The organism is Burkholderia sp. BCC1999, assembly GCF_905339975.1.
Lineage (GTDB): Bacteria > Pseudomonadota > Gammaproteobacteria > Burkholderiales > Burkholderiaceae > Burkholderia.
In genome coordinates, this window is sequence record NZ_CAJPHP010000006.1 from 223398 (window position 1) to 280179 (window position 56782).

A 56782-nucleotide genomic window follows, 5' to 3' on the forward strand; every position below is an offset into this window, starting at 1 on the left:
TCGAGCTGTTCGTCGTGCCCGAGACGTGGTTTTTCCGCGACCGCGAGGCGTTCGCGACGCTCGCGCGGCTCGCGCTCGAACGGCTCGCCGCGCTGCCCGGCCGCGTGATCCGCGTGCTGAGCGCGCCGTGCTCGACGGGCGAGGAGCCGTATTCGGCGGCGATGGCGCTGCTCGACGCGGGGCTCGACCCGGCCAGTTTCACGATCGACGCGATCGACCTCAGTGCGCGCGCGATCGAGCAGGCGCGGCTTGGCTGTTATGGACGCAACGCGTTTCGCGGGACGGCGACGGAGTTTCGTTCACGGCACTTCACGCCGGCCAATGACGGCTGGCTGCTCGACGAGCGCGTGCGCGCATGCGTGCAATTCCGTCACGCCAACCTCGTCGAACCGGTCGCGGATACGGGTATCCGCTACGATTTCGTGTTCTGCCGCAACGTGCTGATCTACTTTGACCGCGACGCGCAGGATCGCGTGATCCGCTCGCTCGACGCGCTGCTCGTCGACGACGGCATGCTGTTCGTCGGGCCGGCCGAAACGGGCGTCGCGATGCGGCACGGGATGCGCTCGGCGCGCGTGCCGCTGGCATTCGCGTTTCATCGTGAGCCGGCCGGCGCGGTGGCCGATGCGGGCCCGGCCCGGTCGCCGGCGCCGCTGCCGGCAGCGGCGCCGTACCGTCGCACGGAGCGCTTCACGGTCGCGCCGCTCGCGGCGACGCGCTCGGTGCTGGCCGTCGCGCCGCCGTCCTGGCCTGGTGGTCCGGGGCAGCCGTTCGCGGTGCCGCCGCCGGCCGTGAACACGGCCACCTTCGACGCACGGGCCGACCTGTCGGTGGTGACGGCCGATGCAGTGGCGCCGGATGCCGAAGGCACCGCGCCGACGCTCGAGGATGCGCAGGCGCTCGCGAACGCGGGCGCATTCGACGAGGCCGAGCGCGTGCTCGCGCAGTTCTCGGCGCGCGTCGGGCCGCATGCCGATGCGTTCTACCTGAACGGATTGATCGCGGATGCGCGCGGGCGCGCCGCGGAAGCGGGCGACTTCTACCGCAAGGCGCTATACCTGCGACCCACGCACCACGAAGCGCTGACCCATCTCGCAACGCTGCTCGACGTCGGCGGCGATCGTGCGGGTGCGCAATGGCTGCTTGAGCGCGCACGGCGCTCGGCCGGCTGACACGATGACGGGATCGGGACGACACCGCGATGACCAGAGGAATTCATGAACCGCGCCGCCGCTGCCATTGACGACACGACGACCGACGTCGACGATTGCTGGAACCGGATCGGCACGCGCGGCGACCGCTCGTGCGAGCGGCTGAACGACTGCCTGCGTTGCCTGAACTGCTCCGTGTACGCGTCTCACGCGGCGAAGCTGCTCGAGCGTCCGCTCGACGCCGCCGAGCTGGCCGACGCGACGCGCCGGATCAGTGCGTCCGGCGCGCCGCACGCGGGCGACGACGGCGACACGCACCATGCGGCGCTGGCGTTCCGCGTGGCCGACGAATGGCTCGCGCTGCCGATCGGCGTGCTGCGCGAGATCGCCGGCACGCGCCCGATCCATTCGCTGCCACATCGCCGCAATTCGGCCGTGCGCGGCGTGGTCAACATTCGCGGCACGCTGCGCATCGCGATCTCGATCGGCGCGCTGCTCGGCCTCGATGCGGGCAAGGGCGGCGACCGCGACGGCGATGGCCGATTCACGCGGCTGCTGGTCGCCGCGCACCAGGGCGAACCGGTCGTGTTTCCAGTCGACGAAGTCGAGGGTGTGCTGCGCTTCGGTGCGTCCGACTGGGTGCCCGTGCCGGCGACCGTCGGGCGCGCGAGCGCCGGTCTGTCGCGCGGGGTGCTGTCGTGGCGCGGCAAGTCGGTGGGTTTGCTCGACGACGACCGTCTGTTCGACGCCGTGACACGGAGCATGCGATGAGCGGCGATGACGACCTGAGCCACCTGTCGCTGCTCGAGCTGTATCGCGAGGAGACGCGCACGCAGACCCAGGCGCTGTCCGAGCGGCTGCTCGCGCTCGAATCGGGCGAGCCCGATTCCGTCGCGCTCGAGGCCTGCATGCGCGCCGCGCATTCGCTGAAGGGCGCCGCGCGCATCGTCGGCGTGCCGCTTGGCGTCGACATCGCGGGGCGGATGGAGGAATGCTTCGTCGCCGCGCAGGCCGGCACGATCTCGCTGACGGCCACGCACGTCGACGTGCTGCTCGCCGGCGTCGATTTGCTCGTGCGCGTCGGCGATCCGCAGGCGCAGCCCGTCACGCCGACCGAGATCGACGTGTTCGCGGCCGCGCTGACGGGCGCCGACGGCGCGCAGACGATGCAGGCGCCTGCCGCGCCGCCGCCGGTCCCGCCGTCGGTCATGCCGTATCGCGACCACGACGGCGCCGCGAACGAACCGGTCGGCGCGAGCGCCGCGGTGCCGCCGCTCGCGGTGTCGGGCGCGGTGCCCGATCCGGCGCAGGCCGGCCGCGTGGCCGGTGCCGGCGCGATGCGCCGTGTGCGTGCCGATACGCTGAACCGGCTGCTGAGCCTGTCCGGCGAATCGCTGGTCGAATCGCGCTGGCTCAAGCCGTTCGCCGAATCGATGCTGCGCGTGAAGCGTGCGCAGCGCGATGCGGCCCGTTCGCTCGACCTGATGGTCGAACAATTCGCCGACGATCTCGACGCGGGCATGCTCGCGTCGATGAACGAAGTGCGGCACATGCTCAACGACCTGCAGCGCTCGCTGGCCGAGCGCATGGACGAATTCGACCGCTTCGAGCGGCGCAGCACGCATATCGCCGAGCAGCTGTACGACGAGGCGTTGCAGTGCCGGATGCGGCCGTTCGGCGATGCGACGCGTGCGTATCCGCGCATCGTCCGCGATCTCGCGCGCTCGCTCGGCAAGCAGGTGCGCTTCTCGATCGTCGGCGAGGGCACGCAGGTCGATCGCGACATCCTCGACCTGCTCGATGCGCCGCTCGGCCATCTGCTGCGCAACGCGATCGACCACGGCGTCGATTCGCCGGAGGCGCGGCGCGCGCGCGGCAAACCGGCCGAGGCGAGCGTGACGCTGGAGGCACGCCACAGTGCCGGTTCGCTGCTCGTCAGCGTGATCGACGACGGGCCGGGCGTCGACATGGACGCGCTGCGTGCGGCCGTCGTGCGCCAGCGCCTGACCGACGACGAGACGGCCGCCCGGCTGTCCGACCCCGAGCTGCTCGAATTCCTGCTGCTGCCGGGCTTCTCGATGCGCGATGCGGTGACCGACGTGTCGGGGCGCGGTGTCGGCCTCGATGCGGTGCAGGAGATGGTGCGCGGCGTGCGCGGTGCGGTGCGGATCTTCAACGAGCCGGGCGCGGGCATGCGCTTCGTGCTGCAGTTGCCGCTCACGCTGTCGGTGATCCGCAGCCTGCTCGTCGAAGTCGGCGGCGAGCCGTATGCGTTCCCGCTCGCGCATGTCCGCCGCACGCTCGAACTCGCGCACGCCGACATCGACGTGCTCGAAGGGCAGCCGCATTTTCCATTCGACGGCCGGCGCGCAGGCCTGGTCGCCGCGCACCAGCTGCTCGACGCGGGCGAGCCCGACGTCGCGCGTACCAGCACGGCCGTCGTGGTCGTCGGCGGCGAGCCCGAGCTGTACGGCGTCGCGGTCGACCGCTTCCTCGGCGAGCGGATGCTCGTCGTGCAGCCGCTCGACAGCCGCCTGAACAAGATCCAGAACATCGCGGCCGGCGCGCTGCTCGAGAACGGCGACCCCGTGCTGATCGTCGACGTCGAGGATCTGATCCGCTCGGTCGACAAGCTCGTGCGCGGCGGGCAGCTGGCGCGGCTCACGCGCGACCCGCAGCTCGCGCTCGCCGATCGCCGCCGCCGCGTGCTCGTCGTCGACGATTCGCTGACGGTGCGCGAACTCGAACGCAAGCTGCTGGAAAAGCGCGGTTACGACGTGACGGTCGCGGTCGACGGGATGGAAGGCTGGAACGCGGTGCGCAGCGATGCGTTCGATCTCGTCGTGACCGACGTCGACATGCCTCGCATGGACGGCATCGAACTCGTCACGCTGATCAAGGGCGACCCGATGCTCAAGCGCGTGCCGGTGATGATCGTGTCGTACAAGGATCGCGACGAGGATCGCCGCCGCGGGCTCGACGCCGGCGCCGACTACTACCTCGCGAAGAGCAGCTTCCACGACGAGGCGCTGCTCGATGCCGTGCAGGACCTGATCGGAGACGCGCGCGGATGAACATCGGCATCGTCAACGACCTGCCGCTGGCCGTGGAGGCGCTGCGCCGCGTGATCGCGCTGCGTACGGACCATCGCGTGCTGTGGGTCGCGACCGATGGCGACGAGGCTGTCGATTTCTGCGTCGCGCATCCGCCCGACGTCGTGCTGATGGATCTGGTGATGCCGAAGGTCGACGGCGTCGCGGCGACGCGCCAGATCATGGCGCGCGCGCCGTGCGCGATCCTGATCGTGACGGCGAGCGTCAGCGCGAACACGTCGTCGGTCTACGAGGCGATGGGGGCCGGCGCGCTCGATGCGGTCGACACGCCGACGCTCGCGCTCGGGCTGTCGACCGACGCGTCGCCGCAGGCGCTGCTCGCGAAGATCGACCAGATCGGCCGGCTGCTCGAAAGCCGGACCGCGGCGCTCGTACCGCCGGGGCCGGCGCCCGCGCGCGGCCAGCCGACGCTCGTCGCGATCGGCGCGTCGGCGGGCGGGCCGACTGCGCTCACCGCGCTGCTGCGTGCGCTGCCGGCCGATTTCCCGGCCGCGCTCGTGATCGTCCAGCACGTCGACCAGGCGTTCGCATACGGGATGGCCGAGTGGCTCGACGGCTATACGCGGCTGCCGGTGCGCGTCGCGCGGCAGGGCAGCGTGCCGCAGGCCGGCGAGGTGCTGCTCGCGGCGACCAACGATCACCTTTACCTGTCGCCGCGCGGCGTGCTCGGCTATACGCGGCATCCGGTCGAGACGCCGTACCGGCCGTCGATCGACGTGTTCTTCAACAGCGTTGCCGACGGCTGGCAGGGCGAGGCGCTCGGCGTGCTGCTGACGGGAATGGGGCGCGATGGTGCGCTCGGCCTGAAGGCGATGCGCGCGAAGGGGTGCTACACGATCGCGCAGGACGAGGCGACCAGCGCCGTCTACGGGATGCCGAAGGCGGCCGCTGCGATCGGCGCGGCGTCGGCGATCCTGCCGCTCGAGCGGATCGCGCCCCAACTGATCTCGCGCATCACGCGCCCGCTGCGCGACTGACGGCGCGCCGGGGCGGCATTGCAGGCGATGCGCGGCGTCGCGTAGAATGGCGGCCTGCGGAGATGGCATGCCTCCCTGCGGCTGCTCCCGGCGCGTTGTACGCGGTGCGGCCCTCAACCGCCGGTTTGCCCGGCTGATGATGCCTGCGTGTTCCTGGGTCGTCAGGAGGTCGCAGGCCGTCCATGCGGTATTCTGCCGCCCAGGTTTTGATGTTCCGTCGAATCTGGAAATCATGTTTTTCACGACTTCTTCCGATCTTCTCGCGACCGTGCGCTACGTGTGCCGCTGGCTCGCGCTCTCGGCGCTGCTCGGCACGCTCGCCGGCACGGCTTCCGCGTTGTTCCTGATCGCGCTCGACTGGGCGACCGGCACGCGCGTCGCGCATCCGTGGCTGCTGTGGGGGTTGCCGGCCGCCGGTTTCGCGACCGGCTGGATCTATCACCGTTTCGGCCAGTCGGTCGCGCGCGGCAACAACCTGCTGATCGACGAGATTCACGATCCGAAGGCGCTCGTGCCGAAGCGGATGGCACCGCTCGTGCTCGTCGCGACCGTCGTCACGCACCTGTTCGGCGGTTCGGCCGGCCGTGAGGGCACGGCCGTGCAGATGGGCGGCGCGCTTGCCGATCGCGTCACGCAGGTGTTCCGCCTCGATCGCGAGCATCGCCGCGTGCTGCTGATGGGCGGCATCGCGGCCGGCTTCGCGTCGGTGTTCGGCACGCCGCTCGCAGGCGCCGTATTCGGGCTCGAAGTGCTCGCGATCGGACGCGTGCGGTACGACGCGCTGCTGACCTGCGTCGCGTCCGCGATCGTCGCGGACGTCGTGTGCCGCGCATGGGGCGTGCATCACACGGCCTATGCGATTCCGTTCGTGCCGGCCGTGTCGGCGACGGGGCTGGCCGTGACGGTCGTCGCGGGCGTCGCGTTCGGTGTGGTCGGGCGGCTGTTCGCGTTCGCGACGCATGCGCTGACCGCGTGGTTCCGCCGCGTCGTCCGCTACGTGCCGCTGCAGCCGGTGCTCGGCGGCCTGCTGGTCGCCGTGGCGGCCACCGTGCTGAACGTGCCGCAGTATCTCGGCCTCGGCATCCCGACGATCGAAGCGGCATTTCACGGCCCGCTGCCGCTGTACGATTTCGCGGGCAAGTTCGGGTTCACCGTCGTCACGCTCGCGTCGGGGTTCAAGGGTGGCGAAGTGACGCCGCTGTTCTACATCGGCGCGACGCTCGGCAACGCGCTCGGTCAGGTGCTGGCGCTGCCGGTGCCGGTCCTCGCGGGGCTTGGGTTCGTCGCGGTGTTCGCGGGCGCGGCCAACACGCCGATCGCGTCGACGATCATGGCGATCGAACTGTTCGGCGCGGATATCGGCGTGTACGCGATCGTCGCGTGCGTCGTCGCGTATCTGTTTTCGGGGCACGCGGGGATTTACCGCGCCCAGCGCGTGGCGGTGGGGAAGGGGACGCAGGCCGAGGCGGAGTGAGGCGGGGCGAAAGGGTGCGTGACCACCTGCCGTCTCCGTCGGCCGAGCGGTGTTTCAGTTCACTGAATACCGGACACCAACCGAGAGACATTCGATGACGCTGGACGACTTTCTGACCGAAGCGAAACGCCTCGCCAGGCCGTGCCATCTCTACCGCTTCGCGGACGACGGCGAACCTGTCGACCTCGACTCGTCCTCTGGACCTTCGAGGGATCGGAGCCGTGGGTCGACGTGTTTCTTGACGGCGGCCGGTACTCGGTGATCCAGCGGATCACCTGGCACGCGGGCATCCGTTATTTCTTCGGCAGTCGCGCGACGTTGCGCGCCAGCAGTTCCTCGATGTCGACGCCTTTTTCCGCCAGCAGCGCCGTGACGACGCCGGTCAGCTCGCCGAGCGTTTCCTTGACCGATTCACGGATCGTATCGACGACCACCTGCGTGCTGCGCTCGATCTCGATGTTGACCTTGTCGTTCACGCCCTTCGTTTCGAAGGTCGTCGCGCGTCGCGTTTCGGGAATCAGCCAGACATCGAACCAGCCTTCGTCGCGGTTGACGTCGGACACCGTCAGGCTGCACCCGTTGATCGCGATATAGCCCTTCGCGAACACATACCGCCTGAACTCGTCCGGCACGCCGATGCGTACCATCCGGTTGTGCTCGGACTCCGCGATGTGCAGGATGGTCCCGGTGAAGTCGACATGGCCCGACAACGGATGCCCGCCGATTTCCGCGCCGTCCTTCGCGGCCCGCTCCACGTTGATGGGGGAGCCGGTCGCGAGATCGGCCAGCGTGGTGATCCGCAGGCTCGGCAGCATCACGTCGAAGTCGATCAGCTCCGGCGAATGGATGGTCGTCACCGTCAGGCAGACGCCGTCGACCGACACGCTGGCGCCGATCTCGATGTCGTCGGTGAACCGCTCGGGGAATGCAATGCTGAAGGTTCTCAGTTCCCCGTGATCCGCGACGGTCTTGATGGTGCCAACACCCTGAACAATGCCTGTAAACATGGTCGATCCCTCGTTGCAAATTTCCTGGTCGACATGATAAGTGATCCCGGAAACGGAGACGCGGCGGCGCGCGGTTCGGCGGCGGGCGGCGAACGCGTTGCGCAGACGAAAAAAAGGCCGTGCGCCTGGCACGGCCTCGATCCGAATCCGGTTGCCGGCACGGCCCGGCGGTGATGACCTCACCGTCGGGCCGCATCGCGACCCGCCCGCGTCACACCTCGGCCGGCTCGCCGAGCGGCCCGGCGGCGTCGTCCACCATGCGCCGCGGCGAATCGGCGAGCCCCTTCGCGAGCTCCAGCGCCTGCCGCTCGAACAGCCGGCGGTAGATGCCGCCGTCGATGCGGATCAGCGCGTCGTGATTGCCTTCCTCGATCACCTTGCCGCGATCGAGCACGAGCAGCCGGTCGAGCGCGCGCACGGTCGACAGCCGGTGCGCGACCACGAGCGTCGTGCGGCCGACCATCAGCCGCTCCATCGCCTGCTGGATCAGCAGTTCGCTTTCGCTGTCGAGGCTCGACGTCGCTTCGTCGAGGATCAGGATCGGCGCATCGGCGAGGAACGCACGCGCGATCGCGACGCGCTGGCGCTCGCCACCCGACAGCTTGATCCCGCGTTCGCCGACGAGCGTGTCATAGCCGTCCGGCAGCGCGACGATGAACTCGTGCGCGCTGGCGAGACGCGCGGCGCGCTCGATGTCGGCGCGGCTCGCGTCGGGGCGCGCATACGCGATGTTCTCGGCAAGCGTGCGGTGGAACAGCACGGGCTCCTGCTGCACGATCGCGATCTGGCTGCGCAGCGAATCCTGCCGTACACGCGCGATGTCCTGGCCGTCGATCGTGATGCGGCCGTCCGACACGTCATACAGGCGCTGGATCAGCTTGATGAACGTCGTCTTGCCCGATCCCGAGTGGCCGACGAGGCCCACGCGCTCGCCCGGTGCGATGCGCATCGAGAAGTCGTCGTACAGCGGCACCGGATGGTTGCCGTAGCGGAACGTCACATGCTCGAAGCGGATCTCGCCTTGCCCGATCCGGATGGCCTGCGCATCGGGGCGATCGTCGATGCCGAGCGGCTGGCGTTCGAGCGCGACGAGTTCTTCCATGTCGTTCACCGAGCGCTGCAGGTTGCGGATGTGCATGCCGACGTCGCGCAGGTAGCCCTGCAGCATGAAGAACATCGTCAGCGCGAACGCGATGTCGCCGACGCTCGCCTCGTTGTTCGCCCACAGCCGCAGTGCGACACCGATCATCGCGGCCTGCATCGCGACGAGCATCGCACCCTGCAGCCCGCCGTTGAACGTGCCGCGCACCCACGTGCGGCGTGTGCGCTGCCGCCACTTGCCGATCACGCGCGCGAGCCGCGCTTCCTCGCGCGTTTCCGCGCCGAATGCCTTGACCACGGCATTGCAGCTCACGGCGTCGGCGAGCGCGCCGCCCATGCGCGTATCCCACAGGTTGCCGAGCCGCGCGGCCGGCGCGACGATGCCGAGCGATACCGCGACCGTCACCGAGATGTACAGCAGCGAGCCCGCGCCGACGACGAGCCCCATCACGGGCCAGTGCGTGCCGAGCAGCACGGTGGCGCCGACCAGCATCGTGACCGACGGCAGCAGCGCGATCAGCACGGTGTCGTTCAGCAGGTCGAGCGCCCAGATGCCGCGCGTGATCTTGCGCACGGTCGAGCCCGCGAAGCTGTTCGCGTGCCAGTCGGTCGAGAAGCGCTGCACGCGGTGGAACGACGCGGCGGCGATCTCGCTCATCATCTTCAGCGTGAGCGTGATGATGTTCAGGTACACGCCCTGGCGCAGCACCGTCGCGCCGATACCGAGCGCGGCGAGCGTGCCGAACGCGACGAGGGCGGAATGCCACGCGGCGGCGCGGTCGGTCAGGCCGGTCGACAGCGCGTCGACGAGGCGGCCGGCGAACAGCGGCGTGAGGACATCGGCGAGCGCGGCGAGCAGCGCGAAGCCCGCGACCGTGGCGATACGCGCCGGCTGCTTGCGCCAGTAACGAAGGGTGAAGCCGAAGACGGCCTGGAATGCGTGGCCGCCCAGATGGGAGGTTTTTCTGGTCATTTATCGTTGCCCGGCGCATCGCGCGACGGGACTTTCCGGTTCGGAGAACGTCGAAAACGCAACAGCCGGGCCGCGCGGTAAACGCGGGCGGAGCGCAAAAACGGGCTGTCGGGAAAAGCGCGGCTGACGGGTTAGCGGAAAACTCGGGAGCCGGCGCGGACGGCGGGCTGGATCAGCTGCGCCGTGGGACCACGTTCGAGAAGGTGGCTGGCATTCGGAACATCTGCACCTCCTCTGAAGTGAACGTTGAAAGGACGCCGAAAAGACGTGAAAAGATTTTATCAGCAGTGTACGGCGCGCTGCAACGTCTGACGAATGCGGCGTTGCAGCGTCGATACGGTTAGTATTCAGGGTTGCGGCCCTGCTTTCGCAGGCGTTCCGCGGCGCGCCGGCGCAGGGGCCGGCAGGCGCATCGATTACACTTCGGCGTCCGGCGGCGCACGTTGCCGCAGCCCTGCAGATTCACCCCCCGATACACTCCTGAGGAAACGATGAGCGACGTTCAGCAAGGCATCCTGGCTCCGATCGACACGGCAGCCCGATACCTCACTTTCACGATTTCGAATGACGGCAATGTGGCAGCGGCACTGGCCGCGCTGCGCGAGATCGTCGATGGACGCGACACGGTCGTCGGTTTCGGACAGTCGCTGGCCGCGCACCTCGGGCGTCCGGTGCCGGGCCTGACCGACTTCCCGGCGTTCGCGGTGAAGGACCGCACGCTGCCGGCCACGCCGGCCGACGTGTGGGTCTGGCTGCGCGCCGACGACCGCGGCGAGATCGTGCTGCGTGCGCGGGCGATCGAACGCGCGCTCGCGCCGGCATTTGCGCTGCAGGATGCCGTCGACGGGTTCCGTTATTCGAACGATCGCGACCTCTCCGGTTATGAAGACGGCACCGAGAATCCGGAAGGCGATGACGCGGTAGCGGCGGCAGTCGTGACGGGGCAGGGTGCGGGGCTCGACGGTGCGAGCTTCGTCGCGGTGCAGCAATGGCTGCACGACTTCGACCAGATGGAGCGCATTGCGTCGGGCGACATGGACAACATCATCGGGCGCCGCCGTTCGGACAACGAGGAGCTCGACGACGCACCCGAGTTCGCGCACGTGAAGCGCACCGCGCAGGAAAGCTTCGAGCCTGAAGCGTTCATGCTGCGCCGTTCGTCGCCGTGGTCGGACGCGCGTCGCGCGGGCCTCTACTTCGTCGCGTTCGGCTGCTCGTTCCGCGCGTTCGACGTGCAGATGCGCCGGATGAGCGGGGCCGACGACGGGATCGTCGACGGCCTGTTCCGCTTCACGCGGCCGCTGACGGGCGCGTATTTCTGGTGCCCGCCGATGAAGGGCGGCAAGCTGGACCTGTCCGCGCTCGGACTGTAAGCGCCAGGCAGTCACGCTGAACGGGCGGGTCGCGCATCATGCGCGGCCCGCCCGTTTTGCATTTCAGGCGGCGACACGCGGCATGCGTGGCGCTCGCCGCGTGCATCAGTTCAACGTCGTTTCGATTCGCGTGCCGCGCTTGATGAACTGCGTGACCGGCGTCTTCTCGCAGATTTCCGCGAGACGCTGGCGTTGCGCGTCGTCGAGCGGGCCGTCGAGCGTCACGACGCGTCGCACGTACTGCACGCCTTCACGATCGGCATGCAGCTCGGTGCGTACGGCGATGCGCACGGCCGGCCACGTCTTGCGCTGCATGTACATGCGCAGCGTCGCGGCCGTGCATTGCGCGAGACCGGCCAGCACGAACTCGTACGGCGCCGGCCCGCGACCCTGGCCGCCTTCGCGCGGCGCTTCGTCGCCGGTCAGCGCGTGCGTGCCGGCCTGCAACTGGACGACGTAGTCGGGTGCGTCCGCATCGAGTACGGCAGCGGCTTGGATGAGCGACATGGCAAGTCTCCGGTAAGCGGGAAGTGGAAAGCGGGCGCCGCGTGGCGGCGCGCAGCCGTCAGCATACCGTTCCTGTCGCGACGGTGCGCGCAGTGCGCAGCGCGCCTATGCGTCCGCGACGCCGGCGCTGCAGCGCACGAGCGCGGCAATGCGTTCGCGTACCCACTGGTGCGCGCGATCGGTGTCGCGCGATTCGTGCCAGTACGCGAGGAGCGGAAACGGCTTGAGCCGCAACGGCAGCGGCCGCACGACGATCGGCAGCAGCGCGGCCATCCGCAGCGCATAGGTGTGCGGCAGCGTGACCAGCAGGTTGCCGGTCGCGGCGATCTGGCACGCGGCGAAATAGTGCTGGCAGGTGAGGCGGATATCGCGGAAGCGTCCGTCGTTGCCGAGCAGCACGTCGAGCGATTGCGGCTCGCCGAGCGACGACACCGCGATATGCTGCGCCGCGAAATAGTCGCCGCGCCGCAGCGGGTCGCACGCGAGCGGATGATCGCGGCGTAGCGCGACGACGAGCGAATCGTCGAGCAGGTGTTCGGTCGCGATGCGCGGGCCCGTCTGCACGCGACGTTCGACGACGAGATCGGCATTGCCCGATGCGAGTTCGCGCTCGATGTCGGGCACCGCGATACGGCGGCTCACGAGCCGCAGGCCCGGCGCTTCGTCGGCGAATGCGGCGACGATCCGCGGCAACGCAATGGATTCCAGCACGTCGCGAATGCCGACGGCGATGCTCAGGTCGAGCGTCGCGGGATCGAATGCCGACGGATCGTGCACGGTGCGTTGCAGGCCTTTCAGGTGCAGCTGTACGTCCGCGATGATCGAGCGCGTGCGTTCGGTCGGCACGACACGATTGCCCTGGCGCACGAACAGCGGATCGTCGAAATGCGCACGCAGCCGGTTGAGCGCGTGCGTGACGGCCGGTTGCGTGAGATGCAGCGCGCGGGCGGCCGCGCCGATGCCGCCGTGCACGTAGACGGCGTCGAGCACGCGAAACAGGTTCAGGTCGAGACGATGATCGGCGGGCACGGAGCGCGGCTGGCGTGGTGGACGGTGGATCGATTCTAAAGGATGCGCAGGCAACCGATGCGCCGCATGTCGTGCGTGCCGGTCGAGCGCCTTCGATGCGTATCGATGTCGTTCGGGCCGATACGCGGGTGCGGCTTCATCCGATGCGCGGTGCGACACGACGCGTGCATCGCCACGCAAGACGGCCGCAACAATCGCACGTCATCGCATGCGTGATTCAGTGCCGGCATACCGGCAACGCATGACAGCCTGTAGTAATCCGCCATCATGCTGTCCACGTCGGCCATTTCGTGCCAAAGGCGCTACCCGTTCGGCTAAGATGCCGTCGCTTCATATTTCGGGATAGCCGTCCTGTCGCACGCATTCAAACCAAATATAAGCCTGACAGTTCGACGGTATTAGAAGAAGTCGAACAAGTCGGGGGCTTGGCCAGTGAATGCAGCAGATCAGAGGTGGGTCGTTATCTATTTGAGTACGGGGTTTTCGTTGGCCCAGGCCGCGCGTCTTGGCGAGGCCTTCAATCTGGCGAATCGCCTGCATGCGTACAGTGCGGATTACCAGTTGAAGTACGTATCCGAAAGCGGGGGGCTGTTGCAGTCGTCGTCCGGCGTGAGAATTGCGGCCGATCCGCTCGGTGACGAGCATGGCCGTCGCGCACTCGCGTTCTTTCATCTTCACGGCGACCGCGCGGCCGTCAACTGGGACGACGCGTTGCAGCGGCGCCTGACCGACATTCGCCGGCATGCGCGCTGGATCGTCGATGCGATGGATTTGCCTGCGCTCGCGGCCACCCGGTGGCCGTCGGCGGCGATCGACGTGCGGCCCGGCCGCGGCGGGCGCCGTACCGCGACGACGGTCGAACTGCAGGCCGGCGAGACCGACGTGTTCGCCGCCGCGCTCGACATGTTTCGCGTCGACCTCGGCGACAGCGCCGCGCAGGAGATCGCCTGCAACTTGATGCGGCCGGTCGAGCAGCGCTATGCGCAGTCGATGTGGGCGTTCCGCGAACTGAGCGCGAGCCCGTCGATCCGGATGTCGGCGCAGCGGCTGCGCGCGCAGAGCGTGAACCGCATCTCGATCGCGACCGCCGCGCAGACCGCCGCGATGAGCGAGCGTAATTTCCTGCGGCGCTTCAAGAAGGAGATCGGCGTGACGCCGACCGAGTTCGTCCAGCACGTGCGGCTCGAGCGTGCGTGCCACATGCTGATTCATACGACGCTGCCGGCCGACAAGGTTGCACGGCGTACCGGGTTCGGCAGCGGCGAGCGGCTCGCGAAGCTGTTTCGCCAGCGCCTCCTGATGTCGCCGACCGAATTTCGCGTCGCCGAGCGGGAGAAGATCCTGAATCGCGGCACCGTGTCGCCCGATACGGACGAGGGGCCCGGCGCCGCGTATTGCGCTGGCGGCGGGGCGCGTTGCGACGCGTGCATCGACGCGCACGATAAAACGGGACGGATACCCGTAGAATCGGCCTGTCGCGATCTCGATTCCCGGTTTCCATGCCCTTCCTCCCCACTACCGCCACTGCCCCTTTCTGCCCGTCGGAAGTAAAGGGCAGCATCACGATCGACGCCGGTGCGCCGCGCTGGCAGAAGCTCAAGCGCTTCTTCGGCCCCGGCCTGCTCGTCGCGATCGGTTATATGGATCCCGGCAACTGGGCAACCGACATCCAGGCCGGTTCGCAGTTCGGCTATTCGCTGCTGTGGGTCGTCGCGTTCTCGAGCCTCGCGGCGATCTTCCTGCAGATGCTCGCGGCGCGGCTCGGCCTCGTCGCGGGCAAGGATCTCGCGCAGGCCAGCTACGACCGCTACGGCCGGTTCGGCCGCGTCGTGCAGTGGGTGACCGCCGAAGTGTCGATCATCGCGTGCGATATCGCCGAAGTCCTCGGCTGCGCGCTGGCGTTCAAGCTGCTGCTCGGCGTGCCGCTCGCGTGGGGGATCGTGCTGACCGCGCTCGACACGGTGATCGTGCTCGGCCTGCAGGGCAAGGGCTTCCGGCAGATCGAGGCGATCGTGCTCGGGCTGATCGCGACGATGGCGTTCTGCTTCGTCGCGCAGGTCGCGATCACGCCGCCCGACTGGCATGCGGTGGTCGGCGGGCTGGTGCCGGGCGATCCGGGCCACGACCGCAAGGACGCGATCGTGCTCGCACTCGGCATCGTCGGCGCGACGATCATGCCGCACAACCTGTACCTGCATTCGTCGGTCGTGCAGACGCGGCGTGTCGTCGGCGGTGCGCGCGGCATGATCCGCGACACGCTCGCGCTCGTGCGCATCGATACCTGCGTGTCGCTGTTCGTCGCGATGCTCGTCAACGCGGCGATCCTGGTCGTCGCCGGCGCGGCGTTCCATGCGACCGGCCAGCACAACGTGACCGACATCGAGCAGGCCTACAAACTGATTACGCCGATCGCGGGCGGCGCGGCCGCGCTGCTGTTCGGCATCGCGCTGCTCGCGTCGGGGCAGAGTTCGACGCTGACCGGCACGATTGCCGGCCAGGTGATCATGGACGGCTTCCTGCATACGAAGATCCCGTGCTACCAGCGCCGGCTGATCACGCGCGGGCTCGCGCTCGTGCCGGCGCTGATCGGCGTGCTGTGGCTTGGCGACGGCTCGGTCGGGCAGCTGCTCGTGTGGAGCCAGGTGCTGCTGAGCCTGCAGTTGCCGTTCGCGATGTGGCCGCTGATCCGCTCGGTCAGCGATCGCAACACGATGGGCGAGCACACGATCGGCCGCGGGATGCAGGTCGCCGCGTGGGCGCTGTTCGTCGTCATCAGCGGCACGAACCTGCTGTTGATTACCGGTGTCGCGGGCTGACACGGGCTGACACAGGCGCGGGGCGCGCATGCGGTAAACTGCTGCCTTTCCATCGTTGTCCGAAGTCCGTTATGTGGAGTGAAATCAGCAACATCGGCGATGCCGCGCTGACCTTGCCGATCGCGCTGACGTGCGCGGTATGGCTGGCGCTGACCGACTGGCGCCTCGCCGCCCGCTGGGTCGGGCTGCTCGCCGCCGGCATGGGTGTCGTCGGCGCAACGAAGATCCTGTATGCCGGGTGCGGCATCGAGCTGCCGCAATTCGATTTCCGCGTGATCAGCGGCCATACGATGCTGTCGACGTCCGTGTGGACGGTCGCGCTGTCGATGCTGTGGCAGGCGTTCCGGTCCGGCAAGGCGCCCGGCATGGCGGCCGGGCTGGCCATCGGCGCGATCACGGCCGTCGCACGCGTGTTCGACCACTCGCACACCGTGCCGGAAGTCGTCGTCGGCTGGACGCTCGGCGCGCTGGTCGCGCTGGTGTTTCTGCGCGGCTACGACGGCGCGCGCCAGCGCGCGTTCTCGCCGCGCATCGCGGCAGTCTGCCTGCTGCTCGTGTCGGGCATCGCATACGGGCACCGCGCGCCGTTCCAGCAAATGATCGACATGCATTCGCCGCAGCTCTGCGCGTTCGTGCGCGCGCCGTCGGGCGACGGATTCTGACGGGTGGCGGTCCCTCGCCGGCCTTCGTCCGGCGATTCCCTGATTGCTTGTCCTGAACGCCATGGCGCGTCCCGCGTTGCGGAACGTCACCCTTGCCATTCCCCGAATAGACGAATCGGCCGACCCACCGGATCGGCGGCGCTCGCTTGCGCGTTGGCGCAGGTGCGTGAAAGTCATGAACGCGTTCTATGACCGGGCATAACGAATATTCATTTCATCGATTGGCGGCATTCGCGTACGCTGGCTGACGTTCAACCGGGGCCGGCTGCCGGGACTGCCCGGTGCGCGTTGCAGTCATCTCGATATACTCGCGGAAACCGTGCGGCGCGTTGTTACGGCGATGCACGGTCAACCGGCCCGTGTCGGCCGGGATACGCACGGAAACCCCGTCGCGGCGGCGTTCCGCGAAGACGATTCACGACAGGAGCCAGTCACATGACAGCCGTTTCATCGCGCCTCGCAGGCAAGTGCGCATACATTACGGGCGCCGTCGGCGGCCTCGGCCGCGCGATTGCGCGCCGGATGGTCGAGCAGGGTGCGCGCGTGTTCCTGACCGACATCGCCGAAGCAGCGGTGCTCGACGCGTTCGCGCAGGAACTCAACGCGGGCCGCGCCACGCCGGTCGCGTTCGCCGCGACGCAGGACGTGCGCGACGAAGCGCGCTGGCAGGCGCTGCTCGCGCAGGCGGTCGATGCGATGGGCGGGCTGTCGGTGCTCGTCAACAACGCAGGTGTCGGTTCGATCGGCTCGCCCGCGCAGATCGAGCTGGACGAGTGGCGGCGCGTGATGGCGATCAACGTCGAGAGCATCGTGCTCGGCTGCAAGCATGCGTTGTCGTACCTGGCCGAGAGCCATCCCGCATCGATCATCAACATCTCGTCGGTCGCCGCGTTCAAGGTCGAGCCGGATTTCACCGCGTACAACGCGTCGAAGGCGGCGGTCGCGTCGTTGACGAAGTCGGTCGCGATCGACTGCGCACGCCGCGAGATCGACGTGCGCTGCAATTCGATTCACCCGGCGTTCATCCGCACGGGGATCGTCGAGCCGCTGTTCCAGTCGCTCGGCGAACGCGACGCGACACGCAAGCTCGCGCGCGGCATTCCGCTGCGCCGGCTCGGCGAGCCGGACGACGTCGCGCATGCGGCCGTGTATCTCGCATCCGACGAGAGCCGCTTCGTGACGGCCGCCGAACTCGTGATCGACGGCGGCATGTGCGCGGTCTGACGCGCATCCCGAACCACAACGACTGGAGGAGAACACCGTGTCGACACCCATGAACCGCCAACTGCTGTTGAAGACGCGCCCCGAAGGGCGCGTCGGCCGCGAACATTTTTCGTTTGTCGAGACGCCGGTGCCGGTGCTCGCGGACGGCGAGGTGCTCGTGCGCGTGCTGTACCTGTCGATGGACCCGACCAACCGCGTGTGGATGAGCGACGTGCCGCAGTACCTGCCGCCCGTCGCGATCGGCGAGGTGATGCGTGCGCTCGGCATCGGGCGCGTGGTCGCCTCGCGCCATGCCGGTTTCGCGGAAGGCGAGCTCGTGCAGGGGCTCGTCGGCTGGCAGGACTATGCGGTCGTGCCGGCCGACCAGGCCGCGCAGCTCGTGAAGCTGCCCGCGCAGTCGGGTCTGCCGCTGCCGACGCTGCTGGGCGCATGCGGGATGAGCGGGCTGACCGCGTACTACGGGCTGACCGACATCGCGCCGGTGCAGCCGGGCGAGACGCTCGTCGTGTCGGCGGCGGCCGGGTCGGTCGGCTCGATCGCCGGGCAGATCGGCAAGATTCACGGCGCGCGCGTGGTCGGCATCGCGGGCGGTGCGGACAAGTGCCGCTACCTGACCGAGACGCTCGGCTTCGACGCGGCCGTCGACTACAAGGCCGACGATTTCCGTCAGCAACTGAAGGCCGCGACGCCGGACGGCGTGCACGTGAACTTCGAGAACGTCGGCGGCGAGGTGATGCGTGCGGTGCTGTCGCGAATGGTGATCGGCGGGCGCGTCGCGCTGTGCGGCGTGATCTCGAACTACAACAGCGGCCGCGCGGCCGACGACGTCGGCGTGCTGATCTCGAAGCGGCTGACGATGCGCGGCTTCCTGATCCTCGATTACCGCAAGAGCCGCGAAGCCGTGCAGACGCTTTCAGGCTGGTTGCGCGACGGCCGGCTCAAGGCCGAGGAAACCGTGGCGGACGGTCTCGAAAACGCACCGGACGTGCTCAATCGCCTGTTCGACGGCGATCATCGCGGCAAGCTCGTGCTGCGCGTCGATCCGGACGCGTGACGGGCGTGCGATGCCGGTCGCCGGTTGCCGCGACCGGGTGTCGGTGGCCGCGAGTACGATCAACCGGGCTGCAGTTTAGGACTTGTCCCATATATTGTTCCGGCCGCTCTCCCTAAAGTGATTGCCAGCAGACAGGCGGCGTGACCGATGCGTCACGCCGCCTTTTTTCTGGTCACGCGAAGGGAGAGGGAACATGCGAAACGACGCGAAACGAGCGGCATCGGCAACGGCTGCGGTGCGCGATCGAACGGTGTGGTGTGCGGGCGCCGTGCAGCGGATCGCGCTCGGGCTCGGTGTCGTGCTGGCCATGTCGAATGCGATGGCAAACGGGCAGGCCAGGTCGGACGGCGTCGTGCATTTCACGGGCGCACTCGTCGATCTCTACGACGTATCGTTCGATGCGCCGTCGGGCGCGTTCGTCGACGGGCAGGAGATGACGGGCAGCGCGGTGGCGACACTCCGGTTCGATGCGCACGGCCGGCGCATGCCGGGCGCGCAGGTGACGCTGGCCGCGGCCGATGGCACGTCGTTCAGGCCGGATGCCGTTTCGGGCGTGCGCGCAACGTGGCGCGATGCACACGACGATCGAAGCGTGCCGCTGGTATCGGGCCGTGCGCATCGCGTCGGCCCGTATGGCGGCGTGATGACGGTGGCGGCAGATGAAGAAACGGGCGCCGTAGCGCCCGTCGTGATCGGTATCCGTCATCCTTGACGGACGGTTTCCGCCGGTGTGCAGATCACTGCACGCCGGCCATGCGGCGCGTCATTCGCCCTGTTCCGAACGTGCGTAGATGTCCCAGCTCGCCATGAACAGCGCGGCGACGAGCGGCCCGATCACGAAGCCGGTGATGCCGAACAGCGCCATCCCGCCGAGCGTCGAGATCAGCACGACCCAGTCGGGCATCTTCGTGTCCTTGCCGACGAGGATCGGGCGCAGCAGGTTGTCGACGAGGCCGATCACGCCCACGCAGAACGCGACGAGGATCACGCATTTCCACACCGCGCCGATCATCAGGAGGTAGAGCGCGGCCGGCACCCATACGAGGCTCGCGCCGATCGCGGGCAGCAGCGACAGGAACGCCATCAGCGCGCCCCACAGCACGACGCCTTCGATCCCGAGGATCCAGAAGATCAGCCCGCCGAGCGCGCCCTGCACGAGCGCGACCGCGATGTTGCCCTTCACCGTCGCGCGCACGACCGTCGTGAACTTGGCCAGCAGCAGGTTCTTGTGCTCGTCGTCGAGCGGCAGCGCGCGGCGCACGCGGCGGCCGATCTCGCCGCCGTCGCGCAGCAGGAAGAACACCATGTACAGCATCACGCCGAAGCTCACGACGAACTGGAACGTGTTCTGGCCGATGCTGAGTGCCTGGGCTGCGGCGAGCTGGCTGATCTGCGCGGCGCCATCGGTCAGTTTCTTCTGGATGCTCGGGATGTTGGTCAGCCCGTACTTCTGCAGCAGGTGCTGGATCGACGACGGCAGCGCGTGGATGATGTCCTGGAAGTATTGCGAATAGTTCGGCTGCGCGGTCTTGATTTCCTGGTACACGTATGCGATTTCCTGCACGAGCGTCGCCGCGACGAACACGAGCGGGAGAATCACGATCAGGACGATCAGCGACAGCGTCAGGAGCGCGGCCAGGTTGCGCCGCTTGCCGAAGCGTGCGGCGAGCCAGCGCTGCACGGGCTGGAACAGGATCGCGAGTATGGTGCCCCAGAACACGGCGCCGGAGAACGGCGCGAGGATCCAGCAGAGTCCGACGGTGACCGCGGCCAGCAGGAAATAGAAGAATTTTTGGTGATCGTGTCCGCTTTCCATGGATGGCGTTCGCGCAGATTGTTGCTTCGTTTGATTGAATTGCGTTGCCCGGGGCGCGATCGGCTCGCGAACGTCACGGGTTCGCGGCGGAACGCGGCGTGGGGCGGCCCGAACGGGAGTATGCCCGCAAAGGCCCCGCCATCATAGCCGCTGCGTGTGACCCCTGCGAAAACGCCGCGGCCGGGGCCGCGGCGCTGCCGGGAAGCGAACGCGGCGCAACGCCGCGTGAAGCATCGTCAGATATTGAGTTTCGTGACCTTGGTGCCGTTCACCGACAGGTCGCCCATCAGGCCCGCGTTGGTCAGGACCAGTACCTCGACCGGTGCGGTGGCCGTGGTGGTGTCGACCGCGCCGTTCGCGCCGACCTTCACGACCGCTACCGATGCGTCGGCGCCGGCGGCCCAGCCTTCCGACCTGCGGAACGAGTCGAGCGCATCCTGCGTCATGAACAGGAACACGATCGCCTTCGACTGCGCGCCGGCCTGCAGGCCGACCGACAGCGACGACGTGTTGTAGTAGCCGACGGTACTGCCGCCGACGCGCAGCGCGCCGTTGCCGGACTGGCCGCCGACGATGAAACCGGCCTGCAGCACATTCGGGAACACGAGCGTGCCGCGCGATTTCGCGACGAGTTCGCGCGAGCCCGGCACCGTCGAATAGAGGCGCGACAGCGTGGCGTTCACGCTGGCGTCGATCGACTGGCGCTTCGATGCGCTGGTCGACGCGTTTTCGGGTTTGTCGGGCGTGGTCGTGCAGCCGGCGAGCGCGAGGCTGCCGAGCATCACGGCGGCGGCGGCTTTCATGGCGAGGGATTTCTGCATGGCGATTCTCCTTCGTTGTCTGATTGAGGATGGGCGGTGCGGGCAGCGGGGCGGGCAGCGGTGCGGCTGGCCGCGGTCAACGGCGGGCAAGGAGCAGGCCCACAACGAACGCGAGACCCGCGACGACGCCGGCGGTTTGCCACGGGTTGTCGTGCACGGCCTGCGACACGCGTTCGGCCGATTCGCGCAGCCGGGCGGCCGCGCTGCCCGACGCGTAGTCGAGCGTGCTGCGCGCTTCATCGAGCCTGGATTGCACGCGCTTGCGCAGCGCGGCGATATCGCCGTCGCCATCGTTTTTCAGCAGGTCTTCCAGTTCGTCGACCAGCCCGCGCAGATCGTCGGTCACGTCGGCATGCAGGTCGCGGGCGGCAGAGCGCGTCGAGCGTCCCACGCGCCGGCCGGTGCGACGGATGTCGGCCAGGCCGCGGTCCAGCTTGTGTTCGATCGAGTCGGTGAGCGCCATGATGTTTATCCTCCTTCGATTCAAGGCCAATTTGAAGATAAGACGAATCCCAGCAACTAATGTGATTCACTTGACCCGATTGAGTTTCGAGACAATTTTTCAATTCGTCGGCAAGATCGCCGGGAAGCCCCGCCGTACGGGGCGTCGCGGAGATTGCAAAAAATTCTCAATCGGGCAAAACGCGTGCAGCGGAAAGCGATACGAAGCGAATGTCCGGTAAATATGGCGTCGCCCGGGGTGTGAGGTAAATAGTGCCGTTGCAGGCGATGGGCTGATGCAAATGCACTAATCGACGGTGTACTGACGAGCAGGATTTGTGCCCGCGACCGGCATCCGGGCGCGGTTGCCCAGCGCGAGGTCGACGACGACGGGATCGTGGTCCGACGACCGATAGGCGTCGGGTGCGTAATAGGACGACCGATGCGCGGCCGTTTTGTAATCGGGCACGGGTTGCAGTGCAAACGGTTCATCGGCGTTGATGTGCCAGATGTGCGCGGCTTTGACGCGCGCGGCGAGTGCCGGCGTCGCGAGCGCATGATCGAGGCTGCCGGCCTCGCCGCGAAATACGTAGCTGTACGCAGCATCGCCGGCGAAGCGGGCCACCAGGTTCGCGTAGCCGCGCGCTTCGAGCACACGAACGGGATCTTCCTTCGCGTAGCTGTTCAGGTCGCCGATCAGCAGCACGCCGTCGGCGGCGGCGCCCGTCGGCGACGTGGCGAGCCAGTCGGCGATGCGCACGGCTGCCTGCGTGCGCGCCGCATTCCAGCAGCCCTGGCCGTCCGACTGGTCGCGATCGGCGCCGCTCGCGTTCGGGCAGTTCTTCGACTTCAGGTGATTGACCGCGACCGTGAACGCGCGTGTGCCGCCGACGCGCCGGAATGTCTGCGCGAGCGGCGGCCGGTGCCGGCCACCGAGCGCGATGGTAGCGGCACGCCCGACCGGTTCGACCGTGCGGCTGTCGTACAGCAGCGCAACCGCGATGGCATCGCGGCCGCGCCGCGCGGTACCGGGGTCGACCGCGCGCCAGCCGTCGCCGAGTTGTGTAGCGAGACGCCGCACGGCGCTCGCGTCGCCGTGGCCGTTGTTCGCGATTTCCATCAGCCCGATCACGTCGGCGCGCAGCGCTCGCAACGCCGCGATGATCTTCGCCTCCTGCCGCGCGAACACGGCAGGCGTTTTTGCGCCGCGATTGGCCGCTGTATTGAATCCGCCGCCGTGGCCGTCGCCATTGAAATAGTTGAACACGTTGAACGACACGATGCGCACGTCGGCGTCGGGATGCCGGGCCGGCGCATCGGTGCGCGGGTTCGTCGTGGCGTCGAACACCGGTGCGGCGCCGGCGGCCGGTTGCAGCCGCCACGCGCCGTAGCGCAGTTCGAGCACGCCTTCGACACCGCGCACCGTGTAGCCCGAGCGAAGCGTGTTGGCGGCGCTCAGCGCGGGTGGCGGATAGCGCACGGCCGCGCGATCGCGGCGGTTCGAGCCATCGTCGAGGACGATGCGGTTGCGCGCGTTGGCCGCTGCGAGCGCAGCGGCTTCGGCGGGCGGGACGACCTGGGTCGGGATGCGCAGCCGGCCGTTGCTGAGCACGACGCTGCCGTAGCGGCCGAGTTCATGCGTGTCGCTGACCGTCAGCGTTTGCGGCAGGCGCACCAGCATGCCTTCGTGCGCGGCCAGCACGGCCGGCGTGGCGACCGGCAGCGTGAGCGTGGCGGGCGTGACCCTTTGCCCGCGTGCGCAGACGGCGATGCCGCCCGTCAGCGTGAACTGCGTGCGGCCGTATCGATCGTCGACCCTGCCGGTGAGATGCACGAGATCGCCTGCGTTCGCGCGCGCGTTCGGCGCGTACACGAACAGGCCTTCCGGGACGCCCGGCTTGCGCTTGCGCTGCGCATCGGCCTGCTGGACGAAGAAGCCGCCGAGGCCGTCGGGCCCGCCGAATTCGGCGGTGACGACGGCCTCGATCGACGTCGTGCGTCCGGCCAGCGGCGACGGGCCGTCGGCCCGACGGAGATCGGCGATCGCCGAGGTGGCGCTGCCGCAGCCGGCGCTGACCGGCAGCCCGGCCATGACCGGGCGGACGGAGAGGGTAAGCGTCAGTGCAACGGCAAGCAGCGGCAGCAGGCGTGACATGGGACGATCCACAGGAAGAAAATCCGACAGTTCGGGACTGCATCCTGAAGGCAAAATGTCAGGAAGCGGCCGAATTGGCCGTCAGGCCAGTGCCGATCGGCTAACGATGTCGGCAGGCCGCATCGCGGCTGCTACGCTTTTGCATCGGGTGTCGCTTGCCGATCGCCCAGCGAACGTTGCCGCGCCCCGTTCCCACAGGAGAAGTCCATGTCTTACATGCTGTTGATTGTCGAACCGACCGAACAGCGCGCCGAGCGCACGCTCGACGAAGGTCAGGCGCTGTACGCGCGGATGGTCGATTTCGCGGAGACGCTGAAGGCGCGTGGCGTGCTGCGCGGCGTCGAGTCGCTGGAGCGCTCCGAGCGCGGCACGCGCGTGCAGGTGCGCGACGGCGAGACGCGCCTGGTCGACGGCCCGTTCGCGGAGGCAAAGGAAATGGTCGGCGGCTTCTTCCTCGTCGACGTCGACACGCGCGAAGAGGCGATCGAGATCGCACGCCAGTGCCCGGCCGCGCAATGGTGCACGGTCGAGGTTCGCGCGGTCGGTCCGTGCTTCCTGTAATTTCCGCGACTCGGTATTTACCCTGATATGTCGCGGCGCGTGTCGATCCGGCCGTCGTTCGCGCGTCGTCCGGATAAGGCCCCGATGAACGGGCGCCTCCTTCCATCGATGACAAGGAGTGAACGATGCGATTCATGATCATGATCCGGGCGAACGCCGTCAGCGAATCCGACGCGTTGCCGGACAACCGGCTGGTCGAGGCCATGACCGTCTATCACGAGGAACTGGCCAAGGCCGGCGTGCTGCTCGACGCGAACGGGCTGCGGCCGAGCGCGCGCGGCTGGCGCGTGCGCTACACGGACGGCAAGGGCTCGGTGGTCGACGGCCCGTTCGCCGAAACGAAGGAACTGATCGCCGGCTATACGCTGATCCAGGTACGTTCGCGCGACGAGGCGCTCGAATGGACGCGCCGGTTTCCCGCGCCGTTCGGCGCCGAGATGGATTGCGAGATCGAGGTGCGGCCGCTGTTCGAACTCGACGACCTCACGCCGAGTGAGGCAGTCGAGCGGTTCCGCGAGCTCGACGTCGGCCGCAAGGGCGCCTGAACGTCCACCTGAATCCAACTTCACCGGGAGCACCCGTCATGCACAAGATGGTCTTCATCAACCTGCCCGTGGCCGACCTGCCGCGCTCGAAGGCGTTCTACCAGGCGCTTGGCTACGAGGTCGTGCCGGAATACACCAACGACATGGCCGCCTGCATCAAGATCAGCGACACGATCTTCGCGATGCTGCTCGTGCGGCCGTTTTTCCAGACCTTTACCGGCAAGACGATCGTCGATCCGGCGACGCAGGTGCAGGTGCTGTCGTGCCTGTCGTGCGAAAACCGCGCCGAGGTCGACGCGATCGTCGCGAAGGCGCTCGCGGCCGGCGGTTCCGCGCCGCAGGCGCCGCGCGAGTACCCGAACATGTACGGCCACGGGTTCGACGATCCGGACGGCCACGCATGGGAGCTGATGGCCATGCCGCTGGACGCGTCCGGACAGGGGCAGGCGTCGTGACGCTTGAGGCGACGCATCGTGCGATCGAAGCGGTCTGGCGAATCGAGGCGCCGAAGATCATCGCGCGCGCCGCGCGCGTGGTGCGCGACGTCGGCGTGGCCGAGGAGCTGGCGCAGGACACGCTCGTCGCGGCGCTCGAGCACTGGCCCGTCGACGGCGTGCCCGACAACCCGGCCGCCTGGCTGATGACGGCCGTGAAGCGTCGCGCGCTCGATCGCGTCCGGCAGGAGTCGCTGCATGCGGCGAAGCGCGACCAGCTCGGGCACGAGATGGACGCGTTCGAAGCGCACGTCGTCCCCGACATCGCGGAGGCGCTCGCCGACGCGAGCGACGACGACATCGGCGACGACCTGCTGCGGCTGATCTTCACGTCGTGCCACCCGGTGCTGTCGACCGATGCGCGCGTCGCGCTGACGCTGCGGCTGCTCGGCGGGCTGACGACGGGCGAGATCGCGCGCGCGTTCCTGACGCCCGAGCCGACGATCGCGCAGCGGATCGTGCGCGCAAAGCGCACGCTCTCGGCCGCGCACGTGCCGTTCGAGGTGCCGGCCGCGGATGCGCGGCCCGCGCGGCTCGCATCGGTGCTCGAAGTGATCTACCTCGTGTTCAACGAAGGCCATGCGGCGACCGCCGGCGACGACTGGACGCGTCCGGCGCTGTGCGACGAGGCGCTGCGGCTCGGCCGCGTGCTGGCCGGGCTCGCGCCGGACGAAAGCGAAGTGCTCGGACTCGTCGCGCTGATGGAACTGCAGGCATCGCGCATGCAGGCGCGCACCGATGCGCAGGGCCGTCCCGTGCTGCTGCTCGACCAGGATCGCAGCCGCTGGGATCCGTTGCTGATCCGGCGCGGCCTCGCGGCGCTGGAGCGGGCGACGAAGCTCGGCGGCGTGCGCGGGCCGTATGCGCTGCAGGCCGCGCTGGCCGCCTGCCATGCGCGTGCGCGGCACGCGTCGGATACCGACTGGGCGCAGATCGTCGCGCTGTACGACGCGCTCGCCGAGGTTGCGCCGTCGCCCGTCGTCGAGCTGAATCGCGCGGTAGCCGTGGGGATGGCGTTCGGGCCGGCCGCGGCGCTCGAACTCGTCGATGCGCTGCGCGACCATCCCGCACTGGTGCGCTATCACTGGCTGCCGAGCGTGCGCGGCGACCTGCTCGCGAAGCTCGGCCGTGCCGACGAGGCCAAGCGCGAGTTCCGCCGCGCGGCGGAACTGACGCGCAACGAGCGCGAACGCGAATTGCTGCTGAAGCGCGCGACCGATGCGTGACGCATGATGCACGCGTGAGCGTGCCGTCGTTGCTGCCCCCGGCACCACCGGTGTCCGGCCCGACACTATCGCGCGCATTGAAAAAGCCTATTGGGGGATGCGAACGCGAGCGCCTAGATTGAAGAGCACGATGCGCGCGCCCCGGCACACGCATCGTTCCCCACATACTTCATCGGCCCGGCTTCGCATGCGGCCGCGCCGACTCGAACGGAGGCGCAAATGGCTCACCTCAAGGGCAGCAAGACCGAAGAGAACCTGAAGGCCGCATTCGCGGGTGAATCGCAGGCGAACCGGCGCTATCTGTATTTCGCTTCGAAGGCTGACGTCGAAGGGCAGAACGACGTCGCCGCGCTGTTCCGCTCGACCGCCGAAGGCGAAACCGGCCATGCGCACGGCCATCTCGAATACCTGGAGGCCGTCGGCGATCCGGCCACGGGCTTGCCGTTCGGTTCGTCGCGGCTGAATCTCGAATCGGCGATCGCCGGCGAGACGCACGAATACACCGACATGTATCCGGGCATGGCGAAGACCGCGCGCGACGAAGGCTTCGACGAAATCGCGAACTGGTTCGAAACGCTCGCGAAGGCCGAACGCAGCCACGCAAACCGCTATACGAAGGCGCTGGACAGTCTCGTCGACTGACGGGCCGCCGCAGGCCGCACGGCATCGCCGTGCGACCGGCACGCGGCTGGCTGTTCGTTCATCGCCGCCCGCCGCGCGCGGGCGGCGCGCGCGCATGCGCGCCACGCTGGAGCGCCCCCATGCCCCACAAGGAAGGCAGTCTCGAAGCCCCGACCCGGCATCCGCTCGACTGGCAGTCCGATGCGTTCTACGACCAGGCCGCGATCGACGCTGAAATGACGCGTGTGTTCGACATCTGCGCCGGGTGCCGGCGCTGCGTGTCGCTGTGCGGCGCGTTTCCGGCGCTGTTCGACCTGGTCGACGACACGCCGATGGGCGACATCGAGGAGGTGCCGAAGGAAGCGTTCGGCAAGGTCGTCGACCAGTGCTATCTGTGCGACCTCTGCTACATGACGAAATGCCCGTACGTGCCGCCGCACGCATGGAACGTCGACTTCCCGCACCTGATGCTGCGCGGCAAGGCCGCGCGCTACCAGCGCGGCGAAGTGGCGTTACGCGACAAGGTGCTGTCGAATACCGATGCGCTCGGCCATTTCGCGGGCATTCCGATCGTCACGCAGGCCGTCAACGCGGTGAACCGCACGCCGCCCGCGCGCCACGCGCTCGAGGCGGCGCTCGGCGTCGATCGCGACGCATGGCTGCCGGAGTTCGCGCCGCGCAAGTTCCGGCGCGCCGCGAAGCGCTCCGGCAATCCGCCCGTGCGCGACGGCGAACGCACGCCCGGCAAGGTCGCGATCTACGCGACGTGCTACGTGAATTTCAACGAACCCGGTATCGGCCACGACCTGCTCGCGATCCTCGCGCACAACGACATCCCGTACGAACTCGTCACGCGCGAAGCCTGCTGCGGGATGCCGCTGCTCGAACAGGGCAACCTCGCCGGTGTCGCCGCGAAGAAGGCCGTGAACATGCCCGTGCTCGAACGCTACGCGCGCGAAGGCTACGCGCTGATCGGCGCGATTCCGAGCTGCGTGCTGATGTACAAGAGCGAGCTGCCGCTGATGTTCCCCGGCGACGAGGCGGTGCGCGCGGTGGCCGACGCATTCTGGGATCCGTTCGAATACGTGATCGCGCGGCATCGCGACGGGCTGCTGAAGACCGATTTCAAGACCGGCCTCGGTACCGTGTCGTATCACGTGCCGTGCCATGCGCGTGTGCAGAACATCGGCCGCAAGACGGCCGACGCGCTGTCGCTCGTGCCCGATACGCGCGTGAACGTCGTCGAGCGTTGCTCGGGCCATGCGGGCACGTTCGGCGTGAAAAAGGAATTCCATGCGGACGCGATGCGGATCGGCGCACCCGTATTCAAGGCGATGGCCGAGCCGCAACCGGATGTCGTGTCGTCCGACTGCGCGCTGGCCGGCCATCACATCGTGCAGGGCATCGACGAGAGGGGGCTGCCGTCCGCGCCGCTCGCGCACCCGCTCACGCTGCTGCGCCGTGCATACGGAATCTGATCCGACGCCCGCCATCCACGAGGACTGCTCATGACGCTGACCCGCGACTCCCTGCTGACGCTCGAAGCCTACGCAAAGATCCGCAGGACCGAACACGCGCGGCTCGTTGCGTACAAGCGCCGCCGCGCGGTGGCGCTCGGCAACCACCTGCGCTTCCTGTTCGAGGACGAGACGACGATCCGCTATCAGATCCAGGAGATGCTGCACATCGAGAAGATCTTCGACGAGGCCGGCATCGAAGGCGAACTGGAAGCCTATCTGCCGCTGGTGCCCGACGGCACCAACCTGAAGGCGACGCTGCAGATCGAATACGAGCACGAGGCCGAGCGGCGCGCGGCGCTCGCGCGGCTGATCGGCGTCGAGGATCGCGTGTACGTGCAGGTCGACGGGCATGCGAACGTCTACGCGATCGCCGACGAGGATCTCGAGCGCGACACCGCCGAGAAGACGTCGGCCGTGCACTTCGTGCGTTTCGAACTCGACGCGCCGATGCGCGCGGCGCTCAAGGGCGGGGCGGCGCTGTCGATCGGCTGCGATCACCCGGCCTACGCGATGCCGCCGCAGCGCGTGGACGCGGACGTGAGCGCATCGCTGGCCGGCGATCTGCGCTGACGCAACTGCCGCGCGTCCCGCACGGCGGCTTCCGCTTTTCCGTTCCGACCCGAAACGGGAGGTCCGCTCGCCGGGCGGTGCTGCCGCGCGCCTGTCGCCGCGAAGATGTAACAGGCGCCACGAGTTTGCATGCCGGGACATACCGTGCATCGCGCGTCACTGCACTTTCATTACTCGCAGAGAAACAATAAAAAGATTGTGCACGGGGATAATTAAGGTGAACGGAAATTGAATGATTTACCGATTCGTGAATATCTTGTTACGAATTTTCCCGCGATTTACCGATTTTAGGAAGCAATCCGGGAAATTGTTTCCGGCAAGGGCCGGATCAGCCTGTAACAGCTTATTTCAGGCTATTCTTCATACCCTGCAGAGCCCCGCCAGACGGGCCTTTGCAGCGACGGGCATAAAGATCTCGCAAAAAAATTCAAGCGTAAATAGATTGCGCACCAATGGCTGGATGTTTCAGTGCGTAACATTAAGTCATTGTCATATTGAGATAAACCCTGAGGATGGTATGCTTCGTGCACAAAAATTCCCACATTGGAGTGAGACCGTGATTTGTGCGCCATTGCCGGGAATCGCGGCACCGTGAAAGTGCGGTGCCGAGCCGGCATGCACAACACCGGATAACCATAATGTGCAACCTGGCCGCCCCGCGACGCGATGTGTCGCGATGGCGCCGCCAATCGCAGCCCGGCCTGGCTGCGTGGAGAGATCTACTATGTTCTTCGATGAGCTTAACGATGAAGAGTGGTTTCGTCTTTCAACGCTGATCGCCGATGAACCCATCCGGCTGAATCGTCGCGGGCGGCCGCGTGCCGAACCGCGTGTCGTCGCCAATGCGGTGCTCTGGATCCTGACGACCGGGGAAGCCTGGTCCAAGCTGCCCGGTCGCTATCCGTCCGGGCCGACGTGCCGTCGCCGCTACGAGGAATGGCTGGCGAGCGGCACGCTGCTGCAGATGATCGACGTGCTGACCCAGTTCAGCGGGCGCACGTTCGCGTATATTCCGCCGCCGCCGGTGCCGGTCGTTCCCGCGCGCCGCGTGGAGCCCGTGCCCGACAACGATCGCTTGCGCGGCGTGTTCTGGCAAAACCCCGAGTCGTGGCAATTGCCGGTTGCGCAGGCAAACGTTTGGGAGGGCGAAGGTGCGTCGGTAAGTGCGATGCAGGACGATGCGGTGATCGATCCGTCCGACACGTCGTTCGTCGTGCCCGGTGCGCCGGCGACGGAGCTGCGCCACGCTCATGCGTCGTCGGCGAGCTTCGCCGCGGCCGAACCGCAAGTCGACGAGTATCGCGGCTATACGATCAGCGGCATCGCGCAGCCCGTGCAGAACCTGATGTATCGCGCGTGGGCCGAGATCTCGCAGGACGACCGGCGCGTGGAGCGCTCCGGCCTCATCGGCCCGCGTTTCACCGATGCCGAGGAAGCCGAACAGTTCGCGCTCGACTGGGCGCGCCAGTGGATCGATCGCCACGGCGCGAGCGACGAGCCGGCGCGCGAGCCGCAAAGCGAGGTGCTGGCCGGCCTGTCCGCGCTGGCGCGTGCGGAGTCGGACATCAAGCGCTTCATCGCCGAGCGCCATGCGAGTGCGCTGACCGAGGGCCGCAACGATCCGGTGCAGCCGGAACGCCGCGAGTACGAGTACCGCGTCGGTTGATCGCGGTGTCGATGCGATGCGCGGGCCGTCGTGTGCCACGACGCCCGCGCGGCCATTCCGTCTCTTCAAGCCTGCCGTGCCGGCCGGGCGCCGCCTCGACAGCGGCGCCCGCCGGCGTTTGATGCATCACTGGCGGCCGTAGGTGTCGTCGAAGCGGACGATGTCGTCCTCGCCGAGATACGCGCCCGATTGCACTTCGATCAGTTCGAGCGGCATCTTGCCCGGGTTCTCCAGGCGGTGCGAGACGCCGAGCGGAATGTACGTCGATTCGTTTTCGGACAGCAGGAACGTTTCGTCGCCGCGCGTGATGCGCGCGGTGCCGCGCACGACGATCCAGTGTTCGGCGCGGTGGTGGTGCATCTGCAGCGACAGTTGCGCGCCCGGCTTCACGACGATGCGTTTCACCTGGAAGCGCTCGCCCATGTCGACCGAGTCGTAGTGGCCCCACGGGCGGTGCACCTTGCGGTGGTCGGTGGCTTCCGCGCCGCGTTGCGCCTTGATGCGGCCGACGATTTTCTTCACGTCCTGCACGCGCGATTTATCCGCGACGAGCACGGCGTCGGGCGTTTCGACGACGACGAGGTTCTGCGTGCCGACGCAAGCGACGAGCCGGCTTTCCGAATGCGCGAAAGTCGATTCGGCGTCTTCGAACAGCACATTGCCGCGGCCGACGTTCTGCGCATCGTCCTTCGGCGAGATCTGCCAGATCGCATCCCACGAACCGACGTCCGACCAGCCGGCGTCGAGCGGCACGACGACGCTCTCGCACAGTTGCGGCAGGCTCGCGAGCGGCTCCATCACCGCATAGTCGATCGAGTTCGACGGCGATGCGGCGAATGCGTCGCGATCGACGCGGAAGAAATCGCCGTCTTCCTTGCCCTGGGCGACGGCCTGTTCGCACGCGGCGTAGATCGCCGGTTCGAGCTGGCGGATCGCCTTCAACCACACCGATGCGCGCACGATGAAGATCCCGCTGTTCCACCAGTACTCGCCGGAGGCGACGTACTGCTGCGCGAGTTCGAGGTGCGGCTTCTCGACGAAACGGTCGAGGCGGCGCACGTCGAGGCTGCCCGTCGCGGCATCGCCGAGCGGCGCGCCGACGCGGATGTAGCCGTAGCCGGTTTCCGCGTGCTTCGGCACGATGCCCATCGTCGCGATCTTGCCTTGCGCGGCGCAGTGCACGCCGGCCGCGACGGCTGCGTGAAAGCGCGGCAGGTCGGCGACCGCATGGTCGGCCGGCATCACGGTCATCACCGCATCGTTGCCGCCGGCGACGAGCCGCAGCGCGGCGAGCGTCAGTGCGGGCGCGGTGTCGCGGCCGAGCGGCTCGAGCATGATCGTCGCGCGCTTGGCCGTCAGGCGCAGCTGTTCGGCGGTCGTGAAGCGGTGATCCTCGCCGCACACGATCAGCACGTCGTCGTTCAGCGGATGAGCGGCCGCGAGGCCGTCGAGGCGCAGGGCGGTCGACTGCAACAGCGAATGATCGCCGAGCAGGCCGATCAGCTGTTTCGGAAAACGTTCGCGCGACATCGGCCACAGGCGTGTACCGGAGCCGCCGGCAAGAATCACCGGTTGCACCGCGAGGCGCGTGCCGGTAGCGGGGGCGGCGGAAGAAGAATGGCGCGTTTCGGCTGCCACGGCCGGAGCATTCATGATGACACTCTCCACGGTTGAAGTCAGTGCCTGTCGTTGTAGCATGAAGTAAATCGACAATAAAACCGGGCCCATTGCTTGATATTCATCAGGCATTCATCTGGAAAAATTTTCCGCGATAGCATCGGATGCAAATAAAAAAATAAAAAATAATTCCGCGCATCGGCGTCCAATGCTTGCCTGTAAAGGGGTTGCGGCGAACGTAAAGTTTCCGAAAACTTCTCGATTTCCGATCAATTCGGGAAAACCTGCCGAATTAATTCAAAAACTTCGCGGCAAGAATTTCCGATTATTTTTCGAAATACTTGTGCGCTTGAGGAGGAATTTTCTTACCGCTTCAATAGCGTCATGCAACGTTTGAATCGAAGGTGCGGCACGGGTCGCACGAGGAGCTGTTCGGCAAACGCCTGTTCAAAGAGGAAGCAGACATGTTGAGCGTGCTGGCGAGAGTCATCGATATCGCGATGGTCGTGGCGGGGGCGCTGATCGCCGCCGCCCTGCACGGCGGCAGCATCTGGCTCAACGACCTGCAGCGCACGACGGTGCTGTTCGACTGCCTGCTCGTCGTCGTGTTCTTTCCGGCCATCGGCATTTACCAGTCGTGGCGCGGCAAGCGTCTCGTCGGGCTGGTGGGCCGGGTGGCGTTCGCGTGGCTCGTGGTCGAGCTCGCGGGCATCCTGATGAGCTTCAGCTTCCACCAGTCGGGCGACCTGTCGCGGATGTGGCTCGGTTACTGGGCACTCGTGACGATGGTGCTGCTCGCCGGCTCGAAAGCCTGCGTGCACGTCGTGCTGCGGCAGTTGCGCCGCGGCGGCTACAACCTGAAGGCGGTCGCGATCGTCGGCGGTACGCCGGCGGCGCGGCGGCTGATCGCGCAGATGCGGGCGCGGCCGGAAGCCGGTTTCAACCCGGTGTGCGTGTACGACGAAAGTGAAGCGCTGGGCGAAGTGGCGCTCGACGACGTGCGTATCGAGCGGCAGTTCGAATCGCTGGTGTGGCTGGTGCGCAGCCGCGCGATCAGCGAGCTGTGGCTCACGCTGCCGATGACGGAGGAGCGCCGGATTCACCAGATCGTGACGGTGTTCCGCCACGACTTCGTGAATATCCGCTTCATCCCGGACGTGCGCACGCTGTCGTTCTTCAACCAGGAAGTGGTCGAGGTGCTCGGCGTGCCGGCGATCAACCTCGCGGCGTCGCCGATCACCGACGTGCGGATCCTGCCGAAGTTCGTGTTCGACCGGATGTTCGCGCTGGCGGCGCTCACGGCGCTCGCGCCGGTGATGGTGATGATCGCGGCCCTGATCAAGCTGACGTCGCGCGGGCCGGTGTTCTTTCGCCAGAAGCGCAAGGGTATCGACGGGCACGAATTCGAGATCTACAAGTTTCGCTCGATGAAGGTGCACCAGGAAGTGTCGGGGCAGGTCACGCAGGCGACGAAGAACGACACGCGCGTGACGCCGGTCGGCCGGTTCCTGCGCCGCACGAGCCTCGATGAACTGCCGCAGTTCATCAACGTGCTGAAGGGCGAGATGTCGGTCGTCGGCCCACGCCCGCATGCGCTCGCGCACGACGACATCTACAAGGATCTGGTCAAGGGCTACATGTTCCGTTACCGGATCAAGCCGGGCATCACCGGATGGGCGCAGATCAACGGCTATCGCGGCGAGACCGACCAGATCGAGAAGATGATGGGACGCGTGAAGCTCGATCTGTACTACATGCAGAACTGGTCGTTCTGGCTCGACATCAAGATCGTCGTGCTGACGCTCTGGAAAGGCTTCACCGGCAGCAACGCTTACTGACGCCGGCACGCAGCGCCACCACGCCGGCATTCCGGTTTTACGAATTTCGAATCATTGGTCACGAGGTCCGACACATCATGAATCTGACTATCATCGGCAGCGGTTACGTAGGTCTTGTCACAGGCGCCTGTCTCGCCGACATCGGGCACGACGTGTTCTGTCTCGACGTCGACCAGGCAAAGATCGACGTCCTGAACAATGGCGGCGTGCCGATCCACGAGCCGGGCCTGAAGGAAGTCATCGCGCGCAACCGTGCGGCCGGCCGCCTGCGCTTCTCGACCGACGTCGAGGCCGCGGTCGCGCACGGCGACGTGCAGTTCATCGCGGTCGGCACGCCGCCCGACGAGGACGGCTCGGCCGACCTGCAGTACGTGCTCGCGGCCGCCCGCAACATCGGCCGCTACATGACGGGCTTCAAGGTGATCGTCGACAAGTCGACGGTGCCGGTCGGCACGGCCGAGCGCGTGCGCGCGGCGGTGGCCGAGGAGCTCGCGAAGCGCGGCGGCGACCAGATGTTCTCGGTCGTGTCGAATCCGGAATTCCTGAAGGAAGGCGCGGCCGTCGACGATTTCACGCGCCCCGACCGCATCGTGATCGGCTGCGACGACGACGTGCCGGGCGAGCGCGCCCGCGAGCTGATGAAGAAGCTGTACGCGCCGTTCAACCGCAACCACGAACGCACGCTGTACATGGACGTGCGCTCGGCCGAGTTCACGAAGTACGCAGCCAACGCGATGCTCGCGACGCGCATCTCGTTCATGAACGAGCTGGCGAACCTCGCCGACCGTTTCGGCGCGGACATCGAGGCCGTGCGCCGCGGGATCGGCTCCGATCCGCGCATCGGCTATCACTTCCTGTACGCCGGCTGCGGCTACGGCGGCTCGTGCTTCCCGAAGGACGTCGAGGCGCTGATCCGCACGGCCGACGAGCACGGGCAGGCGCTGCAGATCCTGAAGGCCGTGTCGTCGGTCAACGCGACGCAAAAGCGCGTGCTCGCCGACAAGATCGTCGCGCGCTTCGGCGAGGACCTGACGGGCCGCACGTTCGCGATCTGGGGCCTGGCGTTCAAGCCGAACACCGACGACATGCGCGAAGCGCCGAGCCGCGAGCTGATCGCCGAGCTGCTGTCGCGCGGCGCGCGCATCGCCGCATACGACCCGGTCGCGCAGCAGGAAGCGCGCCGCGTGATCGCACTCGATCTCGCCGATCACCCGAGCTGGCTCGAGCGCCTGACCTTCGTCGACGACGAAGCGCAGGCCGCGCGCGACGCCGATGCGCTCGTGATCGTCACCGAATGGAAGATCTTCAAGAGCCCCGACTTCGTCGCGCTCGGCCGCCTGTGGAAGTCGCCGGTGATCTTCGACGGCCGCAACCTGTACGAGCCGGAGACGATGAGCGAGCAAGGCATCGAATACCACCCGATCGGCCGGCCGGGCTCGCGCCAGGCCGTCGCCGCCCGCGTGCCGGGCATCGCGCGCGCAAGCGCGTAACCCGATTCCCGTCACTCGTTACGAGACGCCATGTTCCGGAACATCCTGATCGTCTGCCACGCAAACGTCTGCCGCAGCCCGGCGGCTGAGATGCTGTTCAAGTCGCACGCCGCGTCGCGGGGCGGCGTGCGCCCGACGTTTCACTCGGCCGGCGTGCATGCGAATGACGGCGACGGCATCGATCCGGTGATGCGGCAACTGCTCGCCGAGCGGGGCGTCGATGCGACGCCGCATCGCTCGCGGCGGCTGTCGCGCCGGATCGTGCGCGACGCCGACCTGATTCTCGTCAGCGAGCGCGGACAGATTGCGGCCGTCGAAAAGGTCGATCCGTTCGCGCGCGGCAAGGTCCACCTGCTCGGCAAGTGGGAAGGGGCCGAGATTGCCGACCCGCACGGCGGCCCCGAAGCCGATTACCGCGAGAGCTACTCACTGATCGAACGTCTGGTTCAAGGATGGCTACAGAAACTATGCTGAAACGCCCGATGCGCCCGGTGGCGCTTGCCGTCGCGCTGACGACTTTCCTGTCAGCCTGTGCAACCGCGCCCGGCAACTACCTCGACTCGTCGAACCTGAAGGACGAAGGCCGGCAGCAAGCCGCCGAAACCTATCCGGTTCATTACATCGACGCCAAAGTGGTGATGGACCAGCTGCAGAAGGCACAGGTCGATCATCCGCTGCCGCCCGCGCGCTATACCGACCCGTCGCAATACGTGTACCGGATCGGGCCGCAGGACATCCTCGGCGTCACCGTCTGGGACCACCCCGAGCTGACGACGCCGCAAGGCCAGTCGTTCTCGAGCGGCGGCAACACGACGCAGACGATCGCGGGCGCGCTGCAGCAGCCCTATTCGTCGTCGCTGCCGGGCCAGGCCGATCCTTATGGCCAGACGGTGGCCGCCGACGGCACGATCTTCTTCCCGTTCGTCGGCCGCATCCACGTGGCGGGCAAGACGATCGCGCAGACCCGTGATGAGCTCGCCACGCGTCTCGCGCGCTATGTGAAGAATCCGCAGCTCGACGTGCGCGTGCTGTCGTTCCGCAGCCAGAAGGTGCAGGTGACGGGCGAGGTGAAGACGCCGGGCCCGCTCGCGATGAGCGACGTGCCGCTGACGCTGGTCGACGCGATCTCGCGCTCGGGCGGCTCGACCACCGACGCCGATCTGCAGCGCGTGCGCCTGACGCGCGACGGCAAGCTCTACACGCTCGACGCGAACGGCGTGCTCGACCGCGGCGAAGTGCGGCAGAACGTGATGCTGCAGCAGGGCGACATCGTCAACGTGCCGGATCGCAGCGACAGCCGCGTGTTCATCATGGGCGAGGTCAAGACGCCGGTCACGGTGCCGATGCTCAAGGGCAAGCTGACCATCGCCGACGCGTTGACGGCCGGCGGCGGCATCCTCGACACCGATGCGAACCCGCGCAAGATCTACGTGATGCGCGGCATGCGCGACAACCCGACGAAGCCTGAAGTGTTCCGTCTCGACATGACGCAGCCCGATGCGCTGATGCTGTCGAGCCGTTTCCCGCTTCAGCCGCTCGACGTGGTCTACGTCAGCACGGCCAGCTCGGTGCAGTTCAACCGGGTGCTGCAGCAGGTGCTGCCGACGATTCAGACGATTTTCTACATGAAGCAAATCACGCGCTGATAGCCCGCCGGGGCGGCACCTCCGCCCCGGCACCACTCAAGCGGGAACGAATGGTGAACACGCAAGCGAAACACTCCTACGCGGATCTGTCCGTGAAAACCGAGGAAGAGGACGTCGTCCTCGGCCAGTTGCTCCAGGTGATCATGGACGACATCTGGCTGCTGCTCGGCATCGCGGTGACGGTCGTCGCGCTCGCCGGCCTCTACTGCTATATCGCGAAGCCGGTGTATCAGGCCGACGTGCACGTGCGGGTCGAGAGCAACGACAACACGTCGCAGGCGCTCACGCAGACGCAGACCGGTGCGACGATCAACACCGGTCCGCAGCAGGCGCAGACCGACGCGGAAATCGAGATCATCAAGAGCCGCGGCGTGGTCGCGCCGGTGGTCGAGCAGTTCAAGCTGAATTTCTCGGTCGTGCCGAAGACGCTGCCGGTGATCGGCAGTCTCGCCGCGCGTGTCGCGACGCCGGGTACGCCGTCCCGACCGTGGCTCGGCCTGAAATCGTATGCATGGGGCGGTGAAATTGCCGACGTCGATTCGATCAGCGTCGTGCCCGCGCTCGAAGGCAAGAAGCTGACGCTGACGGCCGGCCCGAACGGCACTTATTCGCTCGTCGACCAGAACGGCACGCGGCTGCTGTCGGGCCAGGTCGGCGAATCGACGCAGGGCGGCGGCGTGACGCTGCTCGTGTCGAAGCTCGTCGCGCGTCCCGGCACGCAGTTCACGGTGGTCCGCTACAACGATCTCGATGCGATCAGCGGCTTCCAGACCGGCATCCAGGTGACCGAGCAGGGCAAGCAGACGGGCGTCGTGCAGATCTCGCTCGAAGGCAAGGACCCGGACCAGACCGCCGCGATCGCGAACGCGCTCGCGCAGTCGTACCTGAACCAGCACGTGGTCGCGAAGCAGGCCGAAGCAACCAAGATGCTCGACTTCCTGAAGGGCGAGGAACCGCGCCTGAAGTCCGACCTCGAACGTGCGGAAGCCGCGCTGACGCAGTACCAGCGCACGTCGGGCTCGATCAACGCGAGCGACGAGGCGAAGGTCTACCTCGAAGGCAGCGTGCAGTACGAGCAGCAGATCGCCGCGCAGCGCCTGCAGCTCGCGTCGCTCGCGCAGCGCTTCACCGATTCGCACCCGATGGTGATCGCGGCCAAGCAGCAGCTCGCCGAGCTGCAGGGCGAGAAGGACAAGTTCAGCAACCGCTTCCGCAGCCTGCCGGCCACCGAAGTGAAGGCCGTCCAGCTGCAGCGTGACGCGAAGGTCGCCGAGGACATCTACGTGCTGCTGCTGAACCGCGTGCAGGAGCTGTCGGTGCAGAAGGCCGGCACGGGCGGCAACATCCACCTCGTCGATTCGGCGCTGCGTCCGGGCGATCCGGTCAAGCCGAAGAAGGTGCTGATCCTGTCGGCCGCGGTATTCCTCGGGCTGATCCTCGGCACGGGCGTCGTGTTCCTGCGCCGCAACATGTTCCAGGGCATCGAGGATCCCGACCGCATCGAGCGCACGTTCAACCTGCCGCTGTACGGGCTGGTACCGCAAAGCGCCGAGCAGGCGAAGCTCGACGCGGTGGCCGAGAAGAGCGGCAGCCGCGCACGGCCGATCCTCGCGAGCCTGCGCCCGAAGGATCTCAGCGTTGAGAGCCTGCGCAGCCTGCGCACCGCGATGCAGTTCGCGATGATGGACGCGAAGAACCGCGTGATCGTGCTGACGGGCCCGACGCCCGGCATCGGCAAGAGCTTCCTGACGGTCAACCTCGCGGTGCTGCTCGCGCATTCGGGCAAGCGCGTGCTGCTGATCGACGCCGACATGCGCCGCGGCCTGCTCGACCGCTACTTCGGCCTGACCTCGCAGCCGGGCCTGTCCGAGCTGCTGAGCGACCAGTCGGCGCTCGAGGACGCCGTGCGCGAGACGCCGGTGCAGGGCCTGTCGTTCATCTCGGCCGGCACGCGTCCGCCGAACCCGTCGGAGCTGCTGATGTCGACGCGCCTGCCGCAATACCTCGAGGGGCTCGGCAAGCGCTACGACGTCGTGCTGATCGATTCGCCGCCGGTGCTGGCGGTGACCGACGCGACCATCATCGGCCGCATGGCCGGCTCGACGTTCCTCGTGCTGCGCTCGGGCATGCATACCGAAGGCGAGATCGCCGATGCGATCAAGCGCCTGCGCACCGCGGGTGTCGACCTGGAGGGCGGGATCTTCAACGGCGTGCCGCCGAAGGCGCGCGGCTACGGCCGCGGTTATGCGGCCGTGCATGAATACCTGAGCGCCTGATCCATCTGGCGCGTAACCGGGCGGGCAGCGCGTGCTGCCCACCCGGCCGACTGGAGAACCATCGATGAAAATTTCCGTGCTCGTTCCGACCTACCGGCGTCCTGCCGACCTTGCGCGCTGCCTGCTGGCGCTGCAGCGGCAGCAGCGGCTGCCCGACGAGGTGATCGTCGTCGCGCGCCCGGAGGACGACGCCACGCACGAGCGGCTCGCCGATCCGGCGGTCGGCGGCGCACTGCCGCTGCGCATCGTGGCGGTCGACGTGCCGGGGCAGGTCGCCGCGCTGAACAAGGGGCTCGACTCCGCGCACGGCGACATCGTGGCCATCACCGACGACGATGCGGCGCCGCACCCCGACTGGCTTGCGCGCGTCGAATCGGTATTCGAGGCCGATCCGCGCGTGGGCGCGGTCGGCGGGCGCGACTGGGTCCACGAGAAGGGCCGCGTGCTCGACGAATCGCGCGAACTCGTCGGCCAGCTAACGCTGTCCGGCAAGATCGTCGGCAATCATCATCTCGGCGTCGGCGGCGCACGCGAAGTCGACATGCTGAAGGGCGCCAACATGAGCTATCGCCGCGCCGCGATCGAACGGCTGCGCTTCGACACGCGGCTGCGCGGCGCCGGCGCGCAGGTGCACAACGACATGGGTTTCAGCATGCACGTGCAGCGCGACGGGTGGAAGCTCGTCTACGACCCGGCGATCGCGGTCGATCATTATCCGGCGGAACGCTTCGACGACGACCGGCGCGATGCCGCGTCGCTGAATGCGATCAGCAACGGCGCGTACAACCTGCACCTGATCCTGCGCGAGCACCTGCCGCCGCTGCGGCGCGAGATCGCGTGGTGGTGGTGGACGCTGGTCGGTACGCGCGTCTACCCGGGCTTCGCGCACGTGCTGCTGTCGCTGCATACGACGAAGCGCGAGCGGATCCGCGAGCACTGGCGCGCGGTGCGCCGCGGCGCGCGCGACGCCCGCCGCGCGAACCTTGCCCCCCACCGCGCGGCGATGCCGCCGGTGACGTCTTGAACGGCCCGCGCGCCTCGCGCGTGGCCACCCCCGGAGGGCTTGCATGACTACGAAAGCGGCAACCAACGTTCACGTCCATCTGTTCTACGGCGCCGATCCGCGTACCTACCGGAAAGGCGAGAACATCGGCTGCCTGTACGGCTATCACCACGCCGAATCCGACGAATTCCGGCTGACCTATTCGCAGGACGGCGGCGAGAACCGCGTCGCCGGCCTCGCGCGCCGCGCGCTGAAGGCGGCGCTCGGCTTCGACGTCGTGCATGCGTGGCGCAATCGCGCCGCACTGCTGAACACCGACGTGATCTGGACGCACACGGAACAGGAGCACCTGGCGGCCTCGCTGGTCCTGAAGCTCGCCGGCACGCAGGGCAAGCGCCCGCTGCTGCTCGCGCAGAGCGTGTGGCTGTTCGACAAGTGGGGCAGCTTCGGCGGCCCGCGCCGCTGGCTGTATCGCAAGCTGCTCAAGCGCGCCGACGCGCTGACCACGCTGGCGCGCGACAACGCCGACCTGTGCCGCCGCTATCTCGGCCGCGAAGCCGAGTTCGTCTACTACGGGCTGAACACGCAGGATTTTCCGCTGACCGAGCCGCAGCAATGGAAGCCGAACCGGCCGTTGCGGATCGCGGCGATCGGCAACGACCGCGACCGCGACTGGCGCACCTTCCTCGCCGCGTTCGGCGGCGACGAGCGCTACGACGTGCGGCTCGCGACGCGCCGCCGCGTGCCGCGCGAATGGCATGCGCCGAACGTGAAGATCGGCTCGGCGTCGGGGCTCGCGAAGCAGCACGAACTGTACGCATGGGCCGACGTGATCGTCGTGCCGCTGCGGCCGAATTTCCACGCGTCGGGCATCACCGTGATGCTCGAGGCGGCGGCCGTCGGCAAGCCGATGATCGTGTCCGATGTCGGCGGGCTCAGCGACTACTTCCCGCACGACACGGCCGCGTATGTGCCGGCGTTCGACGTGCAGGCGATGCGCCAGGCCGCCGACCGCTTCGTCGCCGATCCGGTGGCGGCGCTCGACTGCGCGCGGGCCGCCGCCGCATGCCTGCGCGATCGCGACCTGACCACGCAAGCGTTCGCCGAGCAGCACGTGCGGATCACGCGCGACATGCTGCGCCGGCGCCGCACGCCGGCGGCCGCGGGCGTGGCGATGCCGCTCGCGGATTCGCGCCCGTCGTCGCGGTGAGAGCGGATCGATGAGTACGATTACCGCTGAACGCGCACCGTCACGCAAGCGCAGTCGGCTACCCGAGCCGAAGCACTGGGTCGGGCAGGCCGCGCTGTGGTCCTTCACCGCCGCGCTGATCGCCATTCACCAGGGCAAGGTGCTGACGCTCGCGTTTCCGGTGCTGGCCATCGCGGTCGGCATCTGGCTGTATTTCAAGAGCCCGGCGCGCTACGTCGGCTTCATGTGGTGGGTGTGGTTCCTGAGCCCGGAAGTGCGGCGGCTCGCCGACTGGTCGAAGGGCGCGTTCACGCCGACGAGCCTGATCCAGGTCGCGCCGCTCGCGGTGACGATGATCGCCGGCCTGGGTTTGATCCGGCATTACCGCGTGCTCGCGCAGCGACGTGGGATTCCCATCCTGCTGATGTTGTTCGGGCTCACGTACGCGTACCTCGTCGGGATCGTGTCGAGCGGCGTGATGGCCGCGACCTATGACCTGGCGAACTGGGTGTATCCGGTGCTGATCGGTTTCCACATCATGGTCAACGCGCGCGACTATCCCGAGTACCGCGACGTGCTGCTGTCCACGTTCATGTGGGGCATGCTCGTGATGGGCCTGTACGGCGTCGTGCAGTACTTCGTGATGCCGCAGTGGGATGTGCTGTGGATGATCGGGTCCGACATGGGTTCGCAGGGCGAGCCGGTGCCGTACGGCGTGCGCGTGTTCAGCACGATGAACTCGTCCGGGCCGTTCGCGTTCGCGATCATGGGCGCGCTGGTGTTCGTGTTCGCCGCGCCGCAGAAGATCCGCTGGTTCGCGGGGGCGGCCGGCTTCGTGTCGTTCGCGCTGTGTCTCGTGCGCTCGACGTGGGGCGGCTGGGTGATCGCGCTCGCGATCCAGCTCGCGCAGTCGAACAACCGCGTGCGGATGCGGATCCTGATCAGCGGCGTCGTGCTGGTCGGGCTCTGCGTGCCGCTCCTGACCGTCGGGCCGGTGGCCGACCGTCTCGGCGCGCGTCTGCAGTCGATCACGAACCTGAAGGACGACCGCAGCTACGACGACCGCAACAAGTTCTACGCCACCTTCGCGCAGACGGCGTTTACCGACGTCGCCGGCGAAGGGATGGGCGCGACGGGCGCCTCCACGAAGCTGTCCAGCGACAGCGGCGAGCTCGGCAAGTACGGCAGCTTCGACAGCGGCGTGATGAACGTGCCGTTCGTGCTCGGCTGGCCCGGCACGCTGCTCTACCTCGCCGGCGTCGTGATGTTGTTCGGCCGCACGCTGCGCGCGGCATTCAAGCTGCGCAAGGACAAATTCGTCGGCGCGTGCCTGAGCCTGTGCCTGTCGACTTTCGCGATGCTCGTGTTCACGAACTCGCTGATCGGCACGGGCGGCCTGCTGATGTTCACAGCCATTTTTTCGATACTAGCCGCGGCGCACTGGCAAAAGGCACAACGCCTGCAGGCCGCCGCGCATTCACGGGGAGGCGACCATTGAGAATCGCGATCGTCACGCACGTCGTGCGACATAACGACGGGCAGGGCCGCGTCAATTACGAAATCGCGCGCGCGGCGCTGGCCGAGAACTACGAAGTCACGCTGGTCGCGTCGCATGTCGCGCCCGAGCTGCTGGCCGATCCGCGCGTGCGCTGGGTGCCCGTGAAGGTCGGCGGCTTCTGGCCGTCGAATCTCGTCAAGCAGCAAGTGTTCGCGCTGAAGAGCGCGGCCTGGCTGCGCGCGCACCGCGGCGAATACGACGTGCTGCACGTGAACGGCTTCATCTCGTGGATCAAGGCCGACGTGAACACCGCGCACTTCGTGCACGGCGGCTGGTTCAAGAGTCCGTACTATCCGTTCGGGCCGACGAAGGGCATCTGGTCGGCTTACCAGTACGTCTATACGCGCGTGAACACCACGCTCGAGCGCTGGGCGTACAAGCGCTCGCGCGCGATCACGGCCGTGTCGCAGAAGGTGGCCGACGAGATCGCCGGGCTCGGCATCGACAGCCGCAAGATCAGCGTGATCTACAACGGCGTCGACGGCAGCGCGTTCGCCGGTGCGCAGGCCGATCGCGCGGCGTTCAAGCTGCCGGACGACGCGTTCCTGCTGCTGTTCGTCGGCGACCTGCGCACGCCGCGCAAGAACCTCGGCACCGTGCTGAAGGCGCTGACGAAACTGCCGGCGAACGTGCACCTGGCGGTGGCCGGCTATCTGCCCGGCAGCCCGTATCCGGAAGAGGCGCGCGCGCTCGGCATCGATTCGCGCGTGCATTTCCTCGGCCTCGTGAAAAACATGCCGACGCTGATGCGCTCGGTCGACGCGTATGTCTTCCCGTCGCGCTACGAAGCGATGAGCCTGTCGCTGCTGGAAGCGATGGCGGCCGGTTTGCCGGTCGTCACCGCGCGCACGGCGGGCGGCGCGGAAATCATCACGCGCGAATGCGGGATCGTGCTGGAGGACCCGGACGATCCGGCCGCGCTCGCGCAGGCGATCGGCTCGCTCGCGGCGTCGCGCGACACCTGCCGCGCGATGGGCGACGCGGCCCGCGAACTGATGACCCGTTTCGGCTGGGCGCACATGGGTGCCCAGTACGTCGCGCTTTACCGGCGCATCGGCCAACCCACGCAGCCGTCCGCCTTCGAGCGGGTCGAGCATGCAGTCACGCAGGAGCAGTCGTGATGTCTCAATCTTCCCGGCCGATCAAATCGTTGCAAATCGGCATGCACTGGTTCCCCGAACGCGCGGGCGGCCTCGACCGGATGTACTACTCGCTCGTCGGTGCGCTGCCGGGCGCGGGCGTCGAGGTGCGCGGGCTCGTCGCCGGCTCGCCGAAGGTCGCCGACGACACGGGCGGCGCGATCCAGGGCTTCGGTCCCGCGTCGGAGCCGCTCGCGCGCCGGATGCTCGCCGCGCGGCGCGCGCTGCGCGACGAGATCCGCAGCGAACGGCCGGACGTGGTCTCGTCGCACTTCGCGCTGTACACGTTCCCGGGGCTCGACGTCACGCGCGGGATTCCGCAGGTGTCGCACTTCCAGGGGCCGTGGGCCGACGAAAGCCAGGTCGAGGGCGCCGCGTCGCTCGGCCAGCGCGCGAAGCGCTATCTCGAACAGGCCGTCTACACGCGCTCGTCGCGGCTGATCGTGCTGTCGCAAGCGTTCGGCCAGATCCTGACGAACCGCTACGGGATCGATCCGTCGCGCGTGCGGGTGATTCCCGGCTGCGTCGATACCGCGCAGTTCGATACGCCGCTCACGCCCGCCGAGGCGCGGCACAAGCTGCAACTGCCGCAGGACCGGCCGATCGTGCTGGCCGTGCGCCGGCTCGTGCGGCGCATGGGGCTGGAGGACCTGATCGACGCGATCGGCCTCGTCAAGCGTCGTCACCCGGACGTGCTGCTGCTGATCGCCGGCAAGGGCAAGATCGGCGAGGAACTGCAGCAGCGCATCGACGATGCCGGCTTGCAGGACAACGTGAAGCTGCTCGGCTTCGTGCCCGACAACCATCTCGCGGCGCTGTACCGCGCGGCGACGGTTAGCGTCGTGCCGACGGTCGCGCTCGAAGGTTTCGGGCTGATCACCGTCGAATCGCTGGCGTCTGGCACACCCGTGCTGGTGACGCCGGTCGGCGGGCTGCCGGAGGCGGTCGCCGGGTTGTCGAACGATCTCGTGTTGCCGTCGACGGGCGCGGATGCGATCGCGGAAGGGCTCGGCGGCGCACTGTCGGGTGCAATCGCGCTGCCCGACGAAGCCGCATGCAAGCGCTACGCGCGTGATCATTTCGACAACGCGGTGATCGCGCGACGCGTCGCCGGCGTGTACGAAGAGGCGATCCAGGCGGCAGGCTGAACGCCGCGGCGCGCAACCTGCGCGCCGAACCTTAAGCCGGGCCGGCGAACGTGTGTGGCCGGTTCGCGTGCCGGCTGCCCGACGAGGGCGGGCCGGCTTGTTCCGTTGGATCGGGATGACCGGTGCGCATCACGCGCGCCTGAGCGTCGCGGCCCATGCGCCGAGCGCGGTCATGCTCACGATCGTGCCAAGCGCGCAGACGCCGGTCCATCCGGCGCGCGCATACATCATCGTCGACGCGATCGCGCCGAGTCCGCTGCCGACCGAGTAGAACAGCATGTAGCAGCCGATGAGGCGCGCGTGCGCATCGGGCCGCGCGCCGAGAATCATGCTCTGGTTGACGACGTGGACAGCCTGGCCGCCGACGTCGAGCAGCACGATGCCGACGATTAACCACGCAATCGACGTATCGCCGAATGCGAGCGGCAGCCAGGAGCACGCGAGCAGCGTGAGCGCGGCGCCGGTCGTCGCTTCGCCGCGCCCGCGATCCGCGAGCCGGCCTGCGCGGGCAGCGGCCGCGGCTCCCAGCGCGCCGACGAGGCCGAATGCACCGATCTGCGTATGCGACATCGAATGTGGCGGTGCGCTCAGCGGCAGCACGAGCGCGCTCCAGAAAATGCTGAACGCGGCGAACATCAGCAGCGCGATGGCGCCGCGCACGCGCAGCACGCGTTCATGGCGCAACAACGACACCATCGACTTCAGCAGCGCCGCATAGCCGATGCGCTCGCGGGGCGCGTTCGTGTCGGGCAACAGTCGCGACAGCACGACGAGCATCGCGATCGCGAGCGCACCCGACACGAGGTAGACGGCCCGCCAGCCCGCGAAGTCCGTGACGACGCCGGCCAGCGAGCGCGCGGCCAGCAGCCCGATCACGACGCCGCCCTGGGCGGCGCCCACCACGCGCCCGCGTTCGCCGGCGCCCGCGAGCGCGGCCGAGCACGCGATCAGCCCTTGTGTCATGGCGGTGCCGAGCAGCCCGACGGCGACCATCCCCGCCAACAGCGCGATGCGCGTCGACGATGCGGCGACGCCGATGCAGGCCGCCGTCAGCAGCAGAAGCTGCACGGTGATCAGGCGCTTGCGGTTCAGCAGGTCGCCGAGCGGCACGACGAACAGCAGCGCGAGCGCACAGCCGAGCTGCGTCGCGGTGATGACACCGCCGACGGCCGCCTGTGACATGCCGAAATCCCACGCGATCGAATCGAGCAGCGGCTGGGCGTAGTAGACGTTCGCGACGCTCGCCGCACAGCAGACGGCCAGCAATGCGACGCGTGCCGAGGACAGGTGGTCGTCATCGGCCGGATGCGTTGCATGTGCCGGCTCGTTTGAAGCAACGGCGCTGGAATGACAGGAAGACGCCATGGGTTCCCTCACGCAAAGTAGTTGCAAATTAAAACTAGTGTGAGTGTAGGAAAAGTAGTTTTAAAATGCAACTTGTTGTGCAGCGGGCGACAGCTCGAGCACGGATGGCCGGCACTGCCGCGAGGGCGGCCGGCACGATTGCGGAGAGGAACATGGCCAGGCAGAAAAGTCTTGCGGATTCGCCGTGCCCGGTGGCGCGGGCGACGGATATCGTCGGTGATCGCTGGGCGTTGCTGATCGTGCGCGATGCGTTCGACGGCGTGCGGCGGTTCGGCGATTTCCGCGCGAGCCTCGGCGTCGCGAGCAACATCCTGTCCGACCGGCTGAAGATGCTGGTGGACGCCGGCGTGTTCGACGTCGTGCCGGCGTCGGACGGCACCGCGTATCAGGAGTACGCGCTGACGAAAAAGGGCGAGGGGCTGTTTCCCGTCATCGTGATGCTGCGGCAGTGGGGCGAGGCGAATCTGTTTGCGCGCGGCGAGCCGCATTCGGTGCTGGTCGATCGCGGCACGGGGCGCGCGATCCGCAAGCTCGCACTGCGGCACGACGACGGCCGGCCGTTGAAGGCGGCCGAGACGATCGTGAAGAAGATCGGCGACGAAGCGGGCGCGACACGGCCATGAGCGCGATGCGCGGCGACCGGCCGGTGACCAGGCTGTCGCGATCGTCGTTGACCGGAGCCGCATTGCCATGACCCATCCGCGGGATTCCGCCGGCTATCGGCTGCTGCGCGACCTGCAGCGCCGTATCCACGACCACGGCGAAAGTGAAGGCGCCGACGATGGGCGCGACCATGCGGATCCGGCGAAGCCGCTGTGGCTGACCGATTTCAACCACGTCGATGCCGCGTCGAAGCGGGCCGGGCCGCATGTTCGGTACTTCGGCGAAGCACGCGGCGAGCCACTCCAAGCAAAACGCGTTTCCGTGGCGTCACCTGATCCAGCCCGACCCCGGCGACGCATGACCGCACGCGCTCAATCGGCCGCCGGCATCGCGTGACGCGCGGGCGCCGCGCTGCGATGCGCGTCGGGCCGCACGAGCGTCGCGAGCAGTGCGGCCGCGACCAGCAGCGCGACCGACACGGCCGTTTCGATCCGTAGCCCGCTGACGACCTGCCACGCGCCGCCGCCGCCCGCGAGCGCACCGAATGCCGCGACACCCATCGCGCCGCCGGCCTGCCGTGCGGTATTCAACACGGCCGACGCGATGCCGGCCCGTTCGGGCGCGACCGACGCGAGCACGGCCGTCGTCATCGCGGGCACCGCGAATCCCATGCCCGACGGAATCAGCAGGAACGGCACGAGCAGCACGACGAGCGGCGTCGATGCATCGACGAAATGCAGTGATCCGTAGCCGAGCGCGGCGACGAGCGCGCCCGCCAGCATCGGCACGCGCGGGCCGTGACGTGCGACGACGCGGCCGCTCGCGAGATTCGACAACAGGAAGCCGCCCGTCAGCGGCAGGAACGCGAGGCCGGCCTGCAACGCCGATTCACCGCGGGCACGCTGCAGATAGAGCGCCAGCACGAATACGGTGCCGTAATACGTGAGGTTCACGCAGATCCCGAACAGGACGGCCGCGCTGAACGTGCGATGGCGGAACAGCGACAGCGGCAGCATCGGCGTGGCCGTGCGCGCTTCGACTGCGACGAAGGCGAGCGCGGCGAGTGCCGCGAACCCGAAGCCGCCGGCAACGACCGGGTGCGTGAAGCCGAGCGGCCGCCATTCGATCACGGCGCCGGTGAGCGCGGTCAGCATCGCGATCGCGATGAGCTGGCCGCGCAGGTCGAGTGCGCGGACCGTACGCGATGGTGCAGCGAGCTCGCGGCGCGCCGGCACCCAGGCGATGGCGGCTGCAAGCCCCGCCGCGCACAACGGCAGGTTCACGAGGAAGATGCCGCGCCAGCCCCACGCGGCGATCAGCAGGCCGCCGACCACCGGGCCGGCCGCGATCGAGATCGACCTGGCCGCCGTCCACCAGCCGACCGCGCGGGCGCGCAGGTGCGGGTCGTGCCGGCACGCGTCGTTGAGCAGCGCGAGCGAATTGGGCAGCATCGCCGCGGCGCCGACGCCCTGCAGCGCACGCGCCGCGATCAGCATGGCAGGCGCGCGTGCGGCGCCGCACGCGAGCGACGCGAATGCGAACAGCACGAGGCCCGCGATGTACAGGCGGCGCGCGCCGAAGCGATCGCCGAGCGCACCGCCCGACAGCATCAGGACCGCGAACGCGAGCGTGTATGCGTCGACGACCCACTGCAGGCCGGCGACCGGCAAGTGCAGGTCGGCGGCGAGATGCGCGAGCGCGATGTTGACGATCGTCACGTCGAGCTGCGTGACGACGAAACCGATGCTGACGGTCGCGACGACGCGTGCCAGCGCGGGCGGGAAGGCGGAGGAGGGTGTGGTCGTATCCATGCACCCATCGTAGGGCGCGACGGACGGGCGATGTTTCAGCGGGAGGTGAAGCGTCGATACGTATGCCGGCGCGGCTGCGTCGTGCTTGCTACGTGCGTTGATGCGTGCTCGGCGAGGGCGATGCGCTCAGTGCCGTTCGCCGCGCCAGCGTCCGGGCGCGACGCCGAAGCGCTTCGTGAACGCATGCGTGAACGTGCTCTGGTCCGCGAAACCGACCATGCCCGCGATGTCGACGAGCGGATGCCGGCCGTCGGCGAGCAGCACGACCGCTGCGTCGAGCCGCAGCCGTTGCAGGTAGCGATGCGGTGTTTCGCCGAATGCATCGACGAACAGTTGATGAAACCGGCGCATCCCGTAGCCGCAATGCGCGGCGAGATCGGCGATGCGCAGCGGCTGGGCGAGCCGCGCGCGCAGCCAGCGGTCGATGCGCGTGAAATCGAGGCCCGATGCGGGCGCGGCAATGCCGGCGTCGTCGAGCAGCGCGCCGCACAGACGCGCGGCAGCCTGCCACTGGAAACGGTGCGCGGCTGCGTGACTTGCGTCGCCGGCCGGCGCATCGTGTTGCACGGCGGCCGCCGCGACCTGCGCGACGAGCGACGTCAGCGCCGGGTCGATCGACACGGCGCGCGCGCGATCGAACAACCGCTGCGGCACCGCGAGCGACGCCGCGGGCAGGTCGATCACGAGCTGGCGATTGTCGCCGAGGCCCGCGTAATCGTGGCGCGCACCGGCCGGAATCAGCCAGGCCGCGTGCCGGTCGATGCGCTGGCCGATCCCGTCCACCGCCATCACCATCGCGCCATCGACGCCGAGCACGACCTGGTGGAAGTCGTGCACGTCCGACGCTTCGCACGTGTCGTAGCGGCGCAGCGCGATGGCGGGGGAGGCGATGCGTTCCATCGGAAGGAAACGGCCGGGTGCGCGATCAGACGTCGAGCAGTTCGACTTCGAACACGAGCGTCGCATTCGGCGGAATCACGCCGCCTGCGCCGCGCGGGCCGTAGCCGAGTTGCGGCGGGATCGTCAGGCGACGCACGCCGCCGACCTTCATGCCCTGCACGCCTTCGTCCCAGCCCTTGATGACCATGCCGCCGCCCAGCACGAATGCGAACGGGTCGTTGCGGTCCTTGCTCGAATCGAATTTCTGACCGTCGGTCAGCCAGCCCGTGTAGTGGACGCTGACGGTCTTGCCGGCTTGCGCTTCGGCGCCGGTGCCTTCGGTCAGGTCTTCGTATTTGAGGCCCGATTCGGTCGTGATGACAGACATGACTTCTCCTGAAAGAGGGTTGCGTAAAACCGCTATTGTAGGCGAGCGCGCAGCGGGCCGGCGCGCGTGGTTTTTGCGTCGCTGCAGGCGGATCGGGAGCAGCGGCGGACCACCTTGCCCGCGGTCGCCCGAAACACGATTGGAACGCGCGTTTGAATTTTTCACGAACCGCACGATCGCGGTTGCACCAGGCGAGTGCGCGGCGCGTATGAATCGGCGCTGCCGGGGCGGCCGGCCGCGTTCCGTCCGGCCGCCGTCGGATGCCGCGAAACGCCTGTCCCACGGGGCTTTCAGGTAGCCGACAGGGCGTGAAGCCGAGCGTCGTGCATCACGTTCCGGCCAGCCCCCGCGTTCGAATCGCGGCCGGTCCGGGCGCCGCTCGAGCGCCGTTTTTTTCGCCTTTCCGACCGTGCCCTGTTTGGAAGCGCGCATCTACCGCGCGGCTTGCGCCCGCCGGTGCGGGCAGCCTATCTTTACATCTGTCGATGTCAAGATTTTTGGCGGTGCGCGACGCGCCGCCCGGGCCCGCGCCGGCCGCGTCGGATGACGCGCCGGGCCGCTCCGGAACCAGGAGAACCATGAACATGAAGTCAGCCGCTTCCGCTACCGCAGCCGGGATCATGCCGGTGCGTCGCGACCTGCGCTTCGACCTGCCGGTCGAACGTGCGAAGGACTGGCATGGCCTCGGGTCGCACGTGACCCATTTCTTCAACGCGCTGTCGTTGCTGTTTCCGGCCGGCGAGCGTTTCTTCATGGATTCGGTGCGCAATTACCGCGACCGGATCGACGATCCGGTGCTGAAGCAGCAGGTGCTTGGCTTCATCGGACAGGAGGCGATGCACACGCGCGAGCACATCGAATACAACGAGCTGATGCAGGCGAACCACCTGCCCGCGCGCAAGCTCGACAAGCGCGTCTGGACGGTACTCGCCTTCATGAAGCGCAAGCTGCCGCATTCGGTGCAACTCGCGCATACGGTCGCGGCGGAACACTACACGGCGATGCTCGCCGACTGGCTGCTGCGCGACCCGACGCGCCTCGACGGTTCGGTCGAAGGCTACCGCCAGATGTGGATCTGGCACGCGCTCGAGGAAACCGAGCACAAGGCGGTGTCGTTCGACGTGTGGAATACCGCGATGAAGCCGGGGCTGCGCCGCTACCTGATCCGCATCGGCGTCTATCTGCTGACGACGCTGACGTTCTGGCCGACCGTGTTCCTGATGCATGCGACGCTGCTGTGGCGCGATCGCGGCGCGGGCCATCACGTGCGCGGCATGCTGCGGATGATCGCGTTCCTGTACGGGCCCCGTCGTGGCCTGTTCCCGCGCATCGCGGGCGAATGGCTGAGCTTTTTCCGGCCGGGCTTCCATCCGTGGGATCACGACAACCATCACCATCTGGCGCGCGTCGACGCGCTTGCCGCCACCTACGGCGAACAGGGCGGCGCACCTGCCGGCCGTGGCCGCGCGAGCGCGCCGGCATCGCTCGCGTCGGGCCGCTGACACGTCCCGCCGCGCGGAGCATGTTGCGTTCCCGCATCAGCGGGCTTCCTATGACGATTGACGGAAGTCAATCGGAAACGGTTGCGCGGGCGCATGCGTGCCCGGCCGGCCGGCTGCGCCCGTCCGCGCCGGCGTGCCGGTCCTGCGTAGCCGCATCGCATGCAAACGCCGCGCGCCAGCACCGGCGCGGGTTTGCGCGCGGCGTGCGTTCCCGCTCCCGGTTCTAGCCGCGCGCGCCACAGGGATAACACCCATCTAGCCGCCCGCCGGCCGCATCGATATACCGTTCATGACAACGTCCACCTCGCGCGCGATTCGTGCGCGGGGGATTTTATTCGGACGGAAATGCGGCCAATATGTCGGTTCAATCGTGGTCCGTCGTACACGGCGGCGAGCCGGCGCACGATACCAACGCCAAGCGGGGAACAACGATGGTTGCAAGGTCACCCGACGCAAACGGGCAGGCGGCGCCCGAGATGACGGATGTATCCGTCACCGCTCCCGAGGCCGGCCGCAAGCTGTTCGCGATCATGCGGACGCCCGACGAGCCGTTGCTGGCGCAACTGCGCGGGCTCGGCTGGGAGATCGCGGTCGCGAAGACGGCCGGTGCCGCGCAGAACATGACCTCCGGCGTGAGCGTCGCGGCCGGGCTGGTCGATTTCACGGGCTTCACGTCACGCGACTATCCCGCGCTGAAGGCGTGCCTGAGCCAGCCGGCGATCGGCTGGATTTCCATCGCGCAGGCCGGCGTCACGATCAGCCCTGCCGTGCGCGAGTTGATCCGCAGCTATTGTTTCGACTACGTGACGCTGCCGCTGCCCTACGAATGGATTTCGCACGTGCTCGGCCATGCGCGCGGGATGGCCGCGCTCGATCGCGTCGACGGCGCGGCCTATGCGGCGTCGATCGGCGAACACGGGATGATCGGCAACTGCGAAGCGATGCAGCAGCTGTTCAGCACGATCCGCAAGGTCGCGAAGACCGATGCGAGCGTGTTCATCTCGGGCGAGTCGGGCACCGGCAAGGAGCTGACGGCGCTCGCGATTCACGAGCGCTCCGGGCGCGGCAAGGGGCCGTTCATCGCGATCAATTGCGGTGCGATTCCGCATCACCTGCTGCAGTCGGAACTGTTCGGCTACGAGCGTGGCGCATTCACCGGCGCGAATCAGCGGCGCGCGGGCCGGATCGAATCGGCGAACGGCGGCACGCTGTTTCTCGACGAGATCGGCGACATGCCGGTCGAGAGCCAGGCGAGCCTGCTGCGCTTCCTGCAGGAAGGGAAGATCGAGCGGCTCGGCGGGCAGGAATCGATCGCGGTCGACGTGCGGATCATCTCGGCCACGCACGTCGATCTCGACGGCGCGGTCGAGGCCGGGCGCTTCCGTGCGGACCTCTATCACCGGCTGTGCGTGCTGCGCATCCACGAGCCCCCGCTGCGCGCGCGCGGCAAGGACATCGATATCCTTGCGCACTACGTGCTGCAGAAATTCAAGTCCGACAGCGGCCGCAAGATCAGCGGCTTCACGTCGGCCGCGCTCGATGCGATGCGCCGCTACGAATGGCCCGGCAACGTGCGCGAGCTGATCAACCGCGTGCGGCGTGCGATCGTGATGGCCGAGAGCCGGCTGCTGACGCCGCACGATCTCGGGCTCGAAACACCCGGCGAAACGGAACCCGTGACGCTCGAACAGGCGAGGGCGCTCGCCGAGCGCACCGCGATCGAGAACGCGCTGCTGCGCAACGATCACCGGATCAACAAGGCCGCCGCCGAACTCGGCATCTCGCGCGTGACGCTCTACCGGATGATGATCGAGCACGGGCTGAACGATCACGACAACAACGGCGGGAACGGCGACAACGGCGGGCACGACGGCGCGCCGTCCGGCGACGCGGGGCATCAACGGGTCGGCTGAACCGGAGCCGCTGCGGCATGACCGCGCCGGTTGCGTCGTGCATCCTGTCGTGCGTCCGCGTGTTCGTCCCGGTCCTGTGTCTGCCGATCCATCATGTCGACGGGCATGTAAAGCGCATGAAACATTTCGCCTCGGCAGCCGGGCGAATTCTCGCGGCAAAGCGGGCTGAACGGCCCGGCACGTATCGGTAAAAACGTCGCGCTCCATTGTTCAGCCTTATCCCGCAAGGCTTGGCCGCCACCCGTTCGGCGCGGGCCGCGCGCCGCATGTTTCAGATTCGCAACTTTCGTCAATCCGCCCCCGTTCCGGCTGCCTGTCGGCCCGGCCAACCCCTTGTCCGGACGGGCTCGCGCACAGCTGGCCCGCTCCTTGCGGAGGTTGTCGTGCGAAAGTCGACGACGCGAAGTCCGGCCGGTTCCAACGGCCAGGACGCACTCCGCGGGGATGCGGCGGCGGAGCGCGGCGCAGTCGCCGCGTTCCGGCGGGCACGGGACGTCGTCGCCTGATCGTCGGGGCACCGGCATCGTCCGGTTGCCGGAACAAACATCACACTGCAAACGGGGTAGAAAAATGAACGATCGCCACACGCCGCGGCCGGCAGGCCGCGATCGCAGTGATTTGGGGCATCGTCGGTCGAACGTCGCACTCGCAGCCGACCGGCATGCTTCGACAGGCCATCTCTCCGCGCCCGGTGCGAGGCGGATCCGGCTGGTTGCCGGTCATCCGCGCCGGGTCGGCACTTTCCTGCACGCCAACCCGGTTCGCATGGGCATGTGCGCACGGGCGCCGGTACCGCGGCGCCCGATCTTCGCCTATTGACTCGAGCAGCACGACATCCGTTCGCGTGACCTGTCGTTCCCTGAACGATTGATCTGCAATCCGAACGATGATCGATGCATTGCGTCGCACACGCGACGCCAGACGGGAGGCATTCGATGCAACGGCGCACCGCGCGATGCCGTTGCCATCCGGTTGAAGGGGAGGGGCGGTCGGACGCGCGCGACGGGAGTGGTACCCGTACGCGCGCGACGCCGTTTCAGCCGCCGTAGATATCGAAGTCGAAGTACTTCGACGCGAGCCGCTTGTAGGTGCCGTCCTTGACCATGTCGGTGATGGCGCGATCGATCTTCGCCTTCAGGTCGGTGTCTTCCTTGCGCAGCCCGATGCCGGCGCCGATGCCGAGCATCTTCTCGTCGACGAGTTCGGGCCCGACGAACGTATAGTTCGCGCCGCGCGGCGATTTCAGGAACCCGATCGCGGCCTGCACTTCATCCTGGAGCGCTGCGTCGAGGCGGCCTGACGTCAGGTCCGCGTACACGCCGTCCTGGTTCTGGTACGACACGACGTTCGCGCCTTGCTTGCCCCAGTACGCCTTCGCATACGTTTCCTGCGTCGTGCCCTGCTCGACGCCGATCGATTTGCCCTTCAGCGATTCGGCCGTCGGCAGCAGCGGCGAGCCCTTCTTCACGACGAGCCGCGTCGGCTGGTTGTAGATCTTGGTCGTGAAGCCGATCTGCTCCGCGCGTTGCGGCGTGATCGACATCGACGACAGCACCGCGTCGAACTTCTTCGCCTTCAGCGCCGGAATCATCCCGTCGAAATCGTTCTCGAGCCACACGCACTTGGCCTTCAGGCGCGCGCAGATCTCGTTGCCGAGGTCGATGTCGAAGCCGACGAGCTTGCCGTCGGGCGCCTTCGACTCGAACGGCGCATAGCTGGCATCGGTGCCGAAGCGGATCGTGGTCCAGTCCTTCGCGACGGCGGGGCCTGCGGATACCGCGAGCAGGGCGATCGAAACAGCGGCAATCAGTCTCTTCATGGTGCGTTCCTTGGCGGGTGCTTCCGGGTTCTGTGCGACACGGTTTCACGGATACGAGCCGCGTCTTGACGCGGTGTCCGCACGGTCATTAACGCAGAAAATAAAATAAGAGTCCAGAATGGACAAAAAATATCATTTCGCTGGAAGCAATGGCCGATCGGCGGGTGTGACCCTTGCAAAAATACGAAAATGGACTAATCTTGTTAGTAAATTCGTTTCGAGACTAACGATCATGTCACAGCCCGCCTACGATTCGCATTCCGCCCCGCCGCAGGCTTCGGTCGCGCAGATGTCGGCGGCCGGCCTGCGTGCGTTTTTCAACATCGCGCGCGACTGGCAACTGACGATCGACGAGCAGATCGTGCTGCTCGGGTCGCCCGGCCGTTCGACGTTCTTCAAGTGGAAGGCCACGCCGGAATCGGCACGGTTGCCGCGCGATACGCTCGAGCGGTTGTCGCTGCTGCTCGGCATCTACAAGGCGCTGCAGATCCTGCTGCCGCAGCCGGCCGCGGCCGACGCATGGGTCAAGCGGCCCAACGACGCGGCGCCGTTCGGCGGCAAGCGCGCACTCGACCGGATGCTCGCCGGCAACGTCGGCGATCTGGTCGCCGTCCGGCAATATCTCGACGCGATGCGAGGTGGCTGGGCGTGACGATGCCGATCGAAGCACAACAATGGCCCACGACCACGGTCGACTGGGC

The 56782-nt window shown here is 67.8% G+C and carries 50 protein-coding genes and 1 riboswitch (2 of these 51 only partly in view); of the genes, 36 read left to right on the forward strand and 14 right to left on the reverse strand.

The annotated features are described in order from the left end of the window. From U5809_RS10860 to U5809_RS10880, 5 genes are all read left to right on the forward strand, one after another. Positions 1–1172 carry the 3' portion of a CheR family methyltransferase gene (locus tag U5809_RS10860; RefSeq protein ID WP_322086500.1) on the forward strand. 229 nt of this gene lie to the left of the window's left edge, so the window shows 1172 of its 1401 coding nt (coding positions 230–1401); the start codon falls outside the window, past its left edge; it ends in the stop codon at positions 1170–1172. Between the two features lie 45 nt (positions 1173–1217). Further along, a complete protein-coding gene (locus U5809_RS10865; protein ID WP_322086501.1) occupies positions 1218–1922 on the forward strand; it encodes a chemotaxis protein CheW in 705 nt (234 codons plus the stop codon). Then, positions 1919–4225 carry a hybrid sensor histidine kinase/response regulator gene (locus tag U5809_RS10870; RefSeq protein ID WP_322086502.1) on the forward strand — a complete coding sequence of 769 codons (2307 nt, stop codon included), beginning with the start codon at positions 1919–1921 and terminating at the stop codon, positions 4223–4225. Before U5809_RS10865 ends, U5809_RS10870 begins: the two co-directional genes overlap by 4 nt. Further along, positions 4222–5241 carry a chemotaxis response regulator protein-glutamate methylesterase gene (locus U5809_RS10875; protein WP_322086503.1) on the forward strand — a complete coding sequence of 340 codons (1020 nt, stop codon included), beginning with the start codon at positions 4222–4224 and terminating at the stop codon, positions 5239–5241. The genes U5809_RS10870 and U5809_RS10875 overlap by 4 nt, the downstream gene beginning before the upstream one ends. A gap of 49 nt (positions 5242–5290) precedes the next feature. Beyond that, a riboswitch (Fluoride riboswitch) is annotated at positions 5291–5394 on the forward strand. A gap of 79 nt (positions 5395–5473) precedes the next feature. Continuing rightward, complete coding sequence (locus tag U5809_RS10880) at positions 5474–6715, forward strand: voltage-gated chloride channel family protein (RefSeq protein WP_322086504.1); 1242 nt, start codon at positions 5474–5476, stop codon at positions 6713–6715. A 293-nt stretch (positions 6716–7008) separates the two neighbouring features. Here the strand turns inward: U5809_RS10880 and U5809_RS10885 are convergent, their stop codons facing one another. Continuing rightward, complete coding sequence (locus U5809_RS10885; protein ID WP_322086505.1) at positions 7009–7722, reverse strand: riboflavin synthase subunit alpha; 714 nt, start codon at positions 7720–7722, stop codon at positions 7009–7011. A gap of 211 nt (positions 7723–7933) precedes the next feature. After that, on the reverse strand, positions 7934–9796 hold the full coding sequence (locus tag U5809_RS10890) for an ABC transporter ATP-binding protein (protein ID WP_322086506.1): 1863 nt from the start codon (positions 9794–9796) through the stop codon (positions 7934–7936). A gap of 491 nt (positions 9797–10287) precedes the next feature. On the opposite strand from U5809_RS10890, the gene U5809_RS10895 reads away from it, so the two are divergent. After that, the gene (locus tag U5809_RS10895) at positions 10288–11169 is read left to right on the forward strand and encodes a Dyp-type peroxidase (RefSeq protein ID WP_322086507.1); all 882 of its coding nucleotides are present in this window, start codon (positions 10288–10290) and stop codon (positions 11167–11169) included. A gap of 105 nt (positions 11170–11274) precedes the next feature. Here the strand turns inward: U5809_RS10895 and U5809_RS10900 are convergent, their stop codons facing one another. Together U5809_RS10900 and U5809_RS10905 are read right to left on the reverse strand one after the other, a co-directional pair. After that, positions 11275–11676: an OsmC family protein gene (locus U5809_RS10900; RefSeq protein ID WP_176046060.1), complete on the reverse strand. Its 402-nt coding sequence runs from the start codon at positions 11674–11676 to the stop codon at positions 11275–11277. A 105-nt stretch (positions 11677–11781) separates the two neighbouring features. Further along, complete coding sequence (locus U5809_RS10905; protein ID WP_322086508.1) at positions 11782–12705, reverse strand: LysR family transcriptional regulator; 924 nt, start codon at positions 12703–12705, stop codon at positions 11782–11784. A gap of 486 nt (positions 12706–13191) precedes the next feature. Between U5809_RS10905 and U5809_RS10910 the strand changes: the two genes are divergently transcribed. The 6 genes from U5809_RS10910 to U5809_RS10935 all read left to right on the forward strand — a co-directional run bounded on the left by U5809_RS10910 (position 13192) and on the right by U5809_RS10935 (position 19173). Then, complete coding sequence (locus U5809_RS10910) at positions 13192–14256, forward strand: helix-turn-helix domain-containing protein (protein ID WP_322086509.1); 1065 nt, start codon at positions 13192–13194, stop codon at positions 14254–14256. Beyond that, positions 14205–15521, forward strand: a complete 1317-nt coding sequence (locus U5809_RS10915; protein WP_176046056.1) for an Nramp family divalent metal transporter — start codon at positions 14205–14207, stop codon at positions 15519–15521. Before U5809_RS10910 ends, U5809_RS10915 begins: the two co-directional genes overlap by 52 nt. A gap of 71 nt (positions 15522–15592) precedes the next feature. Then, positions 15593–16183, forward strand: a complete 591-nt coding sequence (locus tag U5809_RS10920; protein ID WP_322086510.1) for a phosphatase PAP2 family protein — start codon at positions 15593–15595, stop codon at positions 16181–16183. A gap of 435 nt (positions 16184–16618) precedes the next feature. After that, positions 16619–17407: an SDR family oxidoreductase gene (locus U5809_RS10925; protein WP_322086511.1), complete on the forward strand. Its 789-nt coding sequence runs from the start codon at positions 16619–16621 to the stop codon at positions 17405–17407. 37 nt (positions 17408–17444) lie between these two features. Continuing rightward, a complete protein-coding gene (locus U5809_RS10930; RefSeq protein ID WP_322086512.1) occupies positions 17445–18461 on the forward strand; it encodes an NADP-dependent oxidoreductase in 1017 nt (338 codons plus the stop codon). A 193-nt stretch (positions 18462–18654) separates the two neighbouring features. After that, positions 18655–19173: a thioesterase gene (locus U5809_RS10935; RefSeq protein WP_322086513.1), complete on the forward strand. Its 519-nt coding sequence runs from the start codon at positions 18655–18657 to the stop codon at positions 19171–19173. 51 nt (positions 19174–19224) lie between these two features. On the opposite strand, the gene U5809_RS10940 is transcribed toward U5809_RS10935, so the two are convergent. The 4 genes from U5809_RS10940 to U5809_RS10955 form a co-directional block, all read right to left on the reverse strand. Continuing rightward, on the reverse strand, positions 19225–20277 hold the full coding sequence (locus U5809_RS10940) for an AI-2E family transporter (protein ID WP_176046051.1): 1053 nt from the start codon (positions 20275–20277) through the stop codon (positions 19225–19227). 236 nt (positions 20278–20513) lie between these two features. Next, positions 20514–21098: a YSC84-related protein gene (locus U5809_RS10945; protein ID WP_282511162.1), complete on the reverse strand. Its 585-nt coding sequence runs from the start codon at positions 21096–21098 to the stop codon at positions 20514–20516. A 76-nt stretch (positions 21099–21174) separates the two neighbouring features. Further along, complete coding sequence (locus U5809_RS10950; protein WP_322086514.1) at positions 21175–21561, reverse strand: DUF883 family protein; 387 nt, start codon at positions 21559–21561, stop codon at positions 21175–21177. A 285-nt stretch (positions 21562–21846) separates the two neighbouring features. Beyond that, positions 21847–23694: an ExeM/NucH family extracellular endonuclease gene (locus U5809_RS10955; protein ID WP_322086515.1), complete on the reverse strand. Its 1848-nt coding sequence runs from the start codon at positions 23692–23694 to the stop codon at positions 21847–21849. Between the two features lie 207 nt (positions 23695–23901). Between U5809_RS10955 and U5809_RS10960 the strand changes: the two genes are divergently transcribed. The 8 genes from U5809_RS10960 (at position 23902) to U5809_RS10995 (ending at position 30897) form a co-directional block, all read left to right on the forward strand. After that, on the forward strand, positions 23902–24255 hold the full coding sequence (locus tag U5809_RS10960; RefSeq protein WP_282511160.1) for a YciI family protein: 354 nt from the start codon (positions 23902–23904) through the stop codon (positions 24253–24255). 125 nt (positions 24256–24380) lie between these two features. Beyond that, positions 24381–24800, forward strand: a complete 420-nt coding sequence (locus tag U5809_RS10965; protein ID WP_322086516.1) for a YciI family protein — start codon at positions 24381–24383, stop codon at positions 24798–24800. 38 nt (positions 24801–24838) lie between these two features. Further along, positions 24839–25255, forward strand: a complete 417-nt coding sequence (locus U5809_RS10970; RefSeq protein ID WP_322086517.1) for a VOC family protein — start codon at positions 24839–24841, stop codon at positions 25253–25255. Beyond that, on the forward strand, positions 25252–26520 hold the full coding sequence (locus tag U5809_RS10975; protein ID WP_322086518.1) for an RNA polymerase sigma factor: 1269 nt from the start codon (positions 25252–25254) through the stop codon (positions 26518–26520). Before U5809_RS10970 ends, U5809_RS10975 begins: the two co-directional genes overlap by 4 nt. A 219-nt stretch (positions 26521–26739) precedes the next feature. Then, the gene (locus tag U5809_RS10980) at positions 26740–27162 is read left to right on the forward strand and encodes a rubrerythrin family protein (RefSeq protein WP_322086519.1); all 423 of its coding nucleotides are present in this window, start codon (positions 26740–26742) and stop codon (positions 27160–27162) included. Between the two features lie 119 nt (positions 27163–27281). After that, complete coding sequence (locus U5809_RS10985; protein ID WP_322086520.1) at positions 27282–28619, forward strand: heterodisulfide reductase-related iron-sulfur binding cluster; 1338 nt, start codon at positions 27282–27284, stop codon at positions 28617–28619. Positions 28620–28649: 30 nt separating this feature from the next. Next, positions 28650–29231 carry a DUF3501 family protein gene (locus U5809_RS10990; RefSeq protein ID WP_282511151.1) on the forward strand — a complete coding sequence of 194 codons (582 nt, stop codon included), beginning with the start codon at positions 28650–28652 and terminating at the stop codon, positions 29229–29231. Positions 29232–29955: 724 nt separating this feature from the next. Continuing rightward, the gene (locus U5809_RS10995; protein WP_176046346.1) at positions 29956–30897 is read left to right on the forward strand and encodes a transposase; all 942 of its coding nucleotides are present in this window, start codon (positions 29956–29958) and stop codon (positions 30895–30897) included. Between the two features lie 126 nt (positions 30898–31023). Here the strand turns inward: U5809_RS10995 and U5809_RS11000 are convergent, their stop codons facing one another. After that, a complete protein-coding gene (locus U5809_RS11000) occupies positions 31024–32550 on the reverse strand; it encodes a mannose-1-phosphate guanylyltransferase/mannose-6-phosphate isomerase (RefSeq protein ID WP_322086521.1) in 1527 nt (508 codons plus the stop codon). Between the two features lie 428 nt (positions 32551–32978). On the opposite strand from U5809_RS11000, the gene U5809_RS11005 reads away from it, so the two are divergent. From U5809_RS11005 to U5809_RS11050, 10 genes are all read left to right on the forward strand, one after another. Beyond that, positions 32979–34352 (forward strand): undecaprenyl-phosphate glucose phosphotransferase, encoded by a 1374-nt coding sequence (locus U5809_RS11005; RefSeq protein ID WP_322086522.1) that lies wholly within the window; start codon positions 32979–32981, stop codon positions 34350–34352. Positions 34353–34429: 77 nt separating this feature from the next. Continuing rightward, complete coding sequence (locus tag U5809_RS11010; RefSeq protein ID WP_322086523.1) at positions 34430–35842, forward strand: UDP-glucose/GDP-mannose dehydrogenase family protein; 1413 nt, start codon at positions 34430–34432, stop codon at positions 35840–35842. 30 nt (positions 35843–35872) lie between these two features. Then, on the forward strand, positions 35873–36316 hold the full coding sequence (locus U5809_RS11015; RefSeq protein ID WP_322086524.1) for a low molecular weight protein-tyrosine-phosphatase: 444 nt from the start codon (positions 35873–35875) through the stop codon (positions 36314–36316). Continuing rightward, positions 36310–37488, forward strand: coding sequence for a polysaccharide biosynthesis/export family protein (locus U5809_RS11020; protein WP_282511397.1), 1179 nt, complete (start codon positions 36310–36312; stop codon positions 37486–37488). Before U5809_RS11015 ends, U5809_RS11020 begins: the two co-directional genes overlap by 7 nt. Before the next feature lie 50 nt (positions 37489–37538). Then, on the forward strand, positions 37539–39764 hold the full coding sequence (locus U5809_RS11025) for a polysaccharide biosynthesis tyrosine autokinase (protein WP_322086525.1): 2226 nt from the start codon (positions 37539–37541) through the stop codon (positions 39762–39764). Positions 39765–39828: 64 nt separating this feature from the next. Beyond that, on the forward strand, positions 39829–40788 hold the full coding sequence (locus U5809_RS11030) for a glycosyltransferase family 2 protein (RefSeq protein ID WP_322086526.1): 960 nt from the start codon (positions 39829–39831) through the stop codon (positions 40786–40788). A 43-nt stretch (positions 40789–40831) separates the two neighbouring features. Continuing rightward, a complete protein-coding gene (locus tag U5809_RS11035; RefSeq protein WP_322086527.1) occupies positions 40832–41977 on the forward strand; it encodes a glycosyltransferase family 4 protein in 1146 nt (381 codons plus the stop codon). A 10-nt stretch (positions 41978–41987) separates the two neighbouring features. Continuing rightward, complete coding sequence (locus tag U5809_RS11040; protein WP_322086528.1) at positions 41988–43454, forward strand: glucose-6-phosphate isomerase; 1467 nt, start codon at positions 41988–41990, stop codon at positions 43452–43454. After that, entirely contained in the window at positions 43451–44635 is a 1185-nt protein-coding gene (locus U5809_RS11045) for a glycosyltransferase family 4 protein (RefSeq protein WP_309287356.1), read from the forward strand. Before U5809_RS11040 ends, U5809_RS11045 begins: the two co-directional genes overlap by 4 nt. Then, entirely contained in the window at positions 44635–45801 is a 1167-nt protein-coding gene (locus tag U5809_RS11050; protein WP_322086529.1) for a glycosyltransferase family 4 protein, read from the forward strand. Before U5809_RS11045 ends, U5809_RS11050 begins: the two co-directional genes overlap by 1 nt. Positions 45802–45930: 129 nt before the next feature. Here the strand turns inward: U5809_RS11050 and U5809_RS11055 are convergent, their stop codons facing one another. Further along, entirely contained in the window at positions 45931–47166 is a 1236-nt protein-coding gene (locus tag U5809_RS11055) for an MFS transporter (RefSeq protein ID WP_322086530.1), read from the reverse strand. A 152-nt stretch (positions 47167–47318) separates the two neighbouring features. Here U5809_RS11055 and U5809_RS11060 point away from each other — a divergent pair, with 152 nt between their 5' ends. Beyond that, positions 47319–47789, forward strand: coding sequence for a helix-turn-helix domain-containing protein (locus tag U5809_RS11060; RefSeq protein ID WP_322086531.1), 471 nt, complete (start codon positions 47319–47321; stop codon positions 47787–47789). Positions 47790–47856: 67 nt separating this feature from the next. Beyond that, positions 47857–48165, forward strand: coding sequence for a hypothetical protein (locus U5809_RS11065; RefSeq protein WP_322086532.1), 309 nt, complete (start codon positions 47857–47859; stop codon positions 48163–48165). Here the strand turns inward: U5809_RS11065 and U5809_RS11070 are convergent. The 3 genes from U5809_RS11070 to U5809_RS11080 form a co-directional block, all read right to left on the reverse strand. Next, complete coding sequence (locus U5809_RS11070; RefSeq protein ID WP_322086533.1) at positions 48141–49580, reverse strand: MFS transporter; 1440 nt, start codon at positions 49578–49580, stop codon at positions 48141–48143. The genes U5809_RS11065 and U5809_RS11070 overlap by 25 nt on opposite strands. A 126-nt stretch (positions 49581–49706) precedes the next feature. Then, complete coding sequence (locus U5809_RS11075) at positions 49707–50480, reverse strand: AraC family transcriptional regulator (protein WP_322086534.1); 774 nt, start codon at positions 50478–50480, stop codon at positions 49707–49709. A gap of 25 nt (positions 50481–50505) precedes the next feature. After that, positions 50506–50847 (reverse strand): FKBP-type peptidyl-prolyl cis-trans isomerase, encoded by a 342-nt coding sequence (locus U5809_RS11080; protein ID WP_006479474.1) that lies wholly within the window; start codon positions 50845–50847, stop codon positions 50506–50508. A 584-nt stretch (positions 50848–51431) separates the two neighbouring features. Here U5809_RS11080 and U5809_RS11085 point away from each other — a divergent pair. Continuing rightward, positions 51432–52349, forward strand: coding sequence for a metal-dependent hydrolase (locus U5809_RS11085; RefSeq protein ID WP_322086575.1), 918 nt, complete (start codon positions 51432–51434; stop codon positions 52347–52349). Between the two features lie 431 nt (positions 52350–52780). After that, positions 52781–54262: a sigma-54 dependent transcriptional regulator gene (locus U5809_RS11090; protein ID WP_322086535.1), complete on the forward strand. Its 1482-nt coding sequence runs from the start codon at positions 52781–52783 to the stop codon at positions 54260–54262. A gap of 1036 nt (positions 54263–55298) precedes the next feature. Here U5809_RS11090 and U5809_RS11095 read toward each other — a convergent pair. Next, the gene (locus tag U5809_RS11095) at positions 55299–56081 is read right to left on the reverse strand and encodes an ABC transporter substrate-binding protein (protein ID WP_309287347.1); all 783 of its coding nucleotides are present in this window, start codon (positions 56079–56081) and stop codon (positions 55299–55301) included. Between the two features lie 232 nt (positions 56082–56313). On the opposite strand from U5809_RS11095, the gene U5809_RS11100 reads away from it, so the two are divergent. Continuing rightward, positions 56314–56733 carry an MbcA/ParS/Xre antitoxin family protein gene (locus tag U5809_RS11100; RefSeq protein ID WP_176046023.1) on the forward strand — a complete coding sequence of 140 codons (420 nt, stop codon included), beginning with the start codon at positions 56314–56316 and terminating at the stop codon, positions 56731–56733. A gap of 2 nt (positions 56734–56735) precedes the next feature. Beyond that, on the forward strand, positions 56736–56782 hold the 5' end (the start) of the coding sequence (locus tag U5809_RS11105; RefSeq protein WP_282511395.1) for an RES family NAD+ phosphorylase. 649 nt of this gene lie beyond the right edge of the window; the window shows 47 of its 696 coding nt (coding positions 1–47); it begins with the start codon at positions 56736–56738; its stop codon lies beyond the right edge, outside the window.

What these genes read in the sequence shown, in the direction of transcription:
- U5809_RS10865 (WP_322086501.1), top strand. Translation starts at nt 1,218, where the DNA reads ATGAACCGCGCCGCCGCTGCCATTGACGACACGACGACCGACGTCGAC.
- U5809_RS10870 (WP_322086502.1), top strand. Translation starts at nt 1,919, where the DNA reads ATGAGCGGCGATGACGACCTGAGCCACCTGTCGCTGCTCGAGCTGTAT.
- U5809_RS10875 (WP_322086503.1), top strand. Translation starts at nt 4,222, where the DNA reads ATGAACATCGGCATCGTCAACGACCTGCCGCTGGCCGTGGAGGCGCTG.
- U5809_RS10880 (WP_322086504.1), top strand. Translation starts at nt 5,474, where the DNA reads ATGTTTTTCACGACTTCTTCCGATCTTCTCGCGACCGTGCGCTACGTG.
- U5809_RS10885 (WP_322086505.1), bottom strand. Translation starts at nt 7,722, where the DNA reads ATGTTTACAGGCATTGTTCAGGGTGTTGGCACCATCAAGACCGTCGCG.
- U5809_RS10890 (WP_322086506.1), bottom strand. Translation starts at nt 9,796, where the DNA reads ATGACCAGAAAAACCTCCCATCTGGGCGGCCACGCATTCCAGGCCGTC.
- U5809_RS10895 (WP_322086507.1), top strand. Translation starts at nt 10,288, where the DNA reads ATGAGCGACGTTCAGCAAGGCATCCTGGCTCCGATCGACACGGCAGCC.
- U5809_RS10900 (WP_176046060.1), bottom strand. Translation starts at nt 11,676, where the DNA reads ATGTCGCTCATCCAAGCCGCTGCCGTACTCGATGCGGACGCACCCGAC.
- U5809_RS10915 (WP_176046056.1), top strand. Translation starts at nt 14,205, where the DNA reads ATGCCCTTCCTCCCCACTACCGCCACTGCCCCTTTCTGCCCGTCGGAA.
- U5809_RS10920 (WP_322086510.1), top strand. Translation starts at nt 15,593, where the DNA reads ATGTGGAGTGAAATCAGCAACATCGGCGATGCCGCGCTGACCTTGCCG.
- U5809_RS10925 (WP_322086511.1), top strand. Translation starts at nt 16,619, where the DNA reads ATGACAGCCGTTTCATCGCGCCTCGCAGGCAAGTGCGCATACATTACG.
- U5809_RS10935 (WP_322086513.1), top strand. Translation starts at nt 18,655, where the DNA reads ATGCGAAACGACGCGAAACGAGCGGCATCGGCAACGGCTGCGGTGCGC.
- U5809_RS10940 (WP_176046051.1), bottom strand. Translation starts at nt 20,277, where the DNA reads ATGGAAAGCGGACACGATCACCAAAAATTCTTCTATTTCCTGCTGGCC.
- U5809_RS10945 (WP_282511162.1), bottom strand. Translation starts at nt 21,098, where the DNA reads ATGCAGAAATCCCTCGCCATGAAAGCCGCCGCCGCCGTGATGCTCGGC.
- U5809_RS10950 (WP_322086514.1), bottom strand. Translation starts at nt 21,561, where the DNA reads ATGGCGCTCACCGACTCGATCGAACACAAGCTGGACCGCGGCCTGGCC.
- U5809_RS10955 (WP_322086515.1), bottom strand. Translation starts at nt 23,694, where the DNA reads ATGTCACGCCTGCTGCCGCTGCTTGCCGTTGCACTGACGCTTACCCTC.
- U5809_RS10960 (WP_282511160.1), top strand. Translation starts at nt 23,902, where the DNA reads ATGTCTTACATGCTGTTGATTGTCGAACCGACCGAACAGCGCGCCGAG.
- U5809_RS10965 (WP_322086516.1), top strand. Translation starts at nt 24,381, where the DNA reads ATGCGATTCATGATCATGATCCGGGCGAACGCCGTCAGCGAATCCGAC.
- U5809_RS10970 (WP_322086517.1), top strand. Translation starts at nt 24,839, where the DNA reads ATGCACAAGATGGTCTTCATCAACCTGCCCGTGGCCGACCTGCCGCGC.
- U5809_RS10980 (WP_322086519.1), top strand. Translation starts at nt 26,740, where the DNA reads ATGGCTCACCTCAAGGGCAGCAAGACCGAAGAGAACCTGAAGGCCGCA.
- U5809_RS10985 (WP_322086520.1), top strand. Translation starts at nt 27,282, where the DNA reads ATGCCCCACAAGGAAGGCAGTCTCGAAGCCCCGACCCGGCATCCGCTC.
- U5809_RS10990 (WP_282511151.1), top strand. Translation starts at nt 28,650, where the DNA reads ATGACGCTGACCCGCGACTCCCTGCTGACGCTCGAAGCCTACGCAAAG.
- U5809_RS10995 (WP_176046346.1), top strand. Translation starts at nt 29,956, where the DNA reads ATGTTCTTCGATGAGCTTAACGATGAAGAGTGGTTTCGTCTTTCAACG.
- U5809_RS11000 (WP_322086521.1), bottom strand. Translation starts at nt 32,550, where the DNA reads ATGAATGCTCCGGCCGTGGCAGCCGAAACGCGCCATTCTTCTTCCGCC.
- U5809_RS11005 (WP_322086522.1), top strand. Translation starts at nt 32,979, where the DNA reads ATGTTGAGCGTGCTGGCGAGAGTCATCGATATCGCGATGGTCGTGGCG.
- U5809_RS11010 (WP_322086523.1), top strand. Translation starts at nt 34,430, where the DNA reads ATGAATCTGACTATCATCGGCAGCGGTTACGTAGGTCTTGTCACAGGC.
- U5809_RS11015 (WP_322086524.1), top strand. Translation starts at nt 35,873, where the DNA reads ATGTTCCGGAACATCCTGATCGTCTGCCACGCAAACGTCTGCCGCAGC.
- U5809_RS11020 (WP_282511397.1), top strand. Translation starts at nt 36,310, where the DNA reads ATGCTGAAACGCCCGATGCGCCCGGTGGCGCTTGCCGTCGCGCTGACG.
- U5809_RS11025 (WP_322086525.1), top strand. Translation starts at nt 37,539, where the DNA reads ATGGTGAACACGCAAGCGAAACACTCCTACGCGGATCTGTCCGTGAAA.
- U5809_RS11030 (WP_322086526.1), top strand. Translation starts at nt 39,829, where the DNA reads ATGAAAATTTCCGTGCTCGTTCCGACCTACCGGCGTCCTGCCGACCTT.
- U5809_RS11035 (WP_322086527.1), top strand. Translation starts at nt 40,832, where the DNA reads ATGACTACGAAAGCGGCAACCAACGTTCACGTCCATCTGTTCTACGGC.
- U5809_RS11040 (WP_322086528.1), top strand. Translation starts at nt 41,988, where the DNA reads ATGAGTACGATTACCGCTGAACGCGCACCGTCACGCAAGCGCAGTCGG.
- U5809_RS11050 (WP_322086529.1), top strand. Translation starts at nt 44,635, where the DNA reads ATGTCTCAATCTTCCCGGCCGATCAAATCGTTGCAAATCGGCATGCAC.
- U5809_RS11055 (WP_322086530.1), bottom strand. Translation starts at nt 47,166, where the DNA reads ATGGCGTCTTCCTGTCATTCCAGCGCCGTTGCTTCAAACGAGCCGGCA.
- U5809_RS11060 (WP_322086531.1), top strand. Translation starts at nt 47,319, where the DNA reads ATGGCCAGGCAGAAAAGTCTTGCGGATTCGCCGTGCCCGGTGGCGCGG.
- U5809_RS11065 (WP_322086532.1), top strand. Translation starts at nt 47,857, where the DNA reads ATGACCCATCCGCGGGATTCCGCCGGCTATCGGCTGCTGCGCGACCTG.
- U5809_RS11070 (WP_322086533.1), bottom strand. Translation starts at nt 49,580, where the DNA reads ATGGATACGACCACACCCTCCTCCGCCTTCCCGCCCGCGCTGGCACGC.
- U5809_RS11075 (WP_322086534.1), bottom strand. Translation starts at nt 50,480, where the DNA reads ATGGAACGCATCGCCTCCCCCGCCATCGCGCTGCGCCGCTACGACACG.
- U5809_RS11080 (WP_006479474.1), bottom strand. Translation starts at nt 50,847, where the DNA reads ATGTCTGTCATCACGACCGAATCGGGCCTCAAATACGAAGACCTGACC.
- U5809_RS11085 (WP_322086575.1), top strand. Translation starts at nt 51,432, where the DNA reads ATGAAGTCAGCCGCTTCCGCTACCGCAGCCGGGATCATGCCGGTGCGT.
- U5809_RS11090 (WP_322086535.1), top strand. Translation starts at nt 52,781, where the DNA reads ATGGTTGCAAGGTCACCCGACGCAAACGGGCAGGCGGCGCCCGAGATG.
- U5809_RS11095 (WP_309287347.1), bottom strand. Translation starts at nt 56,081, where the DNA reads ATGAAGAGACTGATTGCCGCTGTTTCGATCGCCCTGCTCGCGGTATCC.
- U5809_RS11100 (WP_176046023.1), top strand. Translation starts at nt 56,314, where the DNA reads ATGTCACAGCCCGCCTACGATTCGCATTCCGCCCCGCCGCAGGCTTCG.